Raw genomic sequence first — 57671 nt, 5'->3', positions numbered from 1 at the left:
AAGATAAAAAGCGTTGGGAGTATCTAATGCAAAAAATTGAGGCAATAATTTCTAAGAACCCATTAAATTCTTAATTGATGTAGGTAAATGAGTTATCTGTAGAATAAAAGTAACAGTACCAATGATTCCTAACTAGAATGTTTTAAATGCTACAGATATATTCTAATACTCTAGATGAATTTCTCAAGCTGCCAGAGACAGAACCTCCCAGTGAGTATATTAATGGATGTATCATTAAAAACCTATGCCACAAGGAGAACACAGCGCACTTCAGACAGAGTTAGCACCTGCTATTAATTTGATTGTCAAACTCAAACAAATTGCCAGGGCTTTCTCTGAACTTCGCTGTACCTCTGGCGGGCGTTCAATTATACCTGAAATTTCCGTGTTTCTGTGGAGTAGGATTCATCGCCAAGAAAATGGTGGGATTGCTAATGTATTCTCACTCGCTCCGGATTGGACAATCAACTTTAATTTAAGTACTTGCAAATTTTCCTATGGCTAGGAGTTTAATACTTTATAAATAAGAATGATACAAGTCTTGGTGGTTTATTTTTATCTTGTTCATGCCACCACTCCTGAAAGTTTTCCAGGATGAAGTTGTGATTTTTTCCTATGTTAAAAAAATCTGATATATGATGTAAAAATGCTTCGATTTCAATAATATTTTTATCGATTTGAAAATTAGCTTTTCCTCCTTTATATTGTCTAAATTGATGTAGCTCAGATATGAATAATTGTCCTCCTTTCATTAATACACGAGATGCTTCGGAAAATATAAATGATAGTTCTTCTATGTGTTCTAAAACGAGGTTACAAGTTACCAAATCAGCTGATTCATCACTATAAATCCATCCCTTTGTTATATCCCCTGTAGAAAATATCACGTTGGCTGAATTCACTTTCTTTTTAGCTATTTCAATCATGGATAAGTAAGTCGGCACAATAAAACCAAACTATGTGAAGAATAGTAAATAAGCCTAAAACCCTTGTTCCCCCTGCTCCCTGCTCCCTGCCCCCTGCCTTATCCAAACGATAATTTTTTACGCCAACCTACTTACTGAAAAATCTATGGCATGAACTTGTTCAGCAATTTGTGAAAGCAGAACAGTATTTTTACCTGTACCACAACCAATCTCAATAACTGATTTATACCTCAAACCAATCAAAATTTCCCTGGTGACTGCTAGATCTAAATCTCGTGTAAAATTGTCATCAGAATCGTATGTGTCTGACCAATGATCGTATGCTGCTTGAATACTCATATTTACCAGAAGAATAATTAATTCTCAATTTGGCGTTGCTGAATTCAGGTATGAATTGCTTTCAAATGCTCGGAGAGTAAGAATTGTGAATACCTTATTTGTCAATTTCATACTTCAAATCAGCAATGCCAAAAGTTGAATTTATTGCCTTATTATGATCGACTGCATTCAGTATTTTACATTAATTAAATGTTATAACCTCACCAGAATGAGCACGGGAATATTTAACTTTTGCAATCAAGTTAGATTTTTCATCCTCCAAAGAAATCAAACCTGATTTATTAGTTAATTGCATCCCACTTGGATGAGTGCGGGTAATATTAAAACGTTTGACTTCATTGGCTGCTATAGTTCCCTTCAAAGGTTGAGGACGATCTAATTTATCTAGTAATTGCCAACCTGTTAAATCAATGGCTTGATTCGTATTATTTTTCAACTCTACCCATTCATTACCATCATCTACGCCTCTGGGATTAGGTAAGGTAGAAGTAATTACTACTACACCATCATTTTTTAAATTAATGTCTATGGGATTGACTACAGGAGGTGTTGTTTCTGGCTCATCTTTTTCTGGTTTTTCTTTCCCATCTAATTCTTCTAGTCCTAGAAAAATAGGAAAGAAAGAACGAATTAGCTCACCTCGGGAGCCATTGGGATTAATATTGCGGTAAATTACTAAATCGTAGGTCGCTCCATTAATTGTCGCCCGTCGCTGGTCTTGAATTTTGCCATATACACTTTCATAAAAAGCCACTGTTGCGATCGCTATTTCACATTCCGGACTAGGACCAACAAAAAATCCCCCTTTCTTTTTAAATAGTTGAGCAATTACATCTCCTCGCATATTAGTCACATTTTGGACTTGTTGTAAGGTGACAACATTGGGGTTTGCAGAACCATCTTCACCTTTGAGATCATATTTATAACCTAAATAATTGACTCGTTGATTTTTCTCATCTAGATAAAACTTGATCCAGGAATGATAGCCGGAAATTTTACCGAAGTTTTCCTTCTTGTTTCCTGCTTGAAGATTAAATTTACCTTCACCAACAAAAACATGTTCAAAACCAGAACAATAATCAGTTGACTTTCCTTTGTAATAGTTAGTATATAACTCAAACCAGATATGATAGAGCTTCTGCTGAAATTGTTTTTCAGATAAGTTTTCTCCAAATTCCTCATTGATATATTCCCGTGCAATCTGCATGGGTTTAGTTTTAATAATTAAGGACAAGAATTTTTGTTGCTCTGCTGCTTCCTCTTCAGATGTAAATTCTGGATCAACAGAGCGAATGGCATAATTATCTAATAAATTGATGAAACTAACATAAGTTGTACTCTCATCAAATAACTTACTTTCGTTGACACGATGAAATAGAGGATGGGTAGCCAAGTCAATTTCTCGTTTTCCACTGGCTTTAACCTGCTCATCTAAGAGAATATCTGCATCTTCGTTATCCCATTCCCCTTGATTATTGCGAGCACTAACGGAAAATTGATTTTCATCATTTTCCCAAATTTTTTGATAAATTTCCATGTTTGTACCCCTATAAAATAAAGTGAAGTGTTCATTAAGCACTATAGCGCTATGCGCAAGTAAGTAAGTCGGCACAATAAAACCAAACTATGTGGAGAAAAGTAAATAAGGCTAAAACCCTTTTTCCCCCTGCTCCCTGCCCCCTGCCCCCTGTCTTATCCAAACGATAATTTTTTACGCCTACCTACTTAATAAGTTTACTGTTCATAGGTTTGAGTCTTCAACAATGTCCGCGCCCTAATTACGTAGTGTTATATTCATCAAATGTGATCAATCCCTGGGAATATTCATAAAATTTGACAACCCAAATTTTACCCAAATCCTAATAAGTCCGCCACTGAAGGGAATACTGTTTCAGTGACGGACTTATAGGAATGACAAATATTTATTAGTTAGCGATCGCTAAGCTATTACAACAGAAAATACTCATCTACAAGTATTTGATTATACTGCTGAGAGTTGAAAGCTTTCAAGTTTGCGCTGTGGGAGTTTTGTCATTGATAATTTCATCACAGCTTCTTGATTATCATTTTCCAAAATAATTCTTGCCTGAATGCTTGATAATAAAGTTTTCCACTGAATATTGCTTAACTCTCCAATTAAGGAAATCTGTAACTCCTCAGTCATATCTAAATCTGATTCCATAAGTAGATTCATAGCGACACTGGATAAAAACATTTCCGCGTCTTCCACAGCAATATTACTAGTATCAATTAGTAAAGTAGTTTTTTGGCTATCAGGATAAGTCGCCAGAGTTTTAATTACTGCTTGCAACTCTAAACCTATTGATTCTTCTGACTGATTCCAATCAGGGAAAACAATTAGGTTATTTTCTTTCAGGTTTAAACACAGTGGTGTTGTATTAATCAACACTGAACTAACAGTATCTGCCATTGTTGACCAAGAAAACTGCTTTACTTGTTCCAAACCAGCAGCAATTAAAGTATTACGAATAACAGGCTTCTGTACTTCGCAAAGAGCGTTTACTGTTGCTTCTATGTCATCATCATTCACATAAATAGCTGCTTTTCCTGCGACTTCTGGAATTGAGGCATTAGCACAAGTAATTACAGGACAACCACAAGCCATTGCTTCAGCTATAGGCATTCCAAAGCCCTCATATTTAGAAGGATAAACTAATGCCACTGCACCAGAATAAGCTATTGCTAATTCTTCATCACTGAGTTGCAACATATGAGCAGTGCTACCGGATGAATGGTTTCTAAATTCAGGTGCTAATACACCACCACTCCCTGTACAAACAATATCAAACCCCTGGCTAGTCGCAAGCTTGGAAAAAGCCTGGAAGAATAAGATACTGTTCTTATAACCAGTTCCTACACCAATCAGAATAAAGTAGGGTTTTGTAATACCATACTCTATTTTAAAAGCATTAATATCTTCTGCTTTAGCTGGTGAAAAAGTATTTTTAACTCCACAACGAGCTACGGTAATATCCTCTAACGATATATTTGTGAAAAAGTTTGATAAGTCGTGCGCTGTGTGTTTTGAAATTGCTATGTAAGCAGATGCCTGTTGAATAGCTCGATGTTTTTCTTGCCACATGGGATTATTCATATCCCATCTCATGACTTCAGGAATCATATCATAAGCCATGAATACAGAAGGCGTTGTTATGGGAGTAGTGTAGTAGGAGGAGATAAACAAATCTGCATTTTCTTCATCACACACTTGCTGTAGCATTTCTCTATCAGCATCGGTGTTGTTGTAACTATATGCTGGTATAGTGCGATATCTAATACCAGGTATTTTAGGAGCAGTACCAGCACGGTCAAGGACTACAATGTGTTTACTGAATTCATTATTTGCCCATTCTTGTAGTAAAGATCTCCAGACACGAGCAATGCCAGTTTTATAAAGTTGGAAAAATACACCATCAAATATAATAATTGGTTGTTGAGTTTCTGGATTAATTTCTAATTCCTTAGCATTTAATCCTCTATCTTTTAGTACAATATTATTAACTATTTGATTAAAATCACGGGATAACAGTGATTCTTTGTTGGTAGGTTGCAACTCATTTTGTGCTAATTGTTCAAACAAGTTTTCTGGTAAATCTTCTTTTGTAGTCAATAAGTGTAGAGACTTCCCATTAGTGTGTAGTTTAAGATTATGCTTACTGGCTAATATTTCTAAGGATTTTCGAGTATATATAGAAATATGTTGACCTTCATGGGGGGTGTAATACCACCACTTATCTGGTGTGGGATTATCTTCAGGTAGTAGTTCTGTACTAAATAGAATGTTAGGACATAAATTAATAATTTCTTTTAACTCCTGTAACGGATTAGTTAGATGTTCAAATAACTCAAAAGCTGTAATTAATTCTAAATTTTGTTTGTCGTCTTTCTGTAAATCAAATCCTCTGGCAAATATATTTTTACAGAATTTATCAAACCAGTAAAAATCAAATCCTTGATCTCTCATTAGGCGCACAAAAAGACCATAGCCACCACCATAATCTAAAAATTTGGCTTGATGATCAAAATAATTGAATAGCAATTTACCCGTAATATTGGCCATGATGTTATTACGATACACTAAGCCAACATCACTAACAGCGATCGCTTCTGAATAAGCCTCATCTAACCAATAAGGATGTTCCGTTTGTACAAAACCACAGTGAGAGCATTGAAAATAATTAACCTCATATTTTTGGAGGATTTTTGCTGTGGAGAGATGAAAAGAATCAGAGTTGCAAACCTTACATTTTTGTACAGATTGTATAGTATTTGTGTATGTTATTTCTCTTTTTTGTGGTTGTGATATTACACCACTAAATTGTGTTTTTTCTGTAAAATCATCAGCCTCAATATTTCTGTTTATCATCCTAGGATGTTTTAGAGGAAAATTCATTACTTCAACGGGCATATTAGCAAATTGACTATTACTCATGATTGTATGAGTGCCAGAGCCAAAACCAATATTAGAAACTAAATTTTCATGGGGTAATATTGTTAATCCATTATTCGCCCAAAGGGTAAATAACCAAATATAATCCCAAGTATTAAAGCCATCATAAACACCTTGAAATATCTTTGACCAGTAAGCAATTGTCTGCTCATTTTGTAAGACAGAATTAAGCCAACCGTTATCTCTTAATTCTGGCCATTTCTGCATATAATCATCATAGTTTGTCCATGCTCTACGCCAACTTGCCCAACCCCAGCAATGACCATAACGGGAAAAATAATAACTGTATTCAGTTCTTTTCTGTCCAAATTGGAAGTTATCACCAGAAATCATCATGATGCGTTCATCATCACGATATTTATCTAACAATTCCTGACAGTAGCGGAAAAAAGTGGGATGAGGAAGACAATCATCTTCTAAAATAATCGCTTCTTCTACTTGCTCAAATACCCAATCTAAACCACTACTTACTCTTTTTCGACAACCTAAATTAACTTCAGAGTAATTAGTTAGTATTTCACATTCCCAATCAACTTGATTAATAATTGCTCTAGTAGCAGCACATTTTTCTGCTTCTCCCGGTTTATCGACTCTCGCACCATCCGCAACAACTAACAATTTAGGGGGTTTAGCTTGACGAATTACTTCAAAAACTCTGGCAGTGGTATCGGGGCGATTGAAAATAAGAAAAGCAACAGGAGTGGTTAATTGCCAATTATCGTCATATTCATAATTAACAGATGATTTGAATCCAGCAATTGTTGCTAAATTAGCCTTCTGCTTTTGTTCAATTTTATAGCTTGTTGATTGATAAAAATTCTTATATGCTTCTTCGCCGTAAGCCTGTTTTCTTAATTGTAACGCTTCTGCTTGAGTTGCTTCCTCTTCTGCTAATTGAATGCGAGCAACTTCTTGACTAAGTTGATATGCACTTAGATTGATAGTTGTTTTAGCAACAAAATTAGCAACTGTTATCCAGTCTAATTCATGATTAGAATCTGCATAAATAGCCTGGATATTCTCAGAGGCTAAATTCACATATTTTTGTAATTCTTTGATGTTTTCCTGATATATAGCTAAATAAAAGGATGTAAATCTGAGACTTCTCTGTTTAGAACTAACGATATTTACATCATCACTATTTCCTAAATCTATAAATAAAGTTTTAACTCCACTGCCTGCGGAAGTATTATAAGTGGAAATAAATACATCAATATTTAATTCTCGACACAAACTAGCTAAACGTCGATCTTCTAAAGCAGATAAAGAATAATCCACTGATGGAGCATATAGATTATGAAGACTAGTAAGGTCTGGAAAATCTATATCTGAATTTCTATTCAGGTAATAAATATTTTCTCCCTTTAACCTAAGAGTCAGCCTAGGCATAAGCTGTTGCCAAAAATCAATAGCTTTTTGGTCTTGTGCTTGGCTGAATGCTACTCCATCAATAAGAATTTTCATAATGATTACCTACTCTTGTTAAATAAATTATGCTATCTATTTTAGTTACTTCTCAGACTTTCAACTAAGCCTTGAAACTTTTTATTTCCATCAACTTGACGCTGATAATTACCATCCATTGTCGCACCCTGATAACGATCTAACTGACCTTTTTCTCTCAGAGCATGTAAAGGAGTTCCTTCAATTTCTGCTGTACCCGATTCTTGATAAGTATCAAAAGGTAAAGAAGCAATAAATCGCTTAGTATCTAACATTTGTTCTGGGGTTTCTCCAGGTAATCCATAGGTGAAAGTACCATGAACTGTCATACCTAATCGTTTAATTTCAAAAACTGCCTGACTTGCATCTTCTAAGTCCAGGTGTTTATTAACGATTTTATCTACTACATATTGATTGCCACTTTCAAAGCCTAATTTGACCCCAAAACAACCGCTTTCTTTCATAACTTTCCAAGTGTCTAAAGGAATTGTATCTGCACGACACATGGCAGACCAAGGAATCCCTATACGGCTCATCACCTCACACATTTGCAAAACGTGACGATTACCTAAATTGAAAGTATCATCATCAAAGTAAATACACTGGTATTGATAGCGTTCTATTAATTCCTGAATAAAAGCCTCCATGTATTCTGGAGAATATTGTCTGACTGTACGTGGATTTTTGCCTTCGGGGTCATTTCCCGTCATAGCAGCTGGCCAGACACAGAAAATACATTTAAAAGGACAACCCCGACTACTCCAAATTTGAGCATGAGGTGGTCTTTGACCAATAGGATTTGCATCCCAATAACGATGAGCATACCATTCGTCAAAGTAAGGGAAAGGTGATTGATTCATTTCTTCTGTAGTCAGAAGGTCGTAGTCAATTAAACCTGATTCTCCGTTAATTACGCGCACACTACCTTTCTCGTACTCACCACGAATACAGGCATAAACTGGGTAATGATTGAGAATTGACTCTGATTTTGTCGTTGTAATTGGTCCGGTAACAACTATTTTGCAATCAGGGAGAATTTTGTTGATTTCTCTAATTAATTTCTGATCATGTTCCCAACTAGGAGTAGCTATTTCTATGAAAATGTATTCATATTGTTCAGCTTCCAAATGCTGAAAATAAGTTTGATAGCTTTCTCTTAAAGCGATACTATCTCGAAAATTAACATCAGTTTTAGTTTTTTCACGGGTGTAAGTGGCTGCATAACCCATAAAAAAGGGATAGGGTAAGTAGTCACCAAATTGAAATTGATCTGGTGCTGATCTGACAAAATAAGTAAAAGGCCAACGAGAACCAGCTCTTACACCTGCACGCCAAAAATTACCTTCTTTTTTTTCCCACCAAGGGGGATTACTAAATAATACTTTCATAATAGTTATTTCCTTTGTTTCTAAGTTAATATTAATAGCAAAAAACTAAGTTTGACAGAGAATAAAAAATACTATTGCCTGTTATCATGATTCTTTTATTCTCTTCTAATTAAACGACTATTTGATTTGATTTGATTGTTGTTATTCAATCTTAAATCACTAACTTTTGCTAACCAAATCCAGTTATAAAAGACATCAAATTTTGGGCAAGATTCTCTTACTGCTTTTGCTACTCCCCAAGTACCTTGATCCGAAAAATCATCACCAGCCAGAAATCCGTTAGGATTAACTTTTGCTAAAGATAAATCAATTAGATTTTTAACTGATTGATAATCATGGGATGTATCTATATAAATTAAGTCAAAAATTTGGGAAGTATTTTGTAAAAAATTAACATCTGAATCAGCAACTAAAAATACATTACCACTTAAGCCTAGTTTTAATAAATTTGCTCTAGTTTTTTGTAAATCAGGAGCTTGACCAAAACCAGCTTCTTGCCAAGTTAAATCACGCTTTTCTTCTGGCCAATCTTCACAAAAACTATCTTCAAATTTATCTACTCCCACAATCATACAATCGGTTCGCCCTAATTCCTGTAAAATTGCCTTCATATAAGCAATATCTCTACCATAATAAACACCAATAATACAGATGTTTTTAATATCAGGATTAGCTAAGACTTGGTTAAATAATTGCCAATGATGCTGACCAGAATAACCAATACAAACAGAATTAATTTCCTCAATCTTCGTCAAATCAACCATGACTTTTCTTCGATGTCAATCTATTTATTTTTTACAAAATTTCTTTCAGATACTGACCTACCGTTTCCATCCTATATTCATAGCTATGATTACTAAGAACTAATTTTCTCCCTTCTTCTGCTTTTTTCTTTCTTGCTTCAGGATTAGATAAGTAGTAAGTAATCTTAGCCCATTCATCCTCATACCCATCAGTAATAGGTACTAAATCACCAAATGTTTCAACCAGAGAGTCTACATGATCTGATAAAACAAAACCTCCACAAGCTAAAATGTCGTAAATTCTTAAGTTAATCGTATCTAATTCAGCATGTTGGGCAATGTGAGCATTCAAATTAATAGAACAATCTGAGTACAATGTAGGTAAATCGGGCATAGGTAGTTTTCCTTGCCAGACTTCAGAGAAAGGATATTCCCACATATTGCCGTATATGACTAAATTAAAAGGTAAAGCAGGAGCAATATATCTCTGATTCACGTAAGGACTTCTGATACCATTGCCAACAAAGGAAACAGGAAAGTCATATTTACCCGCAGGTTGAGGTTGAAAAAATTCTGGATCTGTGGCAAATTCTACAACTACACCTTCTCCACAAGCTTGCTGTAGTCGCTTACTAGTGTAAATATGACCATCAAATCTATCTTTAATTTGATGAAAAACTCCTACTGTTCCCCCTGGATATGCTTCTTTTGGAAAAGCATTTTGCAGATAAAGAATATTTTTAGCAGTGGGATGTAAGTCAAGGAAAGGATTAAAATGAATTACCACATCTAAATCATCCATCATGGCATCTTGTGCACCATAAATATCTGCTCTATCTATTTGTTCATGTCTAGCGAGATATTTTTGCCATCCTCTCCCAATTAATTCATCTCCCTGAATATTTCCCTGTTTATTAATATCAAAAGTATCGATTCCAAATAATTTAATGCCAACTTTAATTGGTTTCATATTCCTCCTACATATATTTGTTCTTCAACCCAGGGGATAATTTCATCTAAAGATTTACTTAAAGAAGTAGTAGCCTCAAATCCTAAAATATTCCTGGCTTTATCTACATTAGGAATCCGTTTTTGCACATCATATTTAAAAGGTTGATCAGAGATATAATTAAATGGCTTCTCCCCTTTAATTTTTTGCCAAATTAATTCAGCTAATTCTAAGACTGTAGTTGATACTTGTGTCGAGAGATTAAAGTCTTCATTAATTGCTTTTTCACTTTCGATGCAAATTCTAATACCTTTAGCTAAATCTCCCCCATAAGTGTAATGACGGATTTGATTGCCTTCACCTAAAATATGCAAAGGATCTTGACCTTTTAAAATCTTTTGTACTAAATCTGGTACAACATGACTCATGGCTAATTTAATATTCCCAGAGGAGATTTCTTTATCACATAAAGCCCTTTTCTCCCCGGTACCAATACAATTAAAAGGTCTAATTATTGTGTAGGGTAATTGATATTGTTCCCATGCTCCTTTAGCATAGTATTCACACGCTAATTTTTGGAATCCATAGGTAGATAGAGGAGGAGGACATTTTAATTGTTCACCTTCAGGCGTAGGAAAGAGGTTGGTACTTTCAAATACCATTGAGGATGAGATAACATTAACTTTTTTCAGTGTTCTATTTTTCAAACCCCAAATAGCAGCATCAAAAGTAGAAGCGATAATACGTTCATTTTCTGCTAATAAGTCATAGGCATATTCGTGAAACAAAGATATTCCACCAATCATAGCAGCACCTGCTACTACTTGGTCACAATCTGCTATTAATTCTTTCAGGAGATTAACATCTTTCGCATCCCCTTCTACAAAGTCGTAATTAGGATTATTGTCATAACTTTTGGTCACTTTACCATATTTAGAAAAATTATCAATTCCTACAATTTCATGACCATGTTGCAAAAGGTCTTCTATTAAATATCCAGCAATAAATCCTGCTGATCCAGTTACTAAAATTTTCATTTAGAATAGCCCTCCTCGCTCATAAAAATTCCAAACATCAACTAAAATTTTATCTTCATTAATAGTTAAATTTTGGTATTCCTGATGAGGAGTGGCTAAGATGATAATGTCTGCATTATTTATTAATTTTTCTGATGTCACAAAATTATCTTCCTGAATATATACGTCTGAACACAATACTTCTTTGGCTTCAAATTCTAAAACTTTTTTAAGTTTGTAAGAAAGTGACTCTCTTTTATCATCATTGTTAGCTTTAAATGCCATTCCCAATATACCCACTGTCTTTTGTTTCAGTTGATATTTTTCTTGTAATCTATGCACAATAAAATTGGGTAAGCCTTCATTCACCAACATAGCGGTATGACCCATAAAAAAGCTATTACTACTATAAGCTGCTACCTGCATAGTATCTTTCAGCAAACATGGACCTGCCGCAAAACCAGGAGCAGGGAAATTTGCTGCTCTAGGATATTTGTATGTGATCGCATCGTAAATTTTATAAAAGTCTAAATTATTTTGAGTGGCAATTTGATAAAAATAATTAGAAATAGCAAACTGAATATATCGCCACGAATTAGTAAATAATTTAGATAGTTCTGCTTCTATTGGAGTTAAAAATATAATTTCATCTGTGAGTGATTCAAATAATTTCTTGGCTTCATCCTCAGCTATGGAATCAAAAGAAGATACAATTTGTGGTAAGGACTTTAATTCTTCCATTGCCTTGCCTTCTGCGATTCTTTCTGGGCAAAAAGAAACTTTAGTTTGTTTATTTTGAGATTCTAGATAACTCTTTATTTTTACTGTTGTACCTGGATAAACTGTGCTACGTAGGATAATATGTTGCTCATCAGAAATTAATTCAATAATATCATTAAAAAATCTTTTAAATAAAGTAAATTGAGGGTTTAAATGCTCATCTACTGGAGTCCCAATTACGACAATTAAGAAGTAACTATTTGCAACTACTTGTTTGTCATCAGAAATAAATAAAGTTCGCTCTAAAACTTTTTGTAAAGCAGGTTCAGCACCTTGTTCAACAAAAGGCATTTCTCCTTGAGAAACCTTATATATAGTTCTAGGATTAATATCATATAAAACTACCTTTTTCCCTGTTTCTGCGAGAGAAATACCTAAAGGTAAGCCTACATGACCTAATCCACCAATGATACAAACATCGTAAGCAAAATTTTTCATAGTTGTATCTATAAATTTCTTATGTTGAAGCCTCTGAAGTCTCATTAACAAGAAAGATTATTTCATCCAAGTAATCTTAGTTAATTTCATGTGGTGAAGAGGATTTTTGTTAGATTCGATAATTAGACAATATCAATTAAGTTTTTTATCTAATTTTCGCTCTGACTCTCTCTCCTTACCCACCCCCTTCTTCAACTGCTCCAAAGCAACTTTGTAATCTTCCCTCTCAGGTTGTAACTCCACTAACTTTTCCAGAGGAGCGATCGCATTTTTTTCATCTTTGAGAGCTAACCGCAAACGTACCAATCCTTCCAAAGCAGTTTTATTATCCGGTTCTCGCTGTAAAACTAACTCAAAACCTTTCGCCTGCTTTTTTAAGGAAGACTCCACAGATGCAGCTTGCGACTGTGATAATGTATCATTCTCAATGGCATTTTTAATTGCCGGAACTGCTGCAAATACCATAGAACTGGAAAAACTAACCAGTGAAACCAAACCCACAATTTTTTTAATTCTTTGCGATCGCTTTTGGCGAGCCATCATATACTCTTTATCAGTACTAGTCATCTGTCACCCCTAAAAGCTCTTTGTTTAAGAGGATACCCACTAGTACCTGAAAACTATCATCCAAAGATAAATTTTTTACTATTTATTTTACTCTATACACGCAAAATAAATATATAACCATTGCAATATTAATCTTTTGAAATAAATAAATGAAGTAATATGTGCTACTCATTAATCAAGCAATCACAGCATACTAATATAGTAAATGGGATATGTAAAACAATAAAGGCGATCGCTTAATTGTAGTAATAGCTGCGTGAAGTACAAAAGACTTCCCTAACTAATAACTGTGAGAGGATTTATTTCTTCAAGTTTCCTGATATTTAAGCTATGAGCTGTATATTCAATATATCTAGCGATCGCTACCAGCATCAATAACGAACCCCTAAGTAGTAATTACCGTACAAAATCCGATCTAGTTGATTTATTTGTCAAAATATTTATGGTATAGTTAGGGAGTTAAGACTTGCTTCGCCAGAAAGCATACATTCTACGCATCGGCAATAATCAAGCGAATAGCAGTTTTGATTAAGTATTTACCAAAGGAAATCTGAATTAAATTTAAGTTATGACCCAGAAAGTGATTCACCCCATGGTGAAATTGCAGCGTAATGTGCAATCACTCTTGGACTCTAATATCATCAAGCCTACTGATAGCATTTGGAAAATTGCTTTACTATATGGCAACGAATGGCAGTACTGGAAACAGGAACTGTTAGAATTCGGCTTTACTATGCAAGACCCTGTCAGCGAATTACTGGTTGTGGAAACTTGGGACGAAGATTAGAAAACAAGGGATAGAGAACAGAATAATAGGAGATTGAGGAAGATATTATTTCTTTCTCAATCCATCTTTATAATTATCTCCATTATCATTGATTTGTTGCTGTGCCCTAATTACACAGGTATGCACTGCTAAATTCGTATATTATTCTACTAATTTTTCTAATTGTGTAATAATTCGTGAAAGTCGGTAAGCGAAGCTATGCCATTAGGTTTATCGCTTGTTCTACTGTTAAAGACTCACCATTGTTACTTTTATCTGTTAGTAATGATGACTCAATATTTTCGGTATGGGGATTCAACATGAGACAGTTTTGATATCGTTCTTCAAGAGATAAAATGTCTTCAGGTTTGAAACACCTTTATCATGCTTTGACCAACAAAAATCCTATCCATCTAAAAAATACAGCACATTGCAGGTAAATGAAATACAAGGCTACATATAAAAAAAAACTCCTGTGGGATGTGCATCCCTGCCCGTATGATTCTAAATAAAATATCAGCAATTGCTAATTTTTTACTTTTTTGGCTACTCTATTTTGTAATATTAGGCATAAAACTGCCCGGAAAGATAAACAACTCCTAACTACCTGCTAACAGCTGCTTACCTTCTCCGGGCTAAATAAATTCTCTAGCTTAGAGAGTTGATCGCATAATCGATGTAAGTATTTGCTTCACCACCAGCATCACCACTTAAACCGTGGTTGGCTTTGATATATTTGAGAGCTTCAATATACCAACTAGGAGACAATTCAAAGGTCTTGTTGATTTCTGCCAAACCACCGATCAGATAATCATCCATGGGACCTGTACCACCTGCAACTAGGCAGTAAGTAATTATCCGCAAGTAGTAACCGATATCACGTACACACTTAGCCTTGCCTGTAGCTGTGGAAGCGTAGGTAGGACCTTCCATTGTGGTGGTGTAGGGGAACTTGTTATATACTGCTTGAGCTGCACCTTCAGATAATCTGGATGCATTAGCACTCAAGCTTTTTGCTGCCTCTAAGCCTGCACTAGCACGTTGAAAACGACCAAATGCAGCTTGGATTTCTGTATTGGAAAGGAAACGACCTTGGGAATCAGCAGCTGCAACGGCTTCGGTCAGGGGGGTTTTCATTACTTTGGTATCTCCCTTTTGACAAACTTTTGGTTGATATTATTTTTCCAACTGACATTAAATATTAATATGTCAGCTTAATTCAGAATTATTTGGCTTATGCCACAGCAGCAGCAGCTTTATCAAAGTAGCCAGAGATTTCTGACATTAAGGAGCTGCAATCACCTCTAGTGATACCACTGGAGTCATTCGCAATCGCGATCGCGGCTTCTTTCATTTTGTTTACGCCTATTGCAACGGAAGCTCCAGGAGTTCCTAATGCCAAGTAGGTTTCCCGTAGACCATTGAGACAACGGTCTTCTAGTACACTGGCATCACCAGCAAAGGTAGCGTAGGTAACATATCGTAAAATAATTTCCATGTCGCGCAAGCAAGCAGCCATACGACGGCTGGTGTAAGCATTACCGCCAGGAGCAACCAGTTGAGGTTGTTCGGAAAATAAAGAACGAGCTGCATTAGCCACAATAGCGGAAGCATTGCTGGTAATGCGGTTCACAGCATCCATACGCTTGTTGCCGTCTGCAATCATTGCACTCAGGGCATCCAACTGAGCAGGGCTGATATATTCACCTCTGGCATCAGCTTGGGAAACTACTTTTGCAAATGCATCTAACATCGATTGAATCTCCTAGTAGTTTGACTAAGAATTGTTGGGTTGAAAACTGAAAATATCAGCCAATTTCTGATATCAGGCTGCCTGAGCAGATGGGAAGAAGCAACAACAGATATCAATGTATCAGTCTAAGGTTTCTTGGCTTCCAGGTTATATCTTTTTTCACAAAAATTTATATTAATTATGAAAGACTGGAATACTTTGCTCATCAACAATCTGGACAACCTGAAAAATATAGTTTTCCTCCCAAATTCATTTTATACAATGCCGCCGCCCCTTGTTCTGTTACAAATTATTTTTAAATAATGTATTTTCTTTACATTCCTTAACAGCATTGCCATTTGCAAAAAAACAACAGTTTACACAAAAAACATACAGTTTGAAAATTCTGGCCGTAGTTTGTTATTTGTGCATTTAACTGTATAACCAAGCAGCTGTATAGGTTTAGTTTACAGAGGACAATTTTCGTTCCAAATCAAATAAGAAGCCATGAATATACTCCTCTGTCCACTCTTCTCCATAAAAACGTTTGAACATACCCCGTGCAGGGTCTTTTTCTGCCCGGTAGCGCAGATATCGCAATTGAGCTGCTTCAATATCTTGTAACCCTTGGGAGTCCCTCACGGGTTCTGCCTGTTCAACAAAATCCAGGTAAGCTTGCAAGTAATCCTTAAAAGCTGCAAATACTCGAGTTTCCACCACACTAGTTTCTTGAGGACGAGTCCATAGAAAAGCTGGAGAGAAAAATTGCTGTGCTTCCTCCGGGAAATCCCCTCCCCAACTTAAATGCTCTTGGTGGCCAGAAAACATGGGTAGAATTGGCTCGGTATACTTAGCTTGATATGCTAGGTCATTACGGAATAAAGGTTGCATATCCAGCGCAATTAAATGCCCTCCCGGCAATGTAACTAAATCTGCCCCAAAAAAAGGTAGATCGTAGTTCAATTGTGGGAAAATGACAAAATTTAGGACTTGCAGAGCCTTCCCCCCTTGCACATGAGCAGCACGAATTTGTCGCAATTTCGGAGTTTGGAAAGCATAACTGGTGGTGACAACAGTTGCTTCATTTTTTCCCTTACCAACGGTAGCAGTCTTAGACTCAAATCCTTCAGGTATAGGATATGACATTAGATCTAGGCGCGATTCCATATATGAAATTGCATGATCCAAAAACGGCTGATAGAGAGTCATTTCAGTGATTCAGTTATTAAGTTATCAGTGAGCCATTGCAGTTTTAACTTTTGTTCACCTTTTGTTGGTACTGGCTGCTAGAGGAACAGCATCTTCAAATAGAAATTCATAGAGGAAACGTTCTGACCATTCATGACCAAAGTAGCTACTGAATAAGCCAGATGCAGGGTCTCTTTCAGCACTGTATTGGTCATAATCTTTTTGCGCTTGCACAACTCGCTGGATATCTTCCGGTTCTGTGAGTGGTTCAGCCCGTTCCAGCATTCGCCAATATAAAGTCAAATATTCCTTATATGCTGCAAATAGACGTGTAGCAACGGTTTCCGGGTCTGTTTTTGCAAATAACAGATATTTAGAAAAATACTGATTGGCATCATAGAACTTCATGCCTAAGTCTTGTGCTAGGTCTGGGTAATTGTCGTGTAATACTTTCAACTGATCTATGTATTTATGCTGGTATTCAGCATCTTGAAACAGAGGTTGAAAGTCCAAGACAATCAGATTTTTAACCTTACCAAAAGACAGAAAATCAATCCCTAATAGGGGTACATCGTACTGATTGCTGGGATAGATGACACTATTGAAAATTTGGGCACTTTCTCCTGCATCAATATACGTGTAGCGGATCTTACGCAATTGTGGACATTGATAACACCAGCTGCGAATGGTAGCAGGGTTTTTTCCCCTTTCACTCACTCGGGATTCTAGTCCTTCTGGAATCGACCGTTTTTGCAAGTCGAATCTTTTAAACAATTCTTGCTCTAAGTACTCAAGAAAAGGTTTATACATGGAGCCATGACTCATAGCATCTCTATTTTTTCAGCATAGGATATGGGAAAAACTGTTGTCTCTCCTTTTGGAGATAAAGCAACAATCCGTAATATGCTATTAAATCATGACTTGATCAGAGTTACCCTCCAATTGCAGGAAAAATTCTTGCACTACATTTTCCCCTGAGAGACTAACTTGAAAATGGGGGGGGTGAAGGAGTGAAAGAATGAAGGAAGTATTTTCATGGTTGATTGTGGAAAAAATCCATGAGGGGCTGACTTGTTCTCAGCCATGTTCTATTCAGTCCAAGCCTCTATAAATTTAATATTCCAGAATTAAGTCAAGTCTTTATGTCAAATTTTAATATTTGTTAACATAAAGTGATATTGTCAAATAAAGTCCCAATTCTTTTTTCGTAGGGCGATAAAGGTGGCATAGCCTTCAGAAAACCCTTGTGGATCGGGAATGACGTATTCAGGAAATTCCTTGTAGTGTCTCCAAGGTTCTGAAGAATGGAGACGTAAATGCAAAGAGCATTCCTTACTTCCAGGTGGCTTCCAAGTCATTTGACCAACAGGATTATTGCTCATTTCATGAATCCTCAACTTTTAAGGTGTTGATAATTTAGCTTTTTTTGGATTGTGACTGGACTAGCCAAGAGAATCTGTGAGTATTTATACTGACTGTTGGAGGATGTCAGTAAACAATGGATAAATTCACTGAAATTGATATCCTCACGCCCAAAAAAATACCTACTCAGCCCTCCACCTATTCACCTCACAAGGGTAGGTTTTTAACATTTCGATTGAGGCTAGAGTTGGGAGATTAGAAGACAGGTAGACAAGGACGATTGTTCAACGGTCAAATAGGCTTTTTAACCAGTTTGTATTGTTGGTAACCGTACTTTTAGGGTTCGGTTTTCCTCCCTTGTCTTATCCCCCTTGGGAGATTATGGGGGTTGTCCTCCAAGTCTTACCAACACCCAATTGTAAAAAGCCTACACCTGTGAGCACCTACTCACCCCTCCTGCAAGCCTTTAGTTTTACCAATGCATCACCAATTTCGGTACATTGGAAAAGTGTAGCGTCAAGGAAAGTTTAAATGTCAGCACAACTATTACTGGTAGATGATGAACCTGGATTACGTGAAGCAGTCAGAGATTATTTACAAGAAAGCGGATTCAGTGTTCAAGTTGCTAGTAATGCCAATGAAGGTTGGGAACTGATGCAGCACAGTACACCTGATCTAGTAATTTCCGACATTATGATGCCCCAGGTGGATGGCTATCAATTCCTCCAACAAATGCGTGAAGACCCGCGTTTTCAGTCTTTGCCAGTTATCTTTTTAACTGCCAAAGGGATGACAAGCGATCGCATTCAAGGTTATCAAGCTGGTGTAGACGCTTATCTTCCCAAGCCTTTCGATCCAGATGAATTAATCGCCATAGTAGAAAACTTGCTAGCTCGAAGAATCAGTAAAACTCCAGCCATCTCCGAAAATGGCGAAACACCAGATCTTGCCGAACTTGCCAATCAAATTGCTCAAATAAAAGCCTTATTAACTCAAAGAACTGCCATATCCCAATCCCCTGCACCTTTTAAAATTGACTTAACGCCCAGAGAACAGAGTGTTTTAAATTTGGTAGCAGAAGGATTAATGAACAAGGAAATTGCCCGTCGCTTAGATACCAGTGTTCGCAATGTTGAAAAATACGTTAGCCGTTTATTTAGCAAAACAGGTACCAATAGCCGTACAGAATTAGTCAGGTTTGCTTTAGAACATGGTTTAGCAGATTGACTATTTTCAGGGAATCTAGGCATACAAAAATTTATTCGCCAGCAGCCAGTCAAAAATGGCTAGCTGGAAATCGAATTACCGAAACTGCTAAATTTTCCTTAGATTTCAATACATACATCTAGCATTGTATAAATATATATTACGGACACAATATTTTGGCTGAAAGAGAATAGGGAACAGAAAAAAGTCCTAAAAATCATGGCTACTGCCATACATTATTAAGTGATTCGTTCGTCATTTCCAATAAATACCAATCCCAATATCAGGTTAATTAATGCCGAGCCACCCAAATATTTGGGAACTTTATACCTATGGTGTCTATGGCATAAATTGAAAAACATTAATTTTGAGGTTACCCAAGTCACCAGAATAGGAAATGCAATGAAGTTAGTAAAAAGCTAAAACCTTCTCATAAATCAAAACAAAGTTGACAATTGAATAATTGAATTAATGACCCTGAATAAATATAAATAACATTCACCCTTGCTAGAAACAAGGAATGACCCAAGAATAGAAAAATGCAATCCCCTGACTTTAGAAATGGGATCAATCCACAATCCGTCTTGAAAGTTTTGCTCAACGGGGACAAACCCTCTTTGGGTATCTCCTGAGCCTTCGGCACGGCTTCGCCGAACGGAGATGCTCCGTGCTAGCAAAGCTCCTCTGTTAGCGTTCGCGCAGCGTGTCGCGAAAGCGACTCAGCTCTCCCGAAGGGAGCAAGAAGCACAGTAGTTGTTCATGGGAGGAACTCCCAAGACCACACTACACTCACCGCACCGCAACGTCAGTTTCTCTACTTGGGGAGCCACCTGCATGGGCGGGTTCCCCGACTTGTGCGGAGTGGCGTGAGACCCCAAGACCGGACTGACTCAACTTTCCGCAAAATCCAAAATTATTTGACTGCATTAGTAGGCACCCAAATTATGTCCGTAGTGCAAAGGGTGTGAGCTACTGTAGACTCTACAGATGGAAATTAAGTTAAAAAGACCTAGGGGATTATCCATAAGGTCAGATTACCCAAACAAACTCACTGGACGCAGTAAACAGGCAAATAGGCAAATTGGAAACATCCATTGTTTTATGCCTGATAAACTATTGACGACTACATGAATAGATATTATTCACTATTGATTATTTTCCATTGAATTGCGTAAACGCATAAGTTGTCTTCGCATTTCTGGGGAAGCCGTAAGTTCGGATGCTTCTTTTACTTTAATTGCTTGGTGTAACATATCTAAAAATTCATCCGAGCCATCAGCCAGAGCTTCTAGCAGTACCTGTAACAACTGATCACGATCACCCAATAGGCTTTTTTCTTCGATGAATCTAAATTTGAGATGGATATCGCATTCATAAACCCCGACTTCAATGGGATTAACCTGACGTGGTAATGCTTTAGAGTTCATAGTTTCTCGGATTCCTTTACTAGTTGGTAATAAAAGTGAGGAGCCATCTTGCCAGTCAAAATAATTTATTGTACTCGAGGTCTAAATTGTGTGAATTTAATCAAGGTTATCAATTAACAAACAAGATTGGTATTGCATTTCACTCTCCTGTATTTTTCTCTAGCTAAATTTTCACCGCCTAGGTTGTGATTATGCTGAACTAGTCAAGTTTAAAACAAGCCATAACCATTATTCAGTTTTTCGGATTCCATACAATAAAGTTTCTGTAAGAAGTTGCCCAACCTTGTTAAAGTGTTTTTACAGCAACTTCATGTTCACGTCAATAAATGTTTTGCTTACTACAAAAAAAAAGGTAGTTACACGTAAGTAAAATTGCGAGACAAACGTCAATTAAGCCTATGAAAACGTTGTTTTTCGACAATTACGTAAAAACACTAGATGTACGTTTTTTTTCATCAATAAATAGAGGCATATAAATGGAGTAGGTGATTAGGAGTACAATTGGTTTCATAGACAAGAATTTGAGTATTAAACAAAGTTTCCATAGAAGTCCACCTGATATTAGTTTTCTATGTAGAAGAATAATTACCTGACTGCAATGAAAAATTTGTAGTTCCATGACATATAAGCATAAAATATTTAATTATTCTCGCTGAAAATAATTTTAATAAATAGGACTTTGGTGCAGAAAAGCTTTTGAGGCAAAAGCATTTAAGTCCGAAGATAGGGTCTACAATGATTGCAGTATAATTCACCCAATTCCTACATCTATATCCGTTATGGACAACCCGATGCTGCTCAAGTCTACAACCCGTCATATTCGTATTTTTGCAGGGGAAATTGACCGGGATGGCGAACTCGTTCCTAGCAATCAGGTCTTAACCTTAGATATTGACCCAGATAATGAATTTAATTGGAATGAAGACGCTCTGCAAAAGGTATATCGCAAGTTTGATGACCTAGTAGAAGCATCCAGTGGCGAAGACCTCACAGATTATAACCTCCGGCGTATTGGCTCAGATCTAGAACATTATGTGCGATCGCTCCTCCAAAAAGGTGAAGTCAGCTATAATCTGTCGGCTCGCGTGAATAACTACAGCATGGGGCTACCTCAAGTTGCTAGTGGTGAGGCTCAATAAGAGTTTTTACTGAGAATTTTTCAGAAGCTAGTATCCATAATCAGCATTATTCCTCTGGATAAATACAGAAAATCCTGCAAATTAAGTCAATACTTCCAACTTCAAAGAAAAATACAAGTTTTTCAGTTGGATAGAGAATTTCTACCAGGAGGAAGATAAAAATTTGGATTTTCTAGCTCCTGAATTTTTCTGGGTATGGTTGATAATTTTTTGCAACTTTTCTTTATCGATGAATAAATTGTGGACTGTAAAACTAATTTTGCACTTGCAGTCGATTCTATTTTCCTCATTTTTGCTCACCTCCCATGTCCTAGGAGCTGAACTTGTTGGTAGAGCTATCTTAAGTGCTGACACTTTTGCTCCTGGTTCAACATCTGGTCAATTTAAGCAAACTAATCGCACCGTCCCTTTTATCCAGGCTCAACCAGTACAAGGGTTTTCAGCAGTTATTTCTGGACCAAAACCAGGTACTTACCTAGTCATTTCTGACAATGGGTTTGGTGCTAAAAGTAATTCCTATGATTATTTATTGCGTATCTATGGTGTAGAACCCGATTTTGTCACAGGTACAGTTTTTCCTGTGGATGTGCAAACAGGGGAAAGATTATCAAGTTTTAATCACCGCAGCTTCGTAGAACTAAATGATCGTCATCGCCGACTCCAATGGCCTATAGTAGGTGATGGTCATTTTTATCCCAACAGTCAAATTCCTGTTAACAAAAACATGAGAGCCAATCGTTTATTAACAGGAGGAGACTTTGATATCGAATCTTTCCAACGTATTAGTGATGGTAGTTATTGGATTGGAGATGAATTTGGTCCATTTTTATTAAATTTTGGTGCCAATGGTGAATTACTAACAGTCCCTATTGCTTTACCTAATTTTCTCAATTTTGGCAAGTTAAATTTTGTCAAGTCCCCCGAACATCCCACTTTAGAAAATTTATCCAATCGTACATCTCGAGTCGCAGCTGCAAATTTAGGAAGTTCCAGGGGATTTGAAGGCATGGCTATTAATGCCAGTGGGAGTAAACTATATGTAATGTTAGAGGGAGCCTTAAAAGACGACCCCCAAAAAAAGCGTTTACTGATCCATGAATTTGACTTAGATAGAAAAAATTATACAGGTCAAGTTTTTTCCTATAAACTGGAAAACCAAGATTATGCCATTGGTGAGCTGACAGCGATCAATGATCGAGAATTTCTTGTAATTGAGCGTGATCATCGTCAAGGATATCCTCTAAATCAAGAATTTCGCACACCAGCAAAATTCAAACGTATTTATAAAATAGACATATCGAGAATAGATAAAAATGGGTTTGTAGCGAAAGAATTATTAGTGGATCTGCTGAATATATCTGACCCCAAGTGTATTAGTGGTAACGGTAAAAAAAATTGTCAATTTACATTCCCGTTTGTCACCATTGAAAGTGTACTACCTATAGATGCCCAAACCTTACTGGTAATTAATGACAACAATTATGCTGATAGCATGGGTAGAAAGCCCAAAAGAATAGACAACACAGAGTTTATTACCATCAGAATCAGCAAGCCCTTGTTACTTGAAACTCCTGGAAAATCACAGTAAATTCAAAGAAACAAGGGAGCAGGGAAAGAGGGAAAGAGTGAAAGAGGGAAAGATAAAAAATCTTAACTCCCAACCATCAACAATCAACCATCACTCCCTCACTCCCTCACTCCCTCACTGAATTGATGCTCTACCCTCCACAGCAGGGGAAAAACCACATTCATCCTTGCTAATAGCACCTTTTCCCCCTGCTGATTCACAGTCAAGTTAAATAATAAAAATATCTCTCTCCCTAATCCTGAGAATCATCTTTAATTTATGATTAATTAATTTAATTTTTTTGCCGGTCATTTCATTTATATATTAAATAATGAAGAGTGACATGTACCTTTTTTGATGAGATTGTTATTCATAAACACAAACATGGTGGTTCAAAGGTGGTAACTTTGGGTATCAACTTCAGGTATTTTCACAAAAAACTGTTAACATCTACTCTCAAGCCATTAGCCAAATATCAACTATGCTCCAAATCGAAATGAAAATGTCAACCCAGTATTAGCATCTAGTTTCATCCACAAGTTACAATCATAATCCAAGGTTGGATGTATCAACAATAAACAACGGTCTTGCTTACCGTCACTCAATACCTTTAGAAAAACATGCCAATTGCCGAGCGGTGGGAAAACTATGGAAAATGAAGGGGCAAAGCTCTACTGTCCAAAATGTCAGGCTCCTAACCCCCTGACTCATAAGTTTTGTCAGCAATGTGCTGCTCCATTACCTAAACGTTTCTTATGGGTATCGGGAAATGGGGAAACAAAGGGCAACCCTGGAGATATATTATTAGAACGCTATTTAGTCATTGAGCAATCAATCTTATTAGACACCAAACCTGCTTTATTGCCCCAATCCCCAGAGTTGGAAACTTTACAGGCAATTAGACCTTATTTGAGACTATTTCCTTACCGCTTACACATACCCCAGGTATATGGGGTGTTGAAATTGTCAGATGAGCCATCCTCACAGGAAATATTGCTTCTAGAAAACCCACCTCTATTTTCAGAACCAGAATCCCAAAAAGTAAAGCTTTACGATAATTTAATTACTGCTTGGGAAAATGCTACAGCCATGAAGCAACTAAATTGGTTGTGGCAAATTGCCCATCTTTGGCAACCTTTGGCGAGTGAGGGCGTGGCTTCTAGTTTGCTGTCACCGGAATTAATCAGGATCGAAGGTTCGTTGGTAAGACTTTTAGACCTAAGTCCTGACAATCAAGCAGTAACCCCTTCCTTAGTTGATTTGGGTAAATTTTGGCAGCAATCCTTACCTGCGAGCAAGCCAGCAATCACAGATTTAATTAATCAAATTACAGAAGATTTAATTCAACAAAAAATTTATTCTCCCGAACAACTAATTAATGTCTTAGATCAAGGACTATCAGTGGTAGGGCGATCGCAAATAAATAGGGTAACAATTACGACTAGAACAGATACTGGGCCCAGTCGTCAACGGAATGAAGATGCTTGTTATCCTCTAACTGGTAGTACCATTAGTAAACCTCCTCAAAGCACGGCTTTAGCGATTGTTTGTGACGGAATCGGTGGCCATGAAGGAGGGAATGTCGCCTCTGATTTAGCCATTAAAACTGTCCAACAGCAGGTATCTGAACTAACCAAAGTACCACCTGAACACTTAGATCCCTCCACAGTGATTGCGGACTTGGAAAAAGCCGCATCAGCTGCCAATGACAAAATCAGCCAACAAAATGATCGCGAAAATCGCCAAGGTCGTCAACGCATGGGCACAACCTTGGTTATAGGTTTACCTATCGGTCATGAAGTATACATAGCTCATGTGGGTGATAGCCGCGCTTATTGGATTACTCGCCAAGGCTGCTATCAAGTTACCCTTGATGATGATGTTGCCTCGCGAGAAGTCCGTTTGGGTTATGCCATATATAGAGAAGCAGTCCAACAGAATGGCGCTGGCTCCTTGGTACAGGCATTAGGAATGAGTCCCAGTAGTTCTCTCCATCCAACAGCTCAGCGCTTCATTGTTGATGAAGATAGTGTATTCCTGTTGTGCTCTGACGGATTAAGTGATTTTGACAGGGTAGAGGAGTATTGGGATACAGAAATATTGCCCTTGCTGACAGATAAGGTCGAAATTAACGATGTTGCTAACAAGTTAGTAGAAATTGCTAATACTCAAAATGGTCATGATAATATCACCATTGCCCTAATGCACTGTCAAGTTCAATACTCAGAACCAGAAGTATCAGTAGATCCTGCCTTAATTGATACATCTCCCACGCCAGTAGTAGAGGAAGAATCAAAGGTGCCAACGGAGATGCCAGAAGAGAGTAGGGACAGCGAGCAAGACACCCAAGTAGTTGTTGATACTGTTCCAGGGAGAAAGTTTAAGATTCCCTTGCAGTTGTTAGTTATTTTCCCTTTGGTAATTGTGGCAGCTGTCCTTGGGTTCTCAATTAGAAGACTGATTAATAATTCCAGTCCATTAAATCCATCTTTTACATCATCTCCCCAATCAAATCCTGGCATAAATTCAACTAGCTCCCCAGTAGTAACACGAAGCTTGGACAACTTAAAGCCGGGGTGGGTTATTAGAACAACTCAAAATACAACTAAATTTAATGAGAAAGTCTCTTTAACAAATCAAAGCTATTTAGAGGTTATAAATACAACACCTACGAGTGTCTCGGCTTCTGATACCGGAGGTGCGTTTATTGAACTGCGAGTATGTAACGATCCTAACAAAACACCACCAGGAGAAGCACAAATTTTGCGGGTGAATTTAAAGCAACTGAAAGAGGCTAAAGTCAAAGTTTTACGAGCTGGTGAAAGCAGTCCATGTAATACTATACCAGCAATAAATAATCCTCAAAATCCCGGCGCGTCCACAAATTAATCAAATTTTTCATGGTTATGTACTTGTGCATTAATTGACCAACTAACAACTAACAATCACCAACCGCCAACCACCAACTAACAACTAACAACTGAAAAACGTCCTGAACATAATGGCGACTGCTATACCTCAATCATTTATTTATCTGGTCTAAAATTGGGTAATTCCACGGATGCCAAAGATTTTCTGCCTTTAGGTGGGCGTTCTGGATATATTACTGGCGAAGGAGAACTCTGTTCATCTGTGTATTCATCCCATGAATTATCAGATTTAGCAGCCTCTATTACCTCAAAAGGTGAAACTTGGGGTACATCAGACCAATAATCTTCTGTTTCTACTGCTGCTATAGTTTCCACAATTGGTGCGATGGAGATATCACTATCTACTGTTTCCACAATTGGTACAATAGGTTTATCTGTCTCCTCGTTATCTACCATAGATGTAGAGACACTTTCTCCCTCAGGTTCCGTTGCAAAAGGTGAATCATTCTCACTATTGTTCGGCAGTGGATTTGACTCAGATTGAGCGATCGCCTCTAATGAAATGGATGAGTTTTGATTTGCCAATAAATCTTGGATGGCACGATCTAATTTTTCATCCCATGGATGAGTTGGTGTAGATTCATCATCTTCCGTATCTTCTGTAGACAATTCCTGCTCTGATGGGGTATTCCTAATTGAAGGTAATGTAGGATCAAATTTCCAGTTTAAGGGTTGTGCATCCCTAGCCTCTGCTTCTAAAGTGGCTTCTATCGCATCAGATGACAATAAACATAATTCCTCCCAAGTGTGATGCAAATCATCTGTATCAGATTCAGAATCTGCTGACCAAGGTTGAATGGGGTTTTTATGAGAAAATACTGAATTAGCTACTTGAGAAAATTTGCTATTGTGATCACACTCATTAGATTTACTACTAATATCCTCTAGGAAATCCCCTGTTGGTACTGGTGCATCTAAACATTTTTCCAAAGCAGCTTTAAATTGTAATGTTTGACGCTGCTGTCGCATTAATCTTGTACGTAATTCCCGACAAACATTTTCTGATTGCAGTAGGCGGTTAGATTGTTCGTCGTAATTTGCTTGAATGATCGCACATTCTCTTTCCAACTGGGCGAGGCGTTGTTGACTCAGTTCTAAATGTGCCTTGTAACTCTCTGTTAGATTTTCGTGACGTTGGGCTTTTTGTATCGTAGTGTCTAGTTCTGTAAACAGGTTTTTAATCTGTTCTTGGGCTGCACTTAGCTCTTGAGTTTGTTGGCTGAGCATTGATTCTGAGATACTAGAACGCTTATTTTGTAATTGCAAAGCCTCTTCTGTATCAGCCAAAATTTGTTTGAGCTCCTCCACCTGATGATATAAATCATCATTATCAGCACGTAACTCTTGATTTAGATCTAGAATTTTTTGAAACTCAGTATCAATTAGTGCTTGTTTTTCACTATCGGGTTCAGCAACCCAGTCTGATTCAGGTTTATTTATATCTATATTTATTGTTAATGGTTCATTTTCTATTGGCTCAGCTGCTGGTGATAATTGGGGCATTGCCATATTCTGATGGGGTATAACAGAATAAAAGGGGCAAATCGCCTGTTCTTCTGAATGTAGGGAATTAGGATCATTCAAGGACTTGTTCACAGCCTTGTTATTTGGGTTTTCAGCTTCATTCATCACTCGTCACCCACCAGCTTGTAATTGAACAACAGTAACTACAGTGAAATTGCTCACATAAATTGTCTTATTAAATTCTACTTTACCAAAAAAATTGGGTTTAAAGCCTAGCCAGCAATAGGCGACTTGATTGATATATTTTTCACACATAATTTTTATTGATATCGCAAGGTTCTGAGAATTTGGACGATAATTTGCTTTTCTCAACAAAATTCATCAATCATTAATCAGTTGTTCTATTTATTTGCCTCTGTCTCAAACTGATGATGTTATAGCACTTGTGAGTTCTAATTAGGGGTACTTTTAGGGATATTTATTTTTAGTTAATTATTATCAAAATCAATTTCCGTGGAGGTTTCCCAGGTAAAATGAGGAATTTCCATAATTTTGAGCAACTTTACAAATTGTGATGCTTGTCAAGGGTTCTGGACAAAGGATAAACTCACAAATCAGACATTAGTAGCTTTTACTACGATTATGTATTTGACTGCTCCCCTGCCTTTAATTAGCTCATTTAAATCACTTAAGTAATAATACGCATAAAAGATAGATGATCTAGTATATTTTACATATATATTCCCTGTAATATGTAGAAAGTCCTTGGTTAGATTAAAGCCATAATTAAACGTATAAAACTGTGGCAAAAGTAAAATTAAGGCATTCTCTATTTATAACAACTATCGGTAGCTGTATTTTTGCAAGTTTAAGTATAGTAGCATTTGCTCACTTTGGTACACAGCAGATATCAGATGCAGCTAGTACTATTCAAACTCCATTTTCAGTCAGTAAATCCCCAACACCTGGTGCTGAGAATCAACAGTCTGTCACCCAATCAGTTATCATCCAAGCGGTTGGAGATGTGATTCCGGGCACAAACTACCCTAATTATAGGTTACCAAAAAATAGCGATCGCTTGATTCCCAATTCAATTAGAACCCATTTTCAAAGAGCTGATGTTCTGTTTGGTAACTTGGAAAGTAGTCTAACTAACTATCGTTATAGCAGTAAGGATATCACTAAAGGACAAATTTTTGCGTTTCGTTCTCCTCCTCAATATAAAAATTTGTTGGCGAAAGTCGGATTTAATGTATTCAATATTGCCAATAATCATACATTAGACTTTGGAAATATTGGTTTACAGGATACTCAAAATAATTTGGAATCCGTTGGTATTAAAGTTGTAGGTCATAAAAATAAAATTCTCTTTATTGAAAAGAATCAAATTAAAATTGCTATAATTGGCTTTTCTCCCTATGATTTTCATAATTCTGTTCATGACATAAAAATAGCTGAATTACTAGTTAAAGAAGCTCAAAGAAAGGCTGATATTGTTGTGATTTCTATGCACGCTGGGGCAGAAGGGAATAATGCCATCCGTACTAGGAATAAAGTTGAATTTTTCTATGGGGAAAATCGAGGTAATTCTGTCTTATTTGCCCGGAGAATGATTGATGTAGGTGCAGATTTAGTAATTGGGCATGGCCCCCATGTACCAAGAGCTATGGAAATGTATAAAGGAAAATTAATTGCCTATTCTTTAGGTAATTTTTTAGGATACCGTACCTTATCTACTTTAGGCAAGAAAGGTCATTCAATGATTTTGGAAACCAAATTTAACTCTCAGGGGAATTTAGAATCAGCAAAGATTATCCCTTTGATGATGAATAAACAAGGGATTCCATATGTAGATAAAAAATATCGCACTGTCAAACTTGTACGGTACCTGACTAAAAAAGATTTCCCGAATACTCCAATTAAAATTAATCCAAAAGGGGAAATTTTAGAGATTAATTAAGTGAAGTTGTACAGATGTTTGAGATTTCATCTGTTTGTGACTAATACTACTCAATCTATGAAAAATTGAAAAAATTTATTCCCCATCTCCATAAACGTTGCCAAAGAGAAACTGATTGCTGTTGAATAACCCGGCTGCGAGAAAGTTCTACAAGAGAAGGGAAAGTCGCTGGATAATTATAAATATTTTTTTTCAATACCTTTGCTAAGGCATTATTATTGGCTCGCAAACCTTCATAAAAAAAGAATACTTCTCCTTGAATACCATGCTCACGATTATATTCAATTGCTCTGATTAAATAATCTGTACTAATATTATAAGAGCCAATTTTTATCAACATTCCTGGTGCTAACCTTGACAATGTTTTATTTGTAAATTGTTTGCCTAATAATTGATCAATTACATATTTATAACTGAATAAGTCTCGACGATAAATCTGGGGATGGATCATATCTACAATTCCCCTTTGCAGCCACGTCAATGAATCCTGTAGGTATTCCTTAAATCCCCAATCATAAATATTCGGAGCAACTGATACAATGAGATTTGGATTTACTGCTTTTACCTGTTGATATAGCTGTGCTAAAAATTCCGTTAAAATATCCGCCCGCCACTGTAACCATTGTTTATCCAGAGGATTAGGTGGGGGATTGTCACCAAATTCCTGATGGTAACGCTTCACTGTGATTTCGTCATAACCACCTTCACTCGGGAATGCTGGAAAGCGATCATCCCCTTGTATCCCATCTACATCGTAATTAGTAACAACTTCTAATACTAAACTTAACAGGAAATCCTGTACTTGAGAATCTAAAGCATTTAACCACTCAAAACCATTTTTCTTCAGTAAATTTCCTTGACGATCACAAGCTTTCCACTCAGGTTTCTTTTGTAACAATAAACCACCATGCAAATTATAGGAACTAGCAAAGCCATATTCAAACCAAGGAATCACCTTTAGTCCCACCCTTCGTGCTTGTGTCACCACTTCCCCTAAAGGATCTCGATCCTGGTACATTGAGTTAATTTCCACATCAAAGGTTTTCTGCATCACAGCACTGGGATATAGGGTTACTCCCCGATTCCACACCACAGGAAATACCACATTAAAACCTGTCTCAGCGAGAAATTCCATTGCTTCAGCAATATTTTCCGGGGAATTAAGTACTGAGCTATCCGTATTGGTAAGCCAAACACCACGAATTTCTACTTTACCCATGTGCGATCGCTTGATTCTCTTTGGTTGTATATTGAGATTCTAGGGAATATTCAATCAAGATAAAACTACACTGCTCAAAATCTCCTCATAATTGAAGTACCTATAAATACGTGTTTTCTTTGATTTCAGTACTATTTCTAGTTTAAAAACTAATGCCAATTTGAAAAATGACTCCGACAGATGGAAAGAAAGAAAAGCTTATTTAGTAACTCTTTCACAATCCAAAATTGTTTGACGGCTCGACTGAGCGCTCACGACGAAGTCTAAAATCCAAAATGGTATAAGCAAGATGTCTGTAATATAGCAATGGGCATATTTAGGACAATATTGTTTTAACCATAAACCACCAACTAACAATCAACAACCACCAACTAACAACCACCAACTAACAACTAACAACTAACAACTAACAACTATCAACTATCAACTATCAGATGGCGACTTCTACACAAGATAATTGGCAACACGAATATATCCATAGCAATGGTGTAAAATTACACTATGTTACTCAGGGTGAAGGTCCTCTCATGCTAATGTTGCATGGGTTCCCTGAATTTTGGTATTCCTGGCGACATCAAATCCCAGAATTTTCTCCATATTTTAAAGTAGTTGCAGTAGATTTGCGTGGCTATAATAATAGCGACAAACCTCAAGAAAAATCTGCTTATGTGATGGATGAATTCATCAAAGATGTGGAGGGTATAATTACAGAATTAGGATACGAAAAATGCATTTTAGTAGCCCATGATTGGGGTGGTATGATTGCTTGGAATTTTGCTCACACTCACCCGCAAATGGTAGAGAAATTAATTGTTCTGAATATTCCCCATCCTACTAAATTGAGCCAGGGGTTAAATACTTTTCGACAATTATTGCGTAGTTGGTATATTTTCTTTTTTCAATTACCTTTGCTGCCAGAATTATATATAAAAGCAGCAGATTATAAAATGGTAGAAAAAGTTTTTAAAGGTATGGCAATAGATAAAACTGCTTTTACCTCAGAAGATATTAGCATCTTCAAAAAAGCTGTTGCTCAACCAGGGGCATTAACAGCAATGTTAAATTATTATCGGAATATTTTTAAATCAAAGAGATCAACCAAAAATTGGCAAAAGCTGGATATGCCCACACTCATGATTTGGGGAGAGAATGATGCTGCTTTGGGGAAAGAACTCACCTATGGAACTCAAAGCTATGTGAATCAACTACAAATTAAGTATATTAGCAATTGCAGTCATTGGGTACAGCAAGAAAAACCCCAGTTAGTCAACCAGTATATACGAGAATTTCTGGAATTGCCATCTCCAATCATGTAGATACTAATTAACTCATGATTATCTCAAAATCATTGTGAGTATATCATGACAAATTACTGGTGAGTAGCCAGTAATAATGATATGTAAAATCAGAATTTTTGTATAGAAAATATGAGAATTAGAGACAGTCTTAAAAATATTTAACACTCTGATTTTGGGATATTTTTCCATCACCATATTTCTCAAAACCCATGTATATACGCACTTACATCCATAGTCTTGGATAAAAAAACAATTATTGTGATCCAAATCACAAATAAATTGTCGATAAAGTACTTAATTATCTTGAATTTTAGTGAGATAATTAAGTTGTGAGGATAAGACGGAATTAAATTGAATTAGATATAGGGGGATGCGTTATGATCCGCAAAATCTTAGCAACGTTAGCACTAGTAACACCCCTTTTGTTTGCTAGTACAGTCAAGGCAGAAAACCCACAACATCTGAAGCAGTTATTATCAACGGGAGAATGCAGAAACTGTAACTTAATAGGAGCAGATCTGAGTGGAGCCCACTTAATTGGTGCGGATTTGCGAGGAGCTAACTTAAAGGGAGCCAACCTAACAGAAGCCAATTTAGAAGGCTCTGACTTAACAGGTGCTATTTTGAAAAAAGCTAACTTGACATCAGCATTGTTAACCAATGTGAATTTCAAGCAAGCTAATATGGATGAAGCTAATTTGAGCCGAGCCAAGATTTTTGACTCAAATGTATACCAGGCTTCAATGAAGAATATGAATATCACCGATGCACAAATTTTCCATACAGGTATTGGTATTGGTGGAAAAGGACAAATAAATATGCCCGATTGGGACTAAGTCAAATTCATGAGACTTCAACTTAACTAAATCAACCTATTCAGCACCATCTTAGCAATACTATGGTGCTTGTTTTTACTTGATTAGTACAGTCAAGAGTATTATGTCAGGGGATTCAGACTTTCTTTGTACAAATATATTCATGAGTAAAATATAGAAAATTTTTATATTTAGAGAGGTCTGATTACTCAGTGATCAGTTGAAACCTTATTATCCAAGGGGTTACCAAGTTTGTATATGGTAAATGGGTAAAAACTTTTATTACATATTACTATCTATTGCAGTGTCTTAATTGACTATCGCTACTCAAGATAGCTTTAATATCAATTAAGATCGGCACTTAGACTTTTGTCAGCGAAAGGTGGACTGATTTTTGCATGATTTGTAGTGTGGGGGACAAAATATTGAGTTATAAACTGGGAATGCAATCACCTCTATATAACTTCTACCCTGTAGTTGATGTATTAGGGGTGAAAAGGCAATTATGTTTATAACATAATAAAACCTTGGTCCCTCCCAAGCTCAGTTGTGCGAAGACGCTAATCTATAAACAGTTTCAGCAACCTTCTAGGGGTTACTGTCTGGATTAGATTTACTAAACTGTCGAATTAACGGAAGGCAAAAATGCAAGAACCGGAATCCATTGGAACTAAGTCTTCAGAGACACAGATACCAGAGATAAATAACCAAGCAGGAACTATTACTAAGCTTCAGCCGCCTATGGAATCTCAAGAACAGTGGCTAAAATATGGAGAATTAGTTTCTAGCTTTTTAGGCTCAATGCCAGAATATCTGGGAAACTTTTTTAATAAATACAAACAACCCTTAACTAGCGTCGGTTTAATTATTGGAGCGTTAGTTGCTGTTAAAGTTGTCCTTGCTGTTTTGGGTGCTTTAAATGATATTCCCCTAGTAGCTCCAACCTTTGAGTTGATTGGTATTGGTTATTCTGTGTGGTTTGTCTATCGCTATTTGCTCAATGCTGCGAGCAGGAAAGAGCTAACTAGTGAAATTACTACATTAAAATCACAAGTCATGGGTCAAGACAAATAAATTGTCGGAAACATCCGGAAACATTCGTAATTTAGGCATATATTTATTTTAGTGCTAATTTACGGCTGTTTTTACCATACATAAAAGTGGTCAAGTATAATTTGCTGCTAAGCTTGACCACTTTTATGTTGTTAAACCCTTAAGAGTCCGTCTTAGGACGCACTATATTGGGAGACTCAATTGAGTCTAATCTTTTCATCCTGACTAAAGTTTGATGGATCATAGCTGCTACTTCTCCACGAGTAGCTTTTTCGTTAGGTGAAAGTAGTTGCTCTTCAGGAGACTGTACTACTACTAACTGATTCATTGTTGCTGCTGCGACTTTACCAATGGCATATTTGGGAATATCTTTGGCATCCTTATAAATGCTGAGAACTGACTCTGGATTGTCAGGAATCGGCAGATTTAACCCACTAGCAAGAGCAACCAAAACTTCTACCCGAGGAATTTGTCGATTTGGCTTAAACTCTTGATCTGGGTAACCTCGTAAAAATCCCGTACCAATACCTTTTTGAATGGCAGTTTTTCCCCAGAAATCATCAGGGATATCTTTAAAATTTAATGCTTTTTCCGGAACTTGTTTATCAACAGCTTTGTTTAACATGGCGGCGAATTGCGCCCGATTAACAGGTTGATTGGGTCGAAAAGTATAATCAGAAAAACCTCCCACCATACCACGTTGTGAAAGAATTTTGATAAATCTATCTCCCCAAAAGTTCGGTGGAATATCGGTAAAGGCAATTGGAGGGGGAATAGTTGATTTTTTATCCGTAGGTGTTTTTGCAGTTGATGCAGGGGTTTTTGTGGCTTCAGGAGTTGGGGATGACTCTGGTAATGGAATTGGGAGTATTGCTGATGAATCAATTCTGGGTAAATCCGCAGCCGATGGGGATGTATCCTGATTTCGAGAGCCAATAATTTTAGGTACACTTGCTGCTATTCCTGCTACCCCTGCTGCGATTCCAGTTGAGTCCCCACTCTCACCGCTCATGGTGGGAGTAACTGTGGGAGTGGGAGTGGGAAATAAAGAAGCTTGTAAATCAGAAATAGATGATGTAGGGGAGACAGATGGTGTGGGTGTGGTAGATAGCAACTTACTAAATTGCCAGCCAGTTGTTTGTCGAGATAATGACCACCATAGAATTGCTCCAATAGTGGTAAAAGCGACAAAAATGGCAATGAATTCATCAAACCCTAAATTTCTGGATGGGGATGAATCGTGATCGGAAGGATTTGTATTAGTCATCGTGATTATTTTATGAAGACTAAAAATGGTGTTTAATCAAATTAAGCCATATGATGTACGTTTTATACCATAGCCTTAATAAAGTTATTTATTAATTAACTTAGTACTTCACCTAAAGTACTCTTAATAAACTGGGAATACTGTGTACTGCATCCAAACTACGTATTTCCGCCAATGCTTGGTTAAAATCTCCTTGACGTACATCGTGAGTCACAACCACAATCTCTGCTAGCTCTCCCTGAAACCCTGTTTGGACTACAGATTCTAAACTTACCCCGTATTGACCAAAATAAGTACCTAATTTGCCAATTACACCTGGTTGATCTCTAGTCAGGAAACGGGTGTAAAATCTGGTCACAAGTTCTTCTATGGGTGCTATTTGACTATAGCTATGATGCCTACATGTCAACAGAGGATTAGTATTTTCGGTACTAATTTTGAGTTCTGCGACCAAGTTGAGAATATCTGAGGATACAGCACTAGCAGTTGCTCCCGCACCAGCACCAGGCCCAAAAAACATTACTTGTCCAATAGGTTCCCCTTCCACTAAGATGGCATTATAAACGCCGTTAATGCTAGCTAAAGGATGGGTATGGGCAACTAGGGTCGGATGCACTCTCACAGATAATGGTGCAGATGAATTATCCTGTTTGGCGATCGCTAATAATTTAATCACAAAGCCCAATTTTTCAGCATAGGCAATATCTGTCTTGCTAACTTGGCGAATCCCCTCACAATAAACATCTTCCAGTTTAATGCGTCCATCAAAGGCTAAGGAAGCAAGAATAGCAATCTTATCGGCAGCATCCAAACCATCTACATCAGCAGTGGGATCAGCTTCTGCATAACCCAAACGTTGGGCATCGGCTAAAACATCATCGAAGTTCCCCCCTTCAGCCTGCATCCGTGTCAATATGTAGTTTGTTGTACCATTTACAATACCAGTTACCGTATGAATACGGTTAACACTCAAAGATTGCTTTAAAGGACTAATTACTGGAATTCCCCCAGCAACCGCAGCTTCCAACATTACATATACCCCTGCTTGGTTGGCAGCAGTGAAAATCTCATCCCCAAATCGGGAAATTACTGCTTTATTTGCCGTCACCACATGTTTTCCACATTGGATAGCTTGGAGAATTAACGATCGCGCAGGCTCCAATCCCCCAATTAATTCCACGACAATATCTACCTGGGGGTCGGTGACAATAGATTCTAAATCAGTTGTGAATAAATTATCCGCTAATTTTACCTGCCTGGGTTTATCTAGCGATCGAACTCCCACCCGATAAATTTCTATTTCTGCCAATAGTGGATGTCGCCCAGTATGATCTAATAATAACTGCACTGTACCCGTACCAACAGTACCTAGACCTAAGATTCCCAACTTAATAGCCATCAATCAAACTCCAAAGTTCATCAACAACAATTGTAGGGTGAGCAATGCCCACCCTACTAGGATTAGATTAGTCTTTTTTTTTACTAAGTCTAACTAAATTTAGTCTTAGTATGTTTCCACATGCCAACGATGAGCTTTCTTGAGTTGCTTCTGATAATCACTCCAGTTCACACCTTCTTTAGCAGCCGCAGCACTTAAAGCTTCATCAATGCCACCTTCCATTCCTCGCAAACCACAGATATAAGTGTGGGTTTTTTCATCCTTAATTAATTGCCACAATTCATCTGCGTGTTCTGCCACCCTATCTTGAATATACATTCTGCCACCTTGAGGATTCTTTTGTTCCCGGCTAATGGCACAGGTGAGGCGGAAGTTATCAGGATACTTTTGTTCAATTTCTTCCAACTCTTCCTTATACAAGATATTGGGAGTAGTAGGCACACCAAAAATTAACCACGCAAACCCATTAAACTGATACTCTGGATTGACAGCTCGTTCTGCATCTTTAAACATCCGCCATAAATAAGTCCGCATGGGTGCAATACCAGTCCCCGTAGCCATCATAATTATCTTAGCTTCGGGATCGTCGGGTAGTAACATCTCTTTACCCACAGGACCAGTAATTTTAACATCTGACCCTGGTTCTAGATTACACAAGTAAGTGGAGCAAACTCCATATACTGTTTCACCAGTTTCTGGATGCTTATACTCTAATTGGCGCACGCATAAAGATACTGTCTTATCGTCAATATCATCACCATGACGGGTGGAACCAATGGAGTAGAGTCTAAGTTTCTCTGGCTTACCATTCTTATCTACTCCTGGTGGAATAATACCAATACTCTGTCCCTCTAAGTACCGTAAATCCCCACTGGATATGTCAAATTTAATATGTTGAACAATACCAATTCCATTTTCACCGACTAACGGCTCGTTAGAAATACATTTACCTATATAGGGTTTGTTAGGACGGTAAATGTTGACAGGAACATTAGGTTTAGCACCTTTCTTCGGTTGTGCTTGAGTCATGGTCTTGCCTTTGTTGTCCTTACTCATGGTACTGACAGGTGTAGCATTACCATCGCCTTGATTGTTTGCAGTCACAGCAGATGTAGTTGTACCATTAGCTGACTGTAGAGAACTCATTGGCTGGATGCTAACAATTGTGCCACCCAGACGAGTAATACGTCGCATTTCTTGCTTCATGCGGTTATAAGGCACTCTGATGAATACACTGCCACTTTTACGAATAGGGTAGTTGATTTGAGCAGTTTCTTCGCTCTGACGCAGACCCACCACTTCGTAGACGAAGACACGGCTACCTGATTCTGTATTGGCAGCACCCTCAACGGCACCTTGATTGTACATTCCTTCTACCACTCCAAATTTACTTAACCTAATTCAAAAAATCCTTACCAAATATAAGCTTCAGTTTACCGAATTTCAGTCACACAAAGCCAATGCTATTTGACAATAAGGCATTTTTTTTACCAATACGCTTGCTCAGTACACTCGCCAAAGATGTACAGGCATAGCAATACATACACCTGTTCACCTATTAAGTTACAGGATTAGCTTTCCCGAGAATGTTAATAGTGAGTCAATTTAATTTTTTATGCAATTTTATCGCCAGTAGAGTGAACTTGAAATCACCCCACAGACTAGTTGCCTGAGAACAGCAAGTCTTAATAATACATCAACGAATGATTGTCTTTACCTACATTCATTACTCTTTTGGGAGCCATAGCTAGCTATTCCTGTAGGACATCGTGATGGATTCTCAAGATTGGGATAGTGTTAGCAACCTTGTATACTCTCTTCATAGATTAATCCATGACTAGATATAGATTTAATTATCAATATCAAGGGAGAGTTAATATTAGCAACTACAATTAAGTGTTACTTGATGTGAAACATATGTCAACCTCTCCATAGGCTTTATTTAAGACCTAAATTTATCAACTTAACTGCAGGTTAGTTTTGACAATTTCAATTGCTGAGGCTAAGAGTTATTTATTTTGTTTGAGTTAAATTGTCCCTATATTGCTGATTAGGATTTAATATTTGTGTTTTGTTGTAGCCTGTGCATTGAACTCAAATAAATGAGTGGAGTTAAGATTGCTGATTCTCTGGGAATAATTCAGTCGATGGGACATCATTGCATATTGAGCCGGATTCTTATTAGTCTCAAATTAAACAGCATCAATTTCTATACTACACCTTTTTTGAGATTAGTATAGAGACTAAATTAATCACCAAGTCAGCTCTACATCACACATCATTTGACAGAAAATATTTGGCGGTCGTAAATATACATTTTTATTCCTATTCAAACACAAGTCTGAATTGTTTGATTTATGGCTTGTATAGAAGAACCCCTTCTGTTAGAATCCAATATATCATTAGGATTAAATACTTAGCGGTAACAGATAGTAATGACAAGTAAAAAATACTACTAAATACTTGCTCGTTATTATTTTTAATTGCTGGTGCTGGATAAGGGATAATGCAGGATAAACCAATGGGGTCAACCCCTGGCTGCAAAACTGCTGTTTGAAAAAATATTGATTGACGAGGAACCCCATACCAATGATAGGGGTAAGGGAAAGCAATATTCGTGAATCATCTTTTAGTATTTTAAGAGGGGATATTATGACAAATACGCCAGATAGGGTTGTACTAATAGGAGTAGCCGGGGACTCAGGTTGCGGAAAATCTACATTTTTACGTCGCCTCATAGATTTATTTGGCGAAGAGCTAATGACAGTTATCTGTTTAGATGATTATCATTCTTTGGATCGCAAACAACGTAAAGAAACAAAAATTACTGCACTGGACCCCAGAGCTAACAATTTTGACTTGATGTATGAGCAAATCAAAACGCTCAAAAGTGGTCAAGCAATTGATAAACCAATTTATAACCATGAAACAGGTGAAATTGATCCGCCAGAAAGGGTAGAGCCAAATCATATTATTGTGGTTGAAGGGTTGCATCCTCTCTATGATGAGCGGGTACGAGAATTGATAGACTTCAGCGTTTATCTGGATATCAGCGATGAAGTCAAGATCGCCTGGAAAATTCAACGGGATATGACAGAAAGGGGTCACCGTTATGAAGATGTTCTGGCAGCAATTAATGCTCGCAAACCTGATTTTCAGAATTATATAGAACCACAAAGAGAGTTTGCGGATGTGGTAATCCAAGTATTACCTACCAACTTAATTAAAGATGATAAAGAACGCAAAGTCCTGCGGGTGCGGATGCTACAACGGGAAGATAAAGAAGGATTTGAGCCAGTTTACCTCTTTGATGAAGGATCAACAATTCAGTGGACTCCTTGTGGACGCAAACTGACTTGTTCTTACCCTGGTATGCAAATGTACTATGGCTCCGATGTTTACTACGGTCGTTACGTATCCGTATTAGAGGTTGATGGTCAGTTTGACAACCTTGATGAGGTAATTTACATCGAAACCCATCTCAGCAATACTTCTACCACATATCAAGGTGAGATGACCCATTTATTACTACAGCACCGCGAGTACCCCGGTTCTAACAATGGAACTGGTCTATTCCAAGTGTTAACAGGGTTAAAGATGCGTTCTACATATGAGCAGCTAACATCCCAAAAAAACCAGCTAGCGATGCAAGAAGCATAAGCAAGACAATCTTTAATTGTCAATTACAATAGGGTTACTTGATTATAAGTAGCCCTATTTTCATAAATATCCTTGATTCTCAAAAAATATGCTCTAGAAAGTCAGCAATTTTGATCAAGAAAAAAATAGTCACCGTTATACCATTGTGGGTTTGAGATTTTATACTTCTTTGTCAGCCCTGAGTCGAATAATTTTGAGGACAGTGTGGTCTTGGGGAGCCAGTGTTGCGGATGGTAAGTCATTGCGGTGGAAGGGTTTCCCGGCATAAAGCAAGTAGCGCAACCCGTAGGGGTTTCCCACCACAGATGAGTGGCGTTGATTTCCCTCCATGAACAGCTGTCTGGGATTGTGAAAAAGTTACTATATCAGCTTTTCTTTCTTTCCATCTGTCCCAATCATTTTTCAAATTGGTATTAGTAGTAAAAATATTGGTATGATTTAATCCCATATATGTAAGATTGCCAATCTAGATGTCAAAATCTAGGCAATTGAATATTTCTTTTGAGGAGGAATTAAATTTGTCTAATCGCTATCTATTTACCTCCGAGTCAGTGACCGAAGGACATCCAGACAAAGTCTGTGACCAAATTTCCGATACCATTATCGATACAATTTTGGCGCAGGATCCCCATAGCCGTGTGGCAGCAGAAGTTGTGGTCAATACAGGGCTAGTACTGATAACTGGTGAAATTAGCACTAAAGCCAATGTTAATTATATTAATATTGCTCGCCAGAAAATCGCTGAAATTGGCTATGTAGATGCTGATAATGGCTTCTCTGCCAATAGTGCTAGCATTCTTGTTGCTCTAGACGAACAATCTCCTGATATTGCCCAAGGGGTAGACAGCGCCCAAGAAACCCGCCAAGAATCGAGCGATGAGATGTTCGACAAGATTGGTGCTGGTGACCAAGGTCTTATGTTTGGTTTTGCCTGTAACGAAACTCCAGAGATGATGCCTTTGCCCATTAGTCTTGCCCATCGTATTGCTCGCCGATTAGCAGCAGTTCGCAAGACTGGTGAATTAAGCTACCTCCGTCCCGATGGTAAAACCCAGGTTTCTGTGGCTTATGAAGACGGAAAACCTGTTGGTATTGATACCATCTTAATTTCTACCCAACATGCTCCCAGCATTGGGGATATTACCGATGATGCAGGGATACTGGCAAAAATTAAGGAAGATCTCTGGTCTAAGGTAGTTGAACCAGTGTTTGGTGATTTGGAACTTAAACCAGATTCCCAGACACGCTACTTTGTTAACCCAACTGGCAAGTTTGTAGTTGGTGGACCCCAAGGTGATGCTGGTTTAACTGGTAGGAAAATCATTGTTGATACCTACGGTGGCTATTCTCGTCATGGTGGTGGTGCTTTCTCCGGTAAGGACCCCACAAAAGTAGACCGTTCTGCTGCTTATGCTTGCCGTTATGTCGCTAAGAATATTGTGGCAGCAGGTTTGGCACAAAAGTGTGAAGTTCAACTCAGTTACGCCATTGGTGTTGCTAAACCAGTGAGCATTCTTGTGGAAACTTTTGGCACTAGCACAGTGGACGAACAAGTCTTACTAGAGTTAGTTCAAGAAAATTTTGAACTGCGTCCTGCTGGAATTATCCATACCTTTAACTTATGCAATCTACCCAGTGAACGAGGCGGACGTTTTTATCAGGACGTCGCGGCTTACGGTCATTTTGGGCGGAATGATTTAGATTTGCCTTGGGAACGTACTGACAAGGCAGAATTGTTGAAGGCAGCCGCTAGTCAAAAACAACCCACTGCGATCGCTTAGTAACAACCCAAGTAGTGATTATCGGCAGAATCTTTATTACTATCCATCATTAGTAATTAATGTGGGTAGTAATGGGGTTTACTTAATTTAAATTAACTGTATACCTCCAGACACCAGAATATGAATGCAGATGGCTAATTCTGGTAGTCCTTGGAGGTTTTCGCTATTATTGGATTTGAGCAATCTGTAAAATATCCGTAAAATTCCGTTCCTAAGGTGTAATTAGTGGTATTAAATTTGTAGTATGTTAATTTAACGATCAGTAATGGAATTAAATTCATTTTTGAGCAATAATTTGCTTCAGTTATAAAAAAAAGATTATGAATTGGCGAATTAGTAGTCAATCTTCTTTAATAGTTCGCTGAAGATGTGGTAACTTTTGCGGAAGGGCAAGGAGATTTGAGGGATGCGAACTCGAAAGCCAACCGCTGTTGACAATAATTTGGAAAATCAAGATATGTCAGCCGAGCAGCTCTTGACGGACGAGCTTCCGACTATAGAATTTCCATCTAGTAGGAAACTAAAAGCCAGTTCTTGGCGTATCCATCAAAAAATAGGTTATGGTTACTTTTTAGCAATTGGGATTGGATTTTTTGGTTCTTTAACTGGGTTCGTAAGTGCCAATTTCTATCGAGGGCGAGAAACTAGGGAATTTTACCGTGCCCAAACACAAACCCAACTCCTAACTAACTACCAAAATGCAGTAGCTGGGGCGCAATTACAGAGCGCGAATTTAGCTGCTGCTTTGAGTGATCCAGCCCGACTAACTGATAAAAAAAAGAAGTTCTTCCAATATATTCGCAAAGCGAAAGAACTACAGCCTAGTATAGCTAGCTTTGTTAACCGTTATCCTCGGGATTTAGCTGCCACCCAAGAAACTTTAAGAGCTTTATTAGAAGAATATGAGCAAAATTTAGAAAACTACTTTCTGCAAGTTCAGTCCATATTGGAAGAGGTTGAGCAAAAACCGCAGCAGTCTCAGCAATTATCACAACAACAGGAAAAACTGTTGGCAATCATGGGTGGCAATATCGCCATACAATTAGAATTGTCGTCGTCAAAGTTAGACAAAATCTTACAAAGTGCTGAATCGCGGAAACTAAAACGGGCTAAGGAATTAGAAGAAGCCAAATTAGTTGAGAGATTAATTTCTCTTTTGAGCATGTTGCTCTCTGTAATGATCGCCGCAGTAGTTGCTTGGCGAACTTCACGAGCGATCGCTGAGCCTGTGATTACAGTCACTCAAATAGCTGAACAAGTCGCCAAGAAATCTAATTTCGATTTGCGAGCCCCTGTAACTACGGATGATGAAATTGGTTTATTAGCCAAATCCCTGAATCGTCTGATTGAAAGAGTATCCCAACGTACCAAGCAACTGCAACAAGCCAAGGAAGAAGCAGAAGCCGCTAGTAAGACCAAAAGTCAATTTTTAGCCATTGTCAGCCACGAACTACGTACCCCACTAAATGCTGTGATCGGCTTAAGTCAATTGTTACAAGATGATGCTGCTGATTTAGGTTTATCTGGAGATTTTGTCACTGATTTAGCAACAATTAATACAGCAGGTAAACATTTATTGGAATTGATCAACGATATTCTCGACTTGTCCAAAATTGAAGCCGGGAAGATGACTCTATATCCAGAGACATTTGATGTCAAAACTTTGATTAATAATCTAGTTTTAACGGTTAAATCGGCGATGGATCAAAATGGTAACTGCTTAGAGTTTAATTGTGATCCGCAAATAGGAACTATGTACGCTGATCAAACACGGATGCGGCAAATACTGTTAAACTTACTGAGCAATGCTGCTAAATTTACAACTTGTGGCAAAGTAAGTTTGCATATCAAGCTGGAAAATGGGAATGTATCGAGAAATGAGTCACAGACAATGATTCGTTTTACTGTCAGCGATACGGGCATTGGCATGTCCGAACAACAACAGCAACGATTATTTCAACCTTTTACCCAAGGAGATGCTTCCACAACTAAAAAGTATGGTGGTACGGGATTAGGTTTAGCCATTAGTCGTTACTTTTGTCAACTAATGGGGGGAGATATTGTAGTTCAAAGCGAAGTGGGATTGGGTTCTACTTTTACTGTTTCTTTACCACTGAAGGTTAAAGAATAGGTAATACCATTTTGGATTTTAGATTTTAGATTTTAGATTGTGAAAGAGTCACTACATAAGTTTTTCAAATCCAATCTCCATTTGTCGCAATCATTTTTCAAATTGGTATAACTGTTTAATTTTTCTAGTTCTGCATCCCTGTACTTTCTATGACAAAAAAGGAGTAAATACAGACAATAATTCCTTGCGACTAACTATAAGGGAAGGAAAAGAGCGATCGCTATAATCAATTTCTAATAATAGTGGAAAGGGTTCAGAACCAAGGGATACCCACACACCTCCAGCAGCTTGGACTATTACCCAAGCAGCAGCAATATCCCAGACCTTTGGTGTTGCTTCTAAACAACCCAATACAGCGCCATCGGCAACGGTGAGGAAATTGTAGCTAGCAACACCCAACATACGAATTTTGCAGGGGAAGTTAGTTTGCATTACCCTTGTACTACGGGAACAAAGGTTAAAAAAATGATGGCTGCTGGGAGCATCGTTACTAGTATGTATGGGATGATGGTTACGGAAGGCTCCTATGGGGGTTGTTAAGCCAGATTTACCTGGCCAAAAGCCATGAAAGGCTTCATCTAGGGTTGGTAAATAGACATAACCAAAAATAGGTACGCCTCTATACAGTAAACCTAGAGATATTGACCAAATAGGAATACCCCTTGTAAAGTTAGTTGTCCCGTCTAAAGGATCGATTACCCAACACCATTCTGTACCAGGAAAGACTTGTTCTCCTTCTTCTGTGAGGATACCGTAACCAGGAAAACTAGCAGCGATAGCATCTCGAATTTCCCTATCTGCCCATTGATCTGCACGGGTTACTAAACTACCATCAGCTTTGTGTGTAGCTTGTACTTGTCCAAAATCTTGCATTAATTGTTTTCCCACCCTAACACTAGTAGTTTGGGAAAATTCCAGCACTGTTGTCCAAAAATCTTGCATACAATAATTTTCTGATTTACACGATTTTTGAGTAAGTTAAGATCGGTTTTTGGACACTGTTTTATATCAAATTCGGGAGATTACTTATGGTTCGGATCATGGTGCAAACATCTTAAAACTCTTTCTCCCCCTGCACCCTTCGGGTTACGCCACTTGCTACAACGCGCTTAACCCGTGCAACGCAGTGACTTACTTGCCCCTTGCAGTCTTAACCATAAGTCTTTAACCGAACATGATATTAAACCCCAGTGTACAAGTCTGGTTAACCAAAATAAATCCAGATTATCCAGACTAGGACACATGATTTAAGCAACTAATTACTTAGCTATTGGCATTGCTAGAATCCAAGTTTTGGCTGGGAGATATAGATGCTTCACGACGGGATATCCTTGGCTTTGGCTTTGGAGCAGATGATCTTCTTTCCTCATCAGAAGAACGTTTACGATCACCAGATTGACGACGACCACTCCGTAATTGAGGCTTACTCATCTGCTCTTCTGGAATTTCCTCGGCTTGTAACCAAGCTGGACGAGTTTGATCGTAAGCCATTTGTAAAGCTGCTGCTGCGATCGCATGGGCATCATATTGCTCACTCAATTCGCTAACAATGGGTAAAAAGGATGCCAGTCTTTCCCCAGTCAGAGTGTCGCGGACTTGAGTTTGTAATTTTTCTAGTTGTCGTGCTTCAATTCGTGCCCTAGTAGGAATACTTAATACCTGCCAACTTTGACGTACGTGACGCTCAAAGGACTGTTGTTTACGCCGTTCAAAGGGTTGTACCAAAGAAATAGCCGTACCTTCATTCCCAGCTCTACCAGTACGACCAATTCGGTGTACGTAGGTTTCTGGGCTATCAGGTAGGTCAAAATTAATTACATGGGATAGTTCGCTCACATCTAATCCTCGTGCAGCGATATCTGTAGCTACTACCCAGCGTACTTGGCGATTGCGGAATCTCTTTAACAGCCGTTCTCTAGCTTGTTGGGATAGGTCACCGTGGTATTCATCTACACTATGTCCAGCAATTTGTAATTGATTGGTAAGTTCAGCTGCTGTACGACGAGTACGGACAAAGATAATCGCGGTTTCTGGATCTTCCATTTCCAGAATTGGTTGTAATGCTCTGGCTTTTGTCCAGTGACGAGGAATTAGGTATGCTAGCTGATTAATTTTGTTGGGTGCAGCTTTAGGTTGTTGTACGGTAACAGTAACTGGTGATCTTAAAAAATTGTTCACCAATTGTCGAATTGAAGGGGGCATAGTTGCTGAGAATAAAGCTGTCTGTCTCTCTTTAGGTGCTTTAGACAGAATTTTCTCCACATCGTCGATGAAGCCCATACTTAACATTTCGTCGGCTTCATCTAAAACGAACCACTTCACAGCATCCAGTTTCAAATAACCCCGATCTAGTAGGTCAATTACCCTTCCTGGGGTACCCACAACTATATGCACTCCCCGCTTGAGTTGCATAATTTGCCGGTCAATTGATTGACCACCATAAGTTGCTAAAACCCGTATTCCTTGTTTGCCAACGAAATTGGATATGGCAGTATGGACTTGCATTGCCAATTCCCTTGTTGGAGCCAAAATCAAGGATTGTACAGCTTTGTGCTTTACATCTAACTGTTCTAAAATTGGTAGGGAGAATGCTGCTGTTTTACCAGTACCTGTTTGTGATTGCCCAACTACATCACGTCCATTGAGTAAATGGGGAATTGCTTGCTGTTGGATATTGGTTGGCTCAGTAAAGCCTAATTTTTCTAATTGTTGAGTACGTTCTTGGGAAAGGCCTAATTCTTGGAACGAAAGATTCATTAAGTCTCCTAATGTATTGGTTTAATTTTTGATCTAGGTTTAGTTAGCTGTTAAAAATAATGGTGAAATGGTTAACAACCAACAATTTAGTTCTGGACTACCTGACCATAGAGGTCATAAGTATCGGCATTCTCGATCAATACTGGCACGATGGTTCCCAATCTGACTTCACCTTGGACATATACCTGCCCGTCAACTTCTGGGGCGAACCTGCCGGAACGACCAATTAACTCTCCTGTGTGGGGATTTTCTTGTTCTATCAGTACATCTACCACCTTGCCTACTTCTTGGAGATTTTTTCGCAGAGAAATCGGCTGTTGTACTGTCATTAAGGCATCTCGCCGTTCATCCATTACTTCTTGAGACAGTTGGTGAGGCAAATCGTAGGCTGCTGTACCTACCTCTGGGGAAAAAGTAAACACACCAACATGATCGAATTGGTGATGCTGGACAAATTGCAATAAATGCTGAAAATGTTCTTCTGTTTCTCCGGGAAAGCCAACAATAAATGTTGTTCTTAAAACGGCTTCTGGTAATGTTGATTTTATTTGCTCAATCACTGAGTTATTGACTCGCCCTTGCCAGGGACGATTCATTGCCCGCAGTACTTCCGGATGGGAATGTTGTAAAGGCAAATCTAAATAAGGAAGAACGTTGGCAGTTTCTTTGATGGCATTCAGTACATCTGTTGTTAATCCTGTGGGATAAGCATAATGGATGCGAATCCAAGGCACATTTACCTTACCCAGCGCCCGCAGTAATTCTGCTAACTTGGGTTTGCCATAGATGTCTAAGCCGTAATTGGTAGTAATCTGGGAAATCAAGACAATTTCCTCTACCCCTTGAGCGGCTAACTCTTCTGCTTCACTAACAATCGATTCAATTGTCCGCGATCGCTGTTTGCCTCGCAAATGGGGAATGATACAAAAGGCACAACTATAGTCACATCCTTCTGCTACCCTCAGATAAGCAACTCCTTCTGTTGTTGTTCGATAGCGGGGAATGTTTTCATCAGCTATATATGTTGGCACATCGCTGATCTGTTTGACTCTTTCTCCTTGTTCTACTCGTTCAATAACATTGACTATTTTCTGATAATCCCCAGTACCGACTACTGCCACTGCTTCTGGCAATTCATCTAACAGTTGCTCCTGAAAGTGTTGTGCCATACAACCGGTAATGACAATTTTTTTATCTGCTTCCGCCAGTTCCACTAAAGTCCTGACAGATTCTTCCCTTGCGCCTTCAATAAAGCTACAAGTATTAACAATTACATAATCTGCTAAATTTTCATTGTTATCTACGCCATAACCTGCTTCTACCAGCAGACCTAGCATATGTTCTGTATCAATGCGATTTTTTTCACAACCTAGGTGAGCAATGGCAATGTTTGGCTTTTCACCCATATCTAAAGAACTAATTTTCCGCTTTTCCTCATTGTTATTATTTTCAGCTATTGCTGAATTTCCAGAATTTTGGTATCACTCCAGACCGATTAACTTCAATATTCTCCTCTACCATTTTCACTCCCTAGGAAGTGTTGACCCCATTCAATAATAGAAGCCGTGTTATGATATTTTTACTAATATCCTTGTCAGAGGAAAATCAAAGTGTCTTTGGGTAAATCAGGCACTTAATATTTTTTCAACTTCGCGCTTTGGCACTTTATATTACCCCAGCGTCCGCGTTTTTAATCTACCCTGTGGTCAGCAGCCCTTGGTCAGACATTTGCGACAACATTAGCCAAAAGATTTAGGTAGGATAATCGACTACCGATAATTTTTCGGTTGTTTTCCAAATGCCAGTGGCTTGTGTAGAGAAGTTCTAACCCTCAGGAAAAACGCGCTGGCGCAACGCCTGAAAGGCGGTAATAAAACCTTCTCGCTTTGACTTGACCTGGGACAGAGTCTCAGGTTTAGACAAGTTTCTCAATTAAAAGTAATGAGTTAAGGAAGGTATTTCCTGAACATTACTTTTTGTGAGTAGCAAACTCCTCTTAATAGCCAGGTTTTATCTTAACATATCTTATGGGAGCTTTGAAGTTAAATTCCATCCCAAGGGGGAGGTCATCAAGCGACCAATACCAAACTTGTTTAATAGAAAGAAAGAACAGATAGTACAGGAAAGGGACATTAGCAATGCTCAAAAGGTTCCAGGACAAAGATGAGAGCCTCAATCACAGTGTTAACTAATCCAAATTCCTGATACAAATTAAAAGTTGTGGATTCTTCCCTCATAAGTTAAAAGACGTGGACTTATATCAAGTATTTAAAACCAGAATGCCAATTATTGGAGTGGTCCACTTACTACCACTTCCCACCTCACCTCGTTGGGGAGGTAATCTCAAAGCAGTTATTGATCGGGCAGAGCAAGAAGCTACAGCCTTAGCCAGTGGAGGGGTAGATGGAATTATTGTCGAAAATTTTTTTGATGCACCATTTACGAAAAACCAAGTAGATCCGGCAGTTGTGAGTGCCATGACTGTGATTATCCAGAGGATACAAAACTTAATCACAATACCTATTGGTCTGAATGTCTTGCGGAATGATGCTCAAAGTGCTTTAGCGATCGCTAGTTGTGTACAGGCACAATTTATCCGCGTGAATGTGTTTAACGGTATCATGGCAACGGATCAGGGACTAATTGAAGGGGAGGCACATCAATTACTACGCTATCGCCGAGAACTAGGTAGTGATGTCAAAATCATGGCTGATGTCCTAGTGAAGCACGCAAGACCACTAGGGATAATTAATTTGACTAATGCAGTGCAAGATACCATTGAACGTGGTCTGGCAGATGCGGTAATTTTATCTGGTTGGGCAACAGGTAGTCCTCCCAGCCAGGAAGATTTGGAATTAGCTTCTAGTGCAGCAAAAGGCACACCAGTATTTATTGGTAGTGGAGCCAGTTGGGCAAATATTGCTAAACTTATGCAAGCGGCAGATGGTGTAATTGTTTCTAGCTCTTTGAAACGTCACGGTCGCCGAGAGCTACCCATTGATCCGAATCGTGTTAATCAATTTGTAGAAGCAGCACGCCAAAGTTGGAATTCCCCAGAGGATAGTAAATCTATTTCTCCATTGAAGCTACATTTTTAACTACGGAATGGTGAATGGGTAATGGGTAGTAGGTAGTAGGTGATGGTTACTGGAAGTGTAACGAGAGGGTGAAAGCCCCACCAGAAAAAGAAACACAGTTGGGTGTTTCGTGCTTCAGACAGGGGATGAAACCCGATGATTGGAAATCTTCTGGTCGTAGAGTAAAGCGTGGTTTATGACCTACTGCAATGAATTGGTACATTAATGCAGATTGTAACGGTGCAGCCAATATTATCCGTAAAGTAAGCACAACACTTGGACTTGAGTGGAGTGTGTAGGGGTGCTTTGACTCACCCCACCCGGATTTATATCTGGGTGACAGCTAATCAGAAGCGAAGTGACGGGGTTTTAACCCATCGTGCAGCATCTTTTTAGAATCCCCTCGCCTTCAGGCAGGGGAGCAGTCAATAATTAATAAATATTTAATTACCTTTTCTCCCATAGCAATTTTATGATTCGCCGTCGTTCTACTCCTTGGATTCACAAATGGTCACGGTTCATTATCGCCGCTATTGCCACCTGTGGTGCATTAACAACAGCCTACATCACCTTTGAAAAGTTAACTGGAGGTCAGGCAGCTTGCGTGGTTGACGCTAGTGGTAAAGGCTGTAATGATGTACTTTCTAGCCCTTGGGCAACCGTATTTGGTCAGCCACTAGCTTTGTTTGGCTTCTTGGCATATGTGGGAATGGCAATATTTGCCTTGGCACCTCTAGCATTTCAGCCAGAAAAAAATAAAGAACAGCGGCAAAAAATTGAAAATTTAACTTGGTTGCTCCTACTAGCAGGTGCGATCGCTATGACTGTCTTTAGTGGATACTTGATGTATCTACTAGCATTTAAAATTCAAGCATTTTGTCCTTATTGTATTGCTTCTGCTTCATTTTCCCTAGCTATGTTGGTACTTACCATCATTGGTCGTACTTGGGAAGATATTGGGCAAATTTTCTTTACTGCCATTGTAGTGGGAATGGTGACCCTAATTGGCACCCTAGGGGTGTATAACCATATCAACAACCCCAATGCTGGGCAACCTGCTACTCCTGTTCCCACAGGACGACCAACACAGGGAATAGGTTGGGAAGTTGCTACCACTTCTGGGAAAGCAGAAATAGAGCTGGCTAGGCATTTGAAAAAAATTGGGGCGAAAAAATATGCCGCTTGGTGGTGTCCCCATTGCCATGAACAAAAGCAATTATTTGGCAAAGCAGCTGCAACAGAACTAAATATTATTGAATGCGATCCTAAGGGGAAAAATGCTGCTCCTGATTTATGTAAAGCAGCCAAGATTCAAGGTTTCCCCACTTGGGAAATTAATGGTAAACAGTACCCCAACGTACAACCCCTCAAAAGACTCGCCGAAGTTTCTGGATATAAAGGACCCAGTGACTTTAAGAATTTCCCTGATTATTTTAAGTAATCAGGAATAGGCAGGAGCAGAGGAGTGTGGGAAGAGGGAAAGAGGGAAAGAGGGAAGGAGGGTAATTTAGACTCATCTTCCCATCACTCCCTCACTCCATCACTCCATCACTCCATCACTCCATCACTCCATCACTCCATCACTCCATCACTTTCCCTCTGCTGATTCTGAACACTTGTCGATTTTCGCAGATTTCCACCAATTGTTCCCCAGTACTAAGGTATGAACTTGCCAGGAAATATCGGTGTGAGGATAATCTGTACGGTAGTGTCCTCCACGACTTTCAGTTCTAAATAAAGCACTGTTAATAATCAAATAAGCGATATCTAGTAAGTTACGAGTTTCAGCCCACAACTGTAATTTACTTACCATATCTGGTGCAGCCAACTTAATCGTTTCTTGAGGTTTGAGAGCGAACAAAAATTGACTTAAAGGTAAATTATTAAACTCCTGCTGCCAAGATTTAATCGTAGAAATGGCAGCTGTTAATCCTGATTCCAGGCGAGAAATCCCAGCACTTTGCCAAACCAGGCATGGTAAATTTTGCCGTAGTTCTTGTAGCTTTTGCTGTTGAGTTTGCCATTGATGTTCAGATAAGTCTAATTCCCTGACAATTGGTATGCATACATCCGATGGTGGTAAATTTGCCAACTTGAGCCTAGTCATTTGTGCCCCAAACACAATACATTCTAGGAGAGAATTACTAGCAAGGCGGTTGGCTCCATGTACTCCTGTGCTGGCTGCTTCTCCCACAGCATATAAACCAGGGATATTGGTGTGGTTACTTACATCTGTGGCAATACCTCCCATCCAGTAGTGAGCTGCTGGAGCTACGGGAATGGGTTCACAGAAGACATCAATGCCCCAGTGCTGACAAACTTGAATAATATTAGGAAAACGGTGACGAATTTTATCAGGGGAGATGGGACGCATATCCAACCATACATTGTCAGTGGCGGGGTGACTGGATGTATGTTGTAAATGACTGAAAATAGCTCGACTGACCACATCTCTAGGAGCCAGTTCCCCATCTTTATGGTAATCAAAGGCAAAACGTCGCCCTGTGTTATCAATTAAATGTGCCCCTTCACCACGTACAGCTTCACTAATTAAGAAACGATCAGCACCAGGTTTTGTCAAAGCTGTGGGATGGAACTGGACAAATTCTAAGTCCCGGAGTTGGGCTCCTGCTCGCCATGCTAGGGCAACTCCATCACCCGTACTGACGGCGGGATTGGTGGTTTGGGCAAATACCTGTCCCCCTCCCCCTGTAGCTAAGATAACTGCACCAGACTTAATCCAGCAAATCTGATTTTGATAAAATAGACTAATCCCTTGACAGTGTTGGGTTTGTGGTTCCAGCCATAGGTCTAAAGCCAAAGCTTTTTGAATTACCTGAATGTTATGGCGTTTTAATACTTGGGTAGTGAGGGTGGTAGTTACTTCCCTCCCTGTAGTATCAGCCGCATGGAGAACCCGGTGACGGGAGTGAGCAGCTTCTAGGGTTAATGCTAAATTACCTTGGTGACGGTCAAAAGCAACTCCCAAGTCTACTAAAGATTGAATGCAGCTAGGAGCATTTTGGGCAATAAATTCAACAGCAGTGCGATCGCATAAACCCGCTCCTGCTTTGAGGGTATCTTCAACATGTAGACTGGGGGAATCTTCCGGGGCTACTGCTGCTGCAATACCTCCCTGTGCCCAATCGCTAGCAGATAAAGAAACGGTTTCTTTAGTAATCAAGCCAACTCGCAGGTGAGGGGGTATACACAAAGCTGTATATAAACCAGCTGCACCAGCGCCGACGACAAGAACATCAAATTGTTGGGGAATATCTGTTTGAGGCAAGGTAGTGGATGACAGAAAAAGAATTGATGGAGTTATCATTCATCCTACTGTGCAACCTGCATTCCTTGAACAATGATTTGGAAATCAGGGAGTAGGGAGTAGGGAGCAGGGAGTAGGGAGCAGGGAGCAAGGAGCAGGGGGCAGGGAGCAGGGAGCAGGGAGCAGGGGGGAAAGAAGATTCTACTTAGGGTCTGCTGAATAACTGAAAAATATTTATTTATCAATGCTTTGAGGCTATTTTATTGGGGGAAGGGCGTGCAAGGAAATTAGGATTTTAGATTTAAAATCCTTGCATCTGTTATTTTTTCTGGCAAAAAGAATAGAAATAAAGAGGCTGGAACTACTCCCTACTCCCTACCTCCACCAAAAGACTTTTTCAGCAAGCCCTACTTAGATAATTGATGGTGAAAATTATTTTTCATTTGGAGTGCCTTCATTGATAAAATATCCCACTCCTGAAACTAGGAGAGGGATAAAATTGGGTCAAATTAACTACTAAAGCATTTATCTATAAATACCAGGATTAATGCGGTCGTCTCCTTCATTAAAGAGAGATTCTGGTGGATTTACCGTAAAGTTATCTAAATTACCTTGAAGGATTTTTTGTTGGCGTTCGCTCAATCCTGGAATATTCAAGACATCCTCTACTTGATTGTAGGGAGCATTCTTGATAATTGTAGCTGCCAAAGTTGGATAAAGTCCTCGGTAACTCTGAAACGCTCGCACATTAGTGTTATTCAAATCAATTTTGTCACCATATACATCTGCTAATTTCGCATCAGCCCGATTTCGCCTTTTTACTCCACCTTCAACCGCCAAAATAGAGACTGATGGTAAAGCCAAACTTTGTAAGTTGGCAGCTTGAGCTATTGGGGGTGTGGCAAACCATCCACAAAAACCAACTAACAAACTAAATACTGTTAATAAACGCGCTAAATGCTTCACTATTTTCTACCTCTTTCCATCAAGCTAAAATGCCAGCTTTCCGCTAGGAGCATTAGGTCATAGTTACTAAAAATTTAGTCAAAGATGAATATGACTTTTTTTCACACTATCGGTAGGGAGTTGTAGAAATTATCGATTACACAAACCAAAGGTATATTATTCCTTCATTGCTTACCAAATATGGTTCACAGGAGGTAAATCGGATTATTAAAAAAACTCCAATAGCTATATCCCTGGTTTATATTAATTTTTGTTACTTCTACATCTTTTACCTTCAACCTTATGCTTATAGCCGATTGCTGAATAAACACACAGCAGTCATCAGAAACTAATATACAGCTTCATGAACTACCCCAGTTGGGTTTTCATTTTGCAGTTGGGAATTTCCACAAGGATTATCACTATTGACAGTTATTTATTATTACTATGCTTGCCAGCAATTTTATTTAAAAATATGAAAAATGAGGGTTTAAGGGTGATAAACAGACAGCAAAAAAATTAAGCTACAACCGCAGCTAACAAAAAGAGGCTATCTACCAATATAGTACTCAGAACTGCTCCACTAAAAGCATACCAATGCAGCTTACCGGTACTTAAAGGCAATATACCTACAATCAACAACAATAAGCCAAGTAACAAAGCCGATATTTCACCCCCAGGCGTTTGTACTTTTAACAGTGCTTGGTGCAAAATTGGCCCAATGTTTTCTGGCTCTACTCTCATAATTTGTCGCCAATAAGGCATCAAATCCACTGTATAAAAATATATATCTGTAACAACTGTACCCAGTAAAGAACCTAAATAAAACCAGTTACCTATCTGACCCCAATTCTTGGTCAACAAAAACCACAATACAAATGGTAAACCAATAGATTCTACTGGTAAATGCCATAGGGGTTCCCAACGCAACCAACCCCAATAAATACCACCAGCCAACCAACTCCAGCTAAATCCATACAGTATATTTCCCCAGATGTATGTTGTGGGATATGACATTAATGAGAAGCTTAACCATACCCAAAGGGCTGTTAATCCCAAACTCAGCCAAGGTAGCGATCGCACCAATGGCGCTTCGATAAACACTGGCACAGATACCAGGAAAACTGCTGCTGCAAATACTAACCAAGTTTGTTGAGCTACTATTTGAGCTATTAGTTTACTCCACCACGAGAACTCCGCTTTTTGTTGCAGTTCGAGGGGTTGGACTGAGGATTTACTAGGAGCGTAGGCTGACAAGGTGTTATTAATCAAAATTTTTAAGATTTGTTACTTAACTTAACTTAAGATATCATACTGAAAAATCCCCCCCAGGGGCATTTTGATTATACAAGAATTTTGTCTGACCCGGAAACTTAAATAATGTAAATGTAAGGTTGGATAAAGAGGGCTAGTAACTATTATCTAATTTATACCCATAAGTTAACAAATATACTCATTTTGTCCAGATATAGGGGTTTACTTTAATACATATTTACGGTGATGAAGGTAGGACGACATTGTTGTTCTTTACCCCAATTCAATTTTTAATAATTAATAATTCTGCCATTGGCAACACTTATAAATAGTAGCTTGATGATATGGTTAAATTTGGAGAACAGATAGATTGATCGGGATTAAAACGCCGCAATTAATTTATCATCGGCTGTCAGTTAGACAGTTTCAGCTTGTGGATGGGAAGTAGCCGACTACCCCAGTCGAAGCAAGAAGTAAACACCAAAATGACATATGTATATATTTGTCTAGTTATAGGTAGTTTTGGGTAATTTTTATGTAACGGAAGCACAACCAACTATTGTACGGTGATTAACAATAGAAACTAGTTCAAAAAAAGGCAGGGGACTTTCAAGGGTAGGGTTTTCATAATCTCGGAAATAATTGAGAAAATTCTCAATTGTCTAACGTGGTTTGGTCATTTCAGCGTTTAAGCATCGGCTGAAACGGAGAAAAAATTACCAAATACAAAATCCCTACCCATAAAAGAGGGGAGCAGGGGGATATTCAGATGGGGATTTAATACCATTTCTCTAAATCCTGGCTACAGATAATTTAATTCTCCCCCTGCTCCCTTCCCTCCTGCTGTGCATGTGTAGTTTTATTTTGGAGAATTGGTATAACCCCACCTGAACGAAAGCGACTTACAGAAATCGGGGGTTGTGATCCTTGTTCAACAGCCTATTTTTCTGTTGAAAAATCTTTATAGAATTTAGCGCAAAACCCATCGGCTTTACCCTAGCGTAACCGTGGGAGTGTCAATGTCTTGCCTTAGCAGAAGTATTAAAAATCTACCCTTAGTGAGGAGAAGAAAAGGGTTGACTTTTGTGTCACTCCGTGGAATTGCTTCTGGGTGGAATAAAAAATGCTATTTATACCGACTAGTGATTCAATTTTGGATTTTGGATTGTGTGCGGCTCTTTTCGAGAGATATTTTTTATTTTGGGATGATGTTGTCAAAACGACCACTAATATTTCCTGGGAGCATCCACTTTTGGAAGAAACATAATTATTGGCGATAGAAACCCAATCGCATCGTTGGTCTAAAAAATATATATCCGCCAAAAGTGAATACTACCTATCTAATTCGATAAACTACAAATCCTATGCAATGATTACTTCTTCCGATAAATATGAAATTTTTGACTGTCATGGATACCAACGAAAGCAAACCCGGCTTGTTCAAGAATTTCTTCTTTTTTTCCTTGCTTGGTAAAATTCAATTTAAGCTTCTGTTGAGCCAATATATTACCGTCTTTCTTAAAGAAATAACTTTTCTCAATGGATTTAGTCTCATCATTCTCCATTAAATTTACTATCTCTTGAGAATAGACAATTCCCGAAGGAAGATTTTGTTCATAATTTTTATGTTCTCCCTGAATGCTCAGCAGTAGTAATCCATCTTGACGTATATGTTTGGCAACATTAATTAATCCTTTGATATCCTGATCAATATCTTTTAAATGGGTTCCAAGATCGGTGCGATTATCTCCTTGAATTATTACCCAAACTCCTCCACTAGAAACAGCGATATCAAAAGTATCTTTGAGATCCATATCAACAACATCAGCTTCTAATAATGTTCCCCATTCTCCCAGTCTTTCTCTAGCAATATCAAGCATTGGTGCCGTAAAGTCTACTCCTGTAAATTCACATTCAGGGGCAAGTGGTAGTAATTTTTCAGCGAA

Annotated in this window: 45 protein-coding genes and 1 pseudogene (1 of these 46 running past the window's edge); 16 read left to right on the top strand and 30 right to left on the bottom strand. The window is 38.3% G+C overall.

Going from position 1 to position 57671, the window contains the following annotated elements; genetic code table 11:
- Positions 1-74, top strand: the 3' portion of a protein-coding gene (locus CALSC_RS09525; protein WP_088241117.1) for a GDL motif peptide-associated radical SAM/SPASM maturase. The gene continues 1408 nt to the left of window position 1, outside the view; only the last 74 of its 1482 coding nucleotides appear in the window; its start codon lies beyond the left edge, outside the window; its stop codon occupies positions 72-74.
- Positions 75-146: 72 nt separating this feature from the next.
- Positions 147-466: pseudogene (locus CALSC_RS09520) on the top strand (Uma2 family endonuclease); the annotation flags it as partial.
- Positions 467-509: 43 nt separating this feature from the next.
- Here the strand turns inward: CALSC_RS09520 and CALSC_RS09515 are convergent.
- The 10 genes from CALSC_RS09515 to CALSC_RS09470 form a co-directional block, all read right to left on the bottom strand.
- On the bottom strand, positions 510-944 hold the full coding sequence (locus CALSC_RS09515; protein ID WP_235006739.1) for a class I SAM-dependent methyltransferase: 435 nt from the start codon (positions 942-944) through the stop codon (positions 510-512).
- Positions 945-1043: 99 nt separating this feature from the next.
- A complete protein-coding gene (locus CALSC_RS09510; protein WP_088241115.1) occupies positions 1044-1265 on the bottom strand; it encodes a class I SAM-dependent methyltransferase in 222 nt (73 codons plus the stop codon).
- A gap of 181 nt (positions 1266-1446) precedes the next feature.
- Positions 1447-2802, bottom strand: a complete 1356-nt coding sequence (locus tag CALSC_RS09505; protein ID WP_088241114.1) for a lamin tail domain-containing protein — start codon at positions 2800-2802, stop codon at positions 1447-1449.
- A 444-nt stretch (positions 2803-3246) separates the two neighbouring features.
- On the bottom strand, positions 3247-7200 hold the full coding sequence (locus tag CALSC_RS09500) for a methyltransferase domain-containing protein (RefSeq protein ID WP_235006738.1): 3954 nt from the start codon (positions 7198-7200) through the stop codon (positions 3247-3249).
- 41 nt (positions 7201-7241) lie between these two features.
- A complete protein-coding gene (locus tag CALSC_RS09495; protein ID WP_088241113.1) occupies positions 7242-8567 on the bottom strand; it encodes a B12-binding domain-containing radical SAM protein in 1326 nt (441 codons plus the stop codon).
- A gap of 95 nt (positions 8568-8662) precedes the next feature.
- Positions 8663-9331, bottom strand: coding sequence for a class I SAM-dependent methyltransferase (locus CALSC_RS09490; RefSeq protein ID WP_088241112.1), 669 nt, complete (start codon positions 9329-9331; stop codon positions 8663-8665).
- Between the two features lie 31 nt (positions 9332-9362).
- The gene (locus CALSC_RS09485; RefSeq protein WP_088241111.1) at positions 9363-10280 is read right to left on the bottom strand and encodes a glycosyltransferase family protein; all 918 of its coding nucleotides are present in this window, start codon (positions 10278-10280) and stop codon (positions 9363-9365) included.
- The gene (locus CALSC_RS09480) at positions 10277-11296 is read right to left on the bottom strand and encodes an NAD-dependent epimerase/dehydratase family protein (RefSeq protein ID WP_088241110.1); all 1020 of its coding nucleotides are present in this window, start codon (positions 11294-11296) and stop codon (positions 10277-10279) included. Before CALSC_RS09480 ends, CALSC_RS09485 begins: the two co-directional genes overlap by 4 nt.
- Positions 11297-12493, bottom strand: a complete 1197-nt coding sequence (locus CALSC_RS09475; protein ID WP_088241109.1) for a nucleotide sugar dehydrogenase — start codon at positions 12491-12493, stop codon at positions 11297-11299.
- Between the two features lie 132 nt (positions 12494-12625).
- The gene (locus CALSC_RS09470) at positions 12626-13060 is read right to left on the bottom strand and encodes a tetratricopeptide repeat protein (protein WP_088241108.1); all 435 of its coding nucleotides are present in this window, start codon (positions 13058-13060) and stop codon (positions 12626-12628) included.
- 568 nt (positions 13061-13628) lie between these two features.
- Here CALSC_RS09470 and CALSC_RS09465 point away from each other — a divergent pair.
- Entirely contained in the window at positions 13629-13847 is a 219-nt protein-coding gene (locus CALSC_RS09465; protein ID WP_088241107.1) for a DUF4327 family protein, read from the top strand.
- Positions 13848-14474: 627 nt separating this feature from the next.
- Here CALSC_RS09465 and cpcA read toward each other — a convergent pair.
- The 5 genes from cpcA to CALSC_RS09440 all read right to left on the bottom strand — a co-directional run bounded on the left by cpcA (position 14475) and on the right by CALSC_RS09440 (position 18128).
- Entirely contained in the window at positions 14475-14963 is a 489-nt protein-coding gene (gene cpcA, locus CALSC_RS09460) for a phycocyanin subunit alpha (RefSeq protein WP_088241106.1), read from the bottom strand.
- Between the two features lie 97 nt (positions 14964-15060).
- The gene (locus tag CALSC_RS09455) at positions 15061-15579 is read right to left on the bottom strand and encodes a phycocyanin subunit beta (RefSeq protein WP_088241105.1); all 519 of its coding nucleotides are present in this window, start codon (positions 15577-15579) and stop codon (positions 15061-15063) included.
- A 441-nt stretch (positions 15580-16020) separates the two neighbouring features.
- Positions 16021-16767 carry a phycoerythrobilin:ferredoxin oxidoreductase gene (locus CALSC_RS09450; RefSeq protein ID WP_088241104.1) on the bottom strand — a complete coding sequence of 249 codons (747 nt, stop codon included), beginning with the start codon at positions 16765-16767 and terminating at the stop codon, positions 16021-16023.
- Positions 16768-16821: 54 nt separating this feature from the next.
- A complete protein-coding gene (locus tag CALSC_RS09445) occupies positions 16822-17556 on the bottom strand; it encodes a 15,16-dihydrobiliverdin:ferredoxin oxidoreductase (protein ID WP_088241103.1) in 735 nt (244 codons plus the stop codon).
- Positions 17557-17927: 371 nt separating this feature from the next.
- Positions 17928-18128: a hypothetical protein gene (locus CALSC_RS09440; RefSeq protein ID WP_088241102.1), complete on the bottom strand. Its 201-nt coding sequence runs from the start codon at positions 18126-18128 to the stop codon at positions 17928-17930.
- A gap of 511 nt (positions 18129-18639) precedes the next feature.
- Here CALSC_RS09440 and CALSC_RS09435 point away from each other — a divergent pair.
- On the top strand, positions 18640-19335 hold the full coding sequence (locus CALSC_RS09435) for a response regulator transcription factor (RefSeq protein ID WP_088241101.1): 696 nt from the start codon (positions 18640-18642) through the stop codon (positions 19333-19335).
- A gap of 1124 nt (positions 19336-20459) precedes the next feature.
- Here CALSC_RS09435 and CALSC_RS09430 read toward each other — a convergent pair.
- Positions 20460-20741, bottom strand: coding sequence for an Npun_R1517 family heterocyst differentiation transcriptional regulator (locus CALSC_RS09430; RefSeq protein ID WP_088241100.1), 282 nt, complete (start codon positions 20739-20741; stop codon positions 20460-20462).
- Positions 20742-21520: 779 nt separating this feature from the next.
- On the opposite strand from CALSC_RS09430, the gene ndhM reads away from it, so the two are divergent.
- The 3 genes from ndhM (at position 21521) to CALSC_RS09415 (ending at position 26336) form a co-directional block, all read left to right on the top strand.
- A complete protein-coding gene (ndhM, locus tag CALSC_RS09425) occupies positions 21521-21880 on the top strand; it encodes an NAD(P)H-quinone oxidoreductase subunit M (RefSeq protein WP_088241099.1) in 360 nt (119 codons plus the stop codon).
- A gap of 229 nt (positions 21881-22109) precedes the next feature.
- On the top strand, positions 22110-23468 hold the full coding sequence (locus CALSC_RS09420; RefSeq protein WP_088241122.1) for an esterase-like activity of phytase family protein: 1359 nt from the start codon (positions 22110-22112) through the stop codon (positions 23466-23468).
- 627 nt (positions 23469-24095) lie between these two features.
- Complete coding sequence (locus CALSC_RS09415) at positions 24096-26336, top strand: PP2C family serine/threonine-protein phosphatase (protein ID WP_088241098.1); 2241 nt, start codon at positions 24096-24098, stop codon at positions 26334-26336.
- A 137-nt stretch (positions 26337-26473) separates the two neighbouring features.
- Here the strand turns inward: CALSC_RS09415 and CALSC_RS09410 are convergent, their stop codons facing one another.
- Together CALSC_RS09410 and CALSC_RS26385 are read right to left on the bottom strand one after the other, a co-directional pair.
- Positions 26474-28006 (bottom strand): hypothetical protein, encoded by a 1533-nt coding sequence (locus CALSC_RS09410; protein ID WP_088241097.1) that lies wholly within the window; start codon positions 28004-28006, stop codon positions 26474-26476.
- Positions 28007-28012: 6 nt separating this feature from the next.
- A complete protein-coding gene (locus CALSC_RS26385) occupies positions 28013-28156 on the bottom strand; it encodes a hypothetical protein (RefSeq protein ID WP_159460592.1) in 144 nt (47 codons plus the stop codon).
- 487 nt (positions 28157-28643) lie between these two features.
- Here CALSC_RS26385 and CALSC_RS09405 point away from each other — a divergent pair, with 487 nt between their 5' ends.
- Entirely contained in the window at positions 28644-29801 is a 1158-nt protein-coding gene (locus CALSC_RS09405; protein WP_088241096.1) for a CapA family protein, read from the top strand.
- 55 nt (positions 29802-29856) lie between these two features.
- Here CALSC_RS09405 and CALSC_RS09400 read toward each other — a convergent pair whose 3' ends face one another.
- On the bottom strand, positions 29857-31020 hold the full coding sequence (locus tag CALSC_RS09400; protein WP_088241095.1) for a glycoside hydrolase family 10 protein: 1164 nt from the start codon (positions 31018-31020) through the stop codon (positions 29857-29859).
- 434 nt (positions 31021-31454) lie between these two features.
- On the opposite strand from CALSC_RS09400, the gene CALSC_RS09395 reads away from it, so the two are divergent.
- The 3 genes from CALSC_RS09395 to CALSC_RS09385 all read left to right on the top strand — a co-directional run bounded on the left by CALSC_RS09395 (position 31455) and on the right by CALSC_RS09385 (position 34207).
- Complete coding sequence (locus CALSC_RS09395; RefSeq protein ID WP_088241094.1) at positions 31455-32336, top strand: alpha/beta fold hydrolase; 882 nt, start codon at positions 31455-31457, stop codon at positions 32334-32336.
- A 359-nt stretch (positions 32337-32695) separates the two neighbouring features.
- Positions 32696-33154 (top strand): pentapeptide repeat-containing protein, encoded by a 459-nt coding sequence (locus tag CALSC_RS09390; protein WP_088241093.1) that lies wholly within the window; start codon positions 32696-32698, stop codon positions 33152-33154.
- A gap of 624 nt (positions 33155-33778) precedes the next feature.
- Positions 33779-34207, top strand: coding sequence for a CAAD domain-containing protein (locus tag CALSC_RS09385; protein WP_088241092.1), 429 nt, complete (start codon positions 33779-33781; stop codon positions 34205-34207).
- Positions 34208-34346: 139 nt separating this feature from the next.
- Here the strand turns inward: CALSC_RS09385 and CALSC_RS09380 are convergent, their stop codons facing one another.
- From CALSC_RS09380 to petH, 3 genes are all read right to left on the bottom strand, one after another.
- Positions 34347-35453 carry an S-layer homology domain-containing protein gene (locus CALSC_RS09380; protein WP_088241091.1) on the bottom strand — a complete coding sequence of 369 codons (1107 nt, stop codon included), beginning with the start codon at positions 35451-35453 and terminating at the stop codon, positions 34347-34349.
- A 112-nt stretch (positions 35454-35565) separates the two neighbouring features.
- A complete protein-coding gene (locus CALSC_RS09375) occupies positions 35566-36852 on the bottom strand; it encodes a homoserine dehydrogenase (protein ID WP_088241090.1) in 1287 nt (428 codons plus the stop codon).
- A gap of 105 nt (positions 36853-36957) precedes the next feature.
- Entirely contained in the window at positions 36958-38220 is a 1263-nt protein-coding gene (gene petH / locus CALSC_RS09370; RefSeq protein ID WP_088241089.1) for a ferredoxin--NADP reductase, read from the bottom strand.
- Between the two features lie 1284 nt (positions 38221-39504).
- Here petH and CALSC_RS09365 point away from each other — a divergent pair.
- Complete coding sequence (locus tag CALSC_RS09365) at positions 39505-40512, top strand: phosphoribulokinase (protein ID WP_088241121.1); 1008 nt, start codon at positions 39505-39507, stop codon at positions 40510-40512.
- A 159-nt stretch (positions 40513-40671) separates the two neighbouring features.
- Here CALSC_RS09365 and CALSC_RS26380 read toward each other — a convergent pair whose 3' ends face one another.
- Positions 40672-40842 (bottom strand): hypothetical protein, encoded by a 171-nt coding sequence (locus tag CALSC_RS26380; protein WP_159460591.1) that lies wholly within the window; start codon positions 40840-40842, stop codon positions 40672-40674.
- A 188-nt stretch (positions 40843-41030) separates the two neighbouring features.
- On the opposite strand from CALSC_RS26380, the gene metK reads away from it, so the two are divergent.
- Both metK and CALSC_RS09355 read left to right on the top strand, forming a co-directional pair.
- The gene (gene metK, locus CALSC_RS09360) at positions 41031-42293 is read left to right on the top strand and encodes a methionine adenosyltransferase (protein WP_088241120.1); all 1263 of its coding nucleotides are present in this window, start codon (positions 41031-41033) and stop codon (positions 42291-42293) included.
- Between the two features lie 406 nt (positions 42294-42699).
- The gene (locus CALSC_RS09355) at positions 42700-44424 is read left to right on the top strand and encodes a sensor histidine kinase (protein WP_088241088.1); all 1725 of its coding nucleotides are present in this window, start codon (positions 42700-42702) and stop codon (positions 44422-44424) included.
- A gap of 147 nt (positions 44425-44571) precedes the next feature.
- Here CALSC_RS09355 and CALSC_RS09350 read toward each other — a convergent pair whose 3' ends face one another.
- The 3 genes from CALSC_RS09350 to rimO all read right to left on the bottom strand — a co-directional run bounded on the left by CALSC_RS09350 (position 44572) and on the right by rimO (position 48587).
- On the bottom strand, positions 44572-45366 hold the full coding sequence (locus CALSC_RS09350) for an inositol monophosphatase family protein (RefSeq protein WP_088241087.1): 795 nt from the start codon (positions 45364-45366) through the stop codon (positions 44572-44574).
- A 321-nt stretch (positions 45367-45687) separates the two neighbouring features.
- Positions 45688-47181 carry a DEAD/DEAH box helicase gene (locus tag CALSC_RS09345; RefSeq protein WP_088241086.1) on the bottom strand — a complete coding sequence of 498 codons (1494 nt, stop codon included), beginning with the start codon at positions 47179-47181 and terminating at the stop codon, positions 45688-45690.
- Positions 47182-47267: 86 nt separating this feature from the next.
- The gene (gene rimO, locus CALSC_RS09340; protein WP_088241085.1) at positions 47268-48587 is read right to left on the bottom strand and encodes a 30S ribosomal protein S12 methylthiotransferase RimO; all 1320 of its coding nucleotides are present in this window, start codon (positions 48585-48587) and stop codon (positions 47268-47270) included.
- Between the two features lie 843 nt (positions 48588-49430).
- On the opposite strand from rimO, the gene btpA reads away from it, so the two are divergent.
- Together btpA and CALSC_RS09325 are read left to right on the top strand one after the other, a co-directional pair.
- Complete coding sequence (gene btpA / locus CALSC_RS09335) at positions 49431-50279, top strand: photosystem I biogenesis protein BtpA (protein ID WP_088241084.1); 849 nt, start codon at positions 49431-49433, stop codon at positions 50277-50279.
- 451 nt (positions 50280-50730) lie between these two features.
- Positions 50731-51699: a vitamin K epoxide reductase family protein gene (locus CALSC_RS09325; RefSeq protein ID WP_088241083.1), complete on the top strand. Its 969-nt coding sequence runs from the start codon at positions 50731-50733 to the stop codon at positions 51697-51699.
- Positions 51700-51846: 147 nt separating this feature from the next.
- Here CALSC_RS09325 and nadB read toward each other — a convergent pair whose 3' ends face one another.
- The 4 genes from nadB to CALSC_RS09305 all read right to left on the bottom strand — a co-directional run.
- The gene (gene nadB / locus CALSC_RS09320; protein ID WP_407641902.1) at positions 51847-53586 is read right to left on the bottom strand and encodes an L-aspartate oxidase; all 1740 of its coding nucleotides are present in this window, start codon (positions 53584-53586) and stop codon (positions 51847-51849) included.
- 465 nt (positions 53587-54051) lie between these two features.
- Positions 54052-54492: a photosystem II complex extrinsic protein PsbU gene (psbU, locus tag CALSC_RS09315; protein WP_088241082.1), complete on the bottom strand. Its 441-nt coding sequence runs from the start codon at positions 54490-54492 to the stop codon at positions 54052-54054.
- A gap of 498 nt (positions 54493-54990) precedes the next feature.
- Positions 54991-55683: a DUF3120 domain-containing protein gene (locus tag CALSC_RS09310; RefSeq protein ID WP_235006740.1), complete on the bottom strand. Its 693-nt coding sequence runs from the start codon at positions 55681-55683 to the stop codon at positions 54991-54993.
- A 1415-nt stretch (positions 55684-57098) separates the two neighbouring features.
- Positions 57099-57671 (bottom strand): class I SAM-dependent methyltransferase (locus CALSC_RS09305; RefSeq protein WP_088241080.1); only part of this gene is annotated, 573 nt, incomplete at its 5' end.

The organism is Calothrix rhizosoleniae SC01 (assembly GCF_900185595.1).
GTDB classification, from domain to species: Bacteria; Cyanobacteriota; Cyanobacteriia; order Cyanobacteriales; family Nostocaceae; genus Calothrix_A; species Calothrix_A rhizosoleniae.
Note: the sequence above shows the minus strand (reverse complement) of the source record. Positions and strands in the feature narration are given on the sequence as shown.

Bases quoted from the DNA above. Each gene is read 5' to 3' on its own strand.
- CALSC_RS09445 (WP_088241103.1), bottom strand. From the start codon at position 17,556: ATGTATAAACCTTTTCTTGAGTACTTAGAGCAAGAATTGTTTAAAAGA.
- CALSC_RS09450 (WP_088241104.1), bottom strand. From the start codon at position 16,767: ATGACTCTCTATCAGCCGTTTTTGGATCATGCAATTTCATATATGGAA.
- cpcA (WP_088241106.1), bottom strand. From the start codon at position 14,963: ATGAAAACCCCCCTGACCGAAGCCGTTGCAGCTGCTGATTCCCAAGGT.
- CALSC_RS09435 (WP_088241101.1), top strand. From the start codon at position 18,640: ATGTCAGCACAACTATTACTGGTAGATGATGAACCTGGATTACGTGAA.
- CALSC_RS09400 (WP_088241095.1), bottom strand. From the start codon at position 31,020: ATGGGTAAAGTAGAAATTCGTGGTGTTTGGCTTACCAATACGGATAGC.
- CALSC_RS09470 (WP_088241108.1), bottom strand. From the start codon at position 13,060: ATGACTAGTACTGATAAAGAGTATATGATGGCTCGCCAAAAGCGATCG.
- CALSC_RS26380 (WP_159460591.1), bottom strand. From the start codon at position 40,842: ATGGAGGGAAATCAACGCCACTCATCTGTGGTGGGAAACCCCTACGGG.
- CALSC_RS09455 (WP_088241105.1), bottom strand. From the start codon at position 15,579: ATGTTAGATGCATTTGCAAAAGTAGTTTCCCAAGCTGATGCCAGAGGT.
- CALSC_RS26385 (WP_159460592.1), bottom strand. From the start codon at position 28,156: ATGTGTGAAAAATATATCAATCAAGTCGCCTATTGCTGGCTAGGCTTT.
- CALSC_RS09325 (WP_088241083.1), top strand. From the start codon at position 50,731: ATGATTCGCCGTCGTTCTACTCCTTGGATTCACAAATGGTCACGGTTC.
- CALSC_RS09495 (WP_088241113.1), bottom strand. From the start codon at position 8,567: ATGAAAGTATTATTTAGTAATCCCCCTTGGTGGGAAAAAAAAGAAGGT.
- CALSC_RS09380 (WP_088241091.1), bottom strand. From the start codon at position 35,453: ATGACTAATACAAATCCTTCCGATCACGATTCATCCCCATCCAGAAAT.
- CALSC_RS09410 (WP_088241097.1), bottom strand. From the start codon at position 28,006: ATGAATGAAGCTGAAAACCCAAATAACAAGGCTGTGAACAAGTCCTTG.
- CALSC_RS09390 (WP_088241093.1), top strand. From the start codon at position 32,696: ATGATCCGCAAAATCTTAGCAACGTTAGCACTAGTAACACCCCTTTTG.
- nadB (WP_407641902.1), bottom strand. From the start codon at position 53,586: ATGATAACTCCATCAATTCTTTTTCTGTCATCCACTACCTTGCCTCAA.
- CALSC_RS09510 (WP_088241115.1), bottom strand. From the start codon at position 1,265: ATGAGTATTCAAGCAGCATACGATCATTGGTCAGACACATACGATTCT.
- CALSC_RS09440 (WP_088241102.1), bottom strand. From the start codon at position 18,128: ATGAGCAATAATCCTGTTGGTCAAATGACTTGGAAGCCACCTGGAAGT.
- CALSC_RS09505 (WP_088241114.1), bottom strand. From the start codon at position 2,802: ATGGAAATTTATCAAAAAATTTGGGAAAATGATGAAAATCAATTTTCC.
- CALSC_RS09345 (WP_088241086.1), bottom strand. From the start codon at position 47,181: ATGAATCTTTCGTTCCAAGAATTAGGCCTTTCCCAAGAACGTACTCAA.
- CALSC_RS09430 (WP_088241100.1), bottom strand. From the start codon at position 20,741: ATGAACTCTAAAGCATTACCACGTCAGGTTAATCCCATTGAAGTCGGG.
- CALSC_RS09365 (WP_088241121.1), top strand. From the start codon at position 39,505: ATGACAAATACGCCAGATAGGGTTGTACTAATAGGAGTAGCCGGGGAC.
- CALSC_RS09385 (WP_088241092.1), top strand. From the start codon at position 33,779: ATGCAAGAACCGGAATCCATTGGAACTAAGTCTTCAGAGACACAGATA.
- CALSC_RS09490 (WP_088241112.1), bottom strand. From the start codon at position 9,331: ATGGTTGATTTGACGAAGATTGAGGAAATTAATTCTGTTTGTATTGGT.
- ndhM (WP_088241099.1), top strand. From the start codon at position 21,521: ATGGACAACCCGATGCTGCTCAAGTCTACAACCCGTCATATTCGTATT.
- CALSC_RS09395 (WP_088241094.1), top strand. From the start codon at position 31,455: ATGGCGACTTCTACACAAGATAATTGGCAACACGAATATATCCATAGC.
- CALSC_RS09500 (WP_235006738.1), bottom strand. From the start codon at position 7,200: ATGAAAATTCTTATTGATGGAGTAGCATTCAGCCAAGCACAAGACCAA.
- CALSC_RS09420 (WP_088241122.1), top strand. From the start codon at position 22,110: ATGAATAAATTGTGGACTGTAAAACTAATTTTGCACTTGCAGTCGATT.
- CALSC_RS09350 (WP_088241087.1), bottom strand. From the start codon at position 45,366: ATGCAAGATTTTTGGACAACAGTGCTGGAATTTTCCCAAACTACTAGT.
- CALSC_RS09375 (WP_088241090.1), bottom strand. From the start codon at position 36,852: ATGGCTATTAAGTTGGGAATCTTAGGTCTAGGTACTGTTGGTACGGGT.
- rimO (WP_088241085.1), bottom strand. From the start codon at position 48,587: ATGGGTGAAAAGCCAAACATTGCCATTGCTCACCTAGGTTGTGAAAAA.
- CALSC_RS09480 (WP_088241110.1), bottom strand. From the start codon at position 11,296: ATGAAAATTTTAGTAACTGGATCAGCAGGATTTATTGCTGGATATTTA.
- CALSC_RS09475 (WP_088241109.1), bottom strand. From the start codon at position 12,493: ATGAAAAATTTTGCTTACGATGTTTGTATCATTGGTGGATTAGGTCAT.
- CALSC_RS09465 (WP_088241107.1), top strand. From the start codon at position 13,629: ATGACCCAGAAAGTGATTCACCCCATGGTGAAATTGCAGCGTAATGTG.
- CALSC_RS09485 (WP_088241111.1), bottom strand. From the start codon at position 10,280: ATGAAACCAATTAAAGTTGGCATTAAATTATTTGGAATCGATACTTTT.
- CALSC_RS09355 (WP_088241088.1), top strand. From the start codon at position 42,700: ATGCGAACTCGAAAGCCAACCGCTGTTGACAATAATTTGGAAAATCAA.
- petH (WP_088241089.1), bottom strand. From the start codon at position 38,220: ATGTACAATCAAGGTGCCGTTGAGGGTGCTGCCAATACAGAATCAGGT.
- CALSC_RS09415 (WP_088241098.1), top strand. From the start codon at position 24,096: ATGGAAAATGAAGGGGCAAAGCTCTACTGTCCAAAATGTCAGGCTCCT.